53 protein-coding genes, 4 tRNA genes and 1 riboswitch (2 of these 58 only partly in view) are annotated in these 56236 nt (G+C 61.9%); of the genes, 37 read left to right on the top strand and 20 right to left on the bottom strand.

The genetic code is table 11. The features are described from left to right. Both BM70_RS0113550 and BM70_RS0113545 read left to right on the top strand, forming a co-directional pair. A protein-coding gene (locus tag BM70_RS0113550; RefSeq protein WP_025856497.1) for an OPT family oligopeptide transporter crosses the window boundary here: on the top strand, window positions 1–150 show its 3' portion. The gene continues 1590 nt to the left of window position 1, outside the view; only the last 150 of its 1740 coding nucleotides appear in the window; its start codon lies beyond the left edge, outside the window; the stop codon is at window positions 148–150. 68 nt (window positions 151–218) lie between these two features. Beyond that, window positions 219–845: a glutathione S-transferase family protein gene (locus BM70_RS0113545; protein WP_025856496.1), complete on the top strand. Its 627-nt coding sequence runs from the start codon at window positions 219–221 to the stop codon at window positions 843–845. Window positions 846–866: 21 nt separating this feature from the next. On the opposite strand, the gene BM70_RS0113540 is transcribed toward BM70_RS0113545, so the two are convergent. Genes BM70_RS0113540 through BM70_RS0113530 form a run of 3 tightly spaced genes read right to left on the bottom strand, consistent with a single transcriptional unit; the run spans window position 867 to window position 3639 of the window. Beyond that, entirely contained in the window at window positions 867–1139 is a 273-nt protein-coding gene (locus BM70_RS0113540; RefSeq protein WP_025856495.1) for a LysE family translocator, read from the bottom strand. A gap of 26 nt (window positions 1140–1165) precedes the next feature. Beyond that, entirely contained in the window at window positions 1166–2341 is a 1176-nt protein-coding gene (solA, locus tag BM70_RS0113535; protein WP_025856494.1) for an N-methyl-L-tryptophan oxidase, read from the bottom strand. Between the two features lie 41 nt (window positions 2342–2382). After that, window positions 2383–3639: a hypothetical protein gene (locus tag BM70_RS0113530; RefSeq protein WP_025856493.1), complete on the bottom strand. Its 1257-nt coding sequence runs from the start codon at window positions 3637–3639 to the stop codon at window positions 2383–2385. 289 nt (window positions 3640–3928) lie between these two features. On the opposite strand from BM70_RS0113530, the gene BM70_RS0113525 reads away from it, so the two are divergent. Both BM70_RS0113525 and BM70_RS0113520 read left to right on the top strand, forming a co-directional pair. Further along, window positions 3929–5512 (top strand): aldehyde dehydrogenase (NADP(+)), encoded by a 1584-nt coding sequence (locus BM70_RS0113525; protein ID WP_025856492.1) that lies wholly within the window; start codon window positions 3929–3931, stop codon window positions 5510–5512. Window positions 5513–5582: 70 nt separating this feature from the next. After that, window positions 5583–6512 (top strand): LysR family transcriptional regulator, encoded by a 930-nt coding sequence (locus tag BM70_RS0113520; RefSeq protein WP_025856491.1) that lies wholly within the window; start codon window positions 5583–5585, stop codon window positions 6510–6512. A 56-nt stretch (window positions 6513–6568) separates the two neighbouring features. On the opposite strand, the gene BM70_RS0113515 is transcribed toward BM70_RS0113520, so the two are convergent. From BM70_RS0113515 to BM70_RS0113505, 3 genes are read right to left on the bottom strand one after another with little or no spacing between them, the layout of a single operon-like run. Then, window positions 6569–7543, bottom strand: a complete 975-nt coding sequence (locus BM70_RS0113515) for a cyclase family protein (RefSeq protein ID WP_025856490.1) — start codon at window positions 7541–7543, stop codon at window positions 6569–6571. Between the two features lie 11 nt (window positions 7544–7554). Continuing rightward, entirely contained in the window at window positions 7555–7869 is a 315-nt protein-coding gene (locus BM70_RS0113510) for an NIPSNAP family protein (protein WP_025856489.1), read from the bottom strand. 30 nt (window positions 7870–7899) lie between these two features. Further along, window positions 7900–9063 (bottom strand): iron-containing alcohol dehydrogenase, encoded by a 1164-nt coding sequence (locus tag BM70_RS0113505; protein ID WP_025856488.1) that lies wholly within the window; start codon window positions 9061–9063, stop codon window positions 7900–7902. A 206-nt stretch (window positions 9064–9269) separates the two neighbouring features. On the opposite strand from BM70_RS0113505, the gene BM70_RS0113500 reads away from it, so the two are divergent. From BM70_RS0113500 to BM70_RS0113490, 3 genes are all read left to right on the top strand, one after another. Then, window positions 9270–10058, top strand: coding sequence for an SDR family oxidoreductase (locus BM70_RS0113500; RefSeq protein WP_025856487.1), 789 nt, complete (start codon window positions 9270–9272; stop codon window positions 10056–10058). 114 nt (window positions 10059–10172) lie between these two features. Beyond that, on the top strand, window positions 10173–11498 hold the full coding sequence (locus tag BM70_RS0113495) for an MFS transporter (RefSeq protein ID WP_025856486.1): 1326 nt from the start codon (window positions 10173–10175) through the stop codon (window positions 11496–11498). Between the two features lie 37 nt (window positions 11499–11535). After that, window positions 11536–12633, top strand: coding sequence for an NAD(P)/FAD-dependent oxidoreductase (locus BM70_RS0113490; RefSeq protein ID WP_025856485.1), 1098 nt, complete (start codon window positions 11536–11538; stop codon window positions 12631–12633). Here BM70_RS0113490 and BM70_RS33075 read toward each other — a convergent pair. The 5 genes from BM70_RS33075 to BM70_RS0113465 form a co-directional block, all read right to left on the bottom strand. Further along, window positions 12624–12791 (bottom strand): hypothetical protein, encoded by a 168-nt coding sequence (locus BM70_RS33075; RefSeq protein WP_155952156.1) that lies wholly within the window; start codon window positions 12789–12791, stop codon window positions 12624–12626. The genes BM70_RS0113490 and BM70_RS33075 overlap by 10 nt on opposite strands. A gap of 113 nt (window positions 12792–12904) precedes the next feature. Then, window positions 12905–13894 (bottom strand): zinc-dependent alcohol dehydrogenase family protein, encoded by a 990-nt coding sequence (locus BM70_RS0113480; RefSeq protein WP_025856484.1) that lies wholly within the window; start codon window positions 13892–13894, stop codon window positions 12905–12907. A gap of 171 nt (window positions 13895–14065) precedes the next feature. After that, window positions 14066–14584, bottom strand: coding sequence for a flavin reductase family protein (locus tag BM70_RS0113475; protein WP_025856483.1), 519 nt, complete (start codon window positions 14582–14584; stop codon window positions 14066–14068). Further along, window positions 14584–15612 (bottom strand): methionine synthase, encoded by a 1029-nt coding sequence (locus BM70_RS0113470; protein WP_025856482.1) that lies wholly within the window; start codon window positions 15610–15612, stop codon window positions 14584–14586. The genes BM70_RS0113475 and BM70_RS0113470 overlap by 1 nt, the downstream gene beginning before the upstream one ends. A 27-nt stretch (window positions 15613–15639) precedes the next feature. Next, window positions 15640–16623, bottom strand: a complete 984-nt coding sequence (locus BM70_RS0113465; RefSeq protein WP_025856481.1) for a DUF1852 domain-containing protein — start codon at window positions 16621–16623, stop codon at window positions 15640–15642. Between the two features lie 299 nt (window positions 16624–16922). Here BM70_RS0113465 and BM70_RS0113460 point away from each other — a divergent pair, with 299 nt between their 5' ends. The 5 genes from BM70_RS0113460 to BM70_RS0113440 all read left to right on the top strand — a co-directional run bounded on the left by BM70_RS0113460 (window position 16923) and on the right by BM70_RS0113440 (window position 19990). After that, entirely contained in the window at window positions 16923–17156 is a 234-nt protein-coding gene (locus BM70_RS0113460; protein ID WP_025856480.1) for a hypothetical protein, read from the top strand. Between the two features lie 77 nt (window positions 17157–17233). Then, window positions 17234–17797, top strand: a complete 564-nt coding sequence (locus BM70_RS0113455; protein WP_025856479.1) for a nucleotidyltransferase family protein — start codon at window positions 17234–17236, stop codon at window positions 17795–17797. 308 nt (window positions 17798–18105) lie between these two features. Then, window positions 18106–18546, top strand: coding sequence for a TspO/MBR family protein (locus tag BM70_RS0113450; protein ID WP_025856478.1), 441 nt, complete (start codon window positions 18106–18108; stop codon window positions 18544–18546). Continuing rightward, on the top strand, window positions 18546–19490 hold the full coding sequence (locus tag BM70_RS0113445; RefSeq protein ID WP_025856477.1) for an alpha/beta hydrolase fold domain-containing protein: 945 nt from the start codon (window positions 18546–18548) through the stop codon (window positions 19488–19490). Before BM70_RS0113450 ends, BM70_RS0113445 begins: the two co-directional genes overlap by 1 nt. A 35-nt stretch (window positions 19491–19525) precedes the next feature. Beyond that, window positions 19526–19990 (top strand): GNAT family N-acetyltransferase, encoded by a 465-nt coding sequence (locus tag BM70_RS0113440; RefSeq protein WP_025856476.1) that lies wholly within the window; start codon window positions 19526–19528, stop codon window positions 19988–19990. A gap of 23 nt (window positions 19991–20013) precedes the next feature. On the opposite strand, the gene BM70_RS0113435 is transcribed toward BM70_RS0113440, so the two are convergent. From BM70_RS0113435 to BM70_RS0113420, 4 genes are all read right to left on the bottom strand, one after another. Beyond that, a complete protein-coding gene (locus BM70_RS0113435; protein WP_025856475.1) occupies window positions 20014–20778 on the bottom strand; it encodes an ABC transporter ATP-binding protein in 765 nt (254 codons plus the stop codon). Then, on the bottom strand, window positions 20775–21779 hold the full coding sequence (locus tag BM70_RS0113430; RefSeq protein WP_025856474.1) for an iron ABC transporter permease: 1005 nt from the start codon (window positions 21777–21779) through the stop codon (window positions 20775–20777). Before BM70_RS0113430 ends, BM70_RS0113435 begins: the two co-directional genes overlap by 4 nt. Next, window positions 21776–22786 carry an ABC transporter substrate-binding protein gene (locus BM70_RS0113425; protein WP_025856473.1) on the bottom strand — a complete coding sequence of 337 codons (1011 nt, stop codon included), beginning with the start codon at window positions 22784–22786 and terminating at the stop codon, window positions 21776–21778. The genes BM70_RS0113430 and BM70_RS0113425 overlap by 4 nt, the downstream gene beginning before the upstream one ends. A 115-nt stretch (window positions 22787–22901) precedes the next feature. Continuing rightward, a riboswitch (cobalamin riboswitch) is annotated at window positions 22902–23097 on the bottom strand. A 36-nt stretch (window positions 23098–23133) separates the two neighbouring features. Beyond that, window positions 23134–24060, bottom strand: a complete 927-nt coding sequence (locus BM70_RS0113420; RefSeq protein ID WP_025856472.1) for a DNA/RNA non-specific endonuclease — start codon at window positions 24058–24060, stop codon at window positions 23134–23136. 128 nt (window positions 24061–24188) lie between these two features. Here BM70_RS0113420 and BM70_RS0113415 point away from each other — a divergent pair, with 128 nt between their 5' ends. Next, window positions 24189–25253, top strand: coding sequence for a M4 family metallopeptidase (locus tag BM70_RS0113415; protein ID WP_025856471.1), 1065 nt, complete (start codon window positions 24189–24191; stop codon window positions 25251–25253). 14 nt (window positions 25254–25267) lie between these two features. Further along, complete coding sequence (locus BM70_RS0113410; RefSeq protein ID WP_025856470.1) at window positions 25268–25573, top strand: protealysin inhibitor emfourin; 306 nt, start codon at window positions 25268–25270, stop codon at window positions 25571–25573. A gap of 29 nt (window positions 25574–25602) precedes the next feature. Here BM70_RS0113410 and BM70_RS0113405 read toward each other — a convergent pair whose 3' ends face one another. Further along, complete coding sequence (locus tag BM70_RS0113405) at window positions 25603–26985, bottom strand: aldehyde dehydrogenase family protein (RefSeq protein ID WP_025856469.1); 1383 nt, start codon at window positions 26983–26985, stop codon at window positions 25603–25605. A 103-nt stretch (window positions 26986–27088) separates the two neighbouring features. On the opposite strand from BM70_RS0113405, the gene BM70_RS0113400 reads away from it, so the two are divergent. Then, a complete protein-coding gene (locus BM70_RS0113400) occupies window positions 27089–27961 on the top strand; it encodes a LysR family transcriptional regulator (RefSeq protein WP_025856468.1) in 873 nt (290 codons plus the stop codon). A 105-nt stretch (window positions 27962–28066) separates the two neighbouring features. On the opposite strand, the gene BM70_RS0113395 is transcribed toward BM70_RS0113400, so the two are convergent. Beyond that, window positions 28067–28276, bottom strand: a complete 210-nt coding sequence (locus tag BM70_RS0113395; protein ID WP_025856467.1) for a hypothetical protein — start codon at window positions 28274–28276, stop codon at window positions 28067–28069. 334 nt (window positions 28277–28610) lie between these two features. After that, window positions 28611–29807, bottom strand: coding sequence for an amino acid aminotransferase (locus BM70_RS0113385; RefSeq protein WP_025856466.1), 1197 nt, complete (start codon window positions 29805–29807; stop codon window positions 28611–28613). Between the two features lie 347 nt (window positions 29808–30154). Between BM70_RS0113385 and uvrB the strand changes: the two genes are divergently transcribed. The 12 genes from uvrB (at window position 30155) to BM70_RS0113325 (ending at window position 40662) form a co-directional block, all read left to right on the top strand. Next, entirely contained in the window at window positions 30155–32170 is a 2016-nt protein-coding gene (gene uvrB, locus BM70_RS0113380; RefSeq protein WP_010209048.1) for an excinuclease ABC subunit UvrB, read from the top strand. Window positions 32171–32366: 196 nt separating this feature from the next. Next, window positions 32367–33848, top strand: coding sequence for a glutamate--tRNA ligase (gltX, locus tag BM70_RS0113375; RefSeq protein WP_025856465.1), 1482 nt, complete (start codon window positions 32367–32369; stop codon window positions 33846–33848). A gap of 147 nt (window positions 33849–33995) precedes the next feature. Beyond that, window positions 33996–34071 (top strand) — tRNA-Ala (locus tag BM70_RS0113370). 78 nt (window positions 34072–34149) lie between these two features. Beyond that, window positions 34150–34225: transfer RNA gene (locus BM70_RS0113365), tRNA-Glu, on the top strand. Window positions 34226–34275: 50 nt separating this feature from the next. Further along, window positions 34276–34351 (top strand) — tRNA-Ala (locus BM70_RS0113360). 79 nt (window positions 34352–34430) lie between these two features. After that, window positions 34431–34506: transfer RNA gene (locus BM70_RS0113355), tRNA-Glu, on the top strand. A 182-nt stretch (window positions 34507–34688) separates the two neighbouring features. Then, window positions 34689–35228, top strand: a complete 540-nt coding sequence (locus BM70_RS0113350) for a TetR/AcrR family transcriptional regulator (protein ID WP_025856464.1) — start codon at window positions 34689–34691, stop codon at window positions 35226–35228. Window positions 35229–35243: 15 nt separating this feature from the next. Then, a complete protein-coding gene (locus tag BM70_RS0113345; RefSeq protein WP_025856463.1) occupies window positions 35244–36077 on the top strand; it encodes an alpha/beta hydrolase in 834 nt (277 codons plus the stop codon). Window positions 36078–36117: 40 nt separating this feature from the next. After that, a complete protein-coding gene (locus BM70_RS0113340; protein ID WP_025856462.1) occupies window positions 36118–36552 on the top strand; it encodes a thioesterase family protein in 435 nt (144 codons plus the stop codon). Window positions 36553–36607: 55 nt separating this feature from the next. Beyond that, a complete protein-coding gene (locus BM70_RS0113335) occupies window positions 36608–37585 on the top strand; it encodes a tRNA-dihydrouridine synthase (protein WP_025856461.1) in 978 nt (325 codons plus the stop codon). Between the two features lie 564 nt (window positions 37586–38149). After that, the gene (locus BM70_RS33340; protein ID WP_025856460.1) at window positions 38150–39196 is read left to right on the top strand and encodes a hypothetical protein; all 1047 of its coding nucleotides are present in this window, start codon (window positions 38150–38152) and stop codon (window positions 39194–39196) included. Between the two features lie 65 nt (window positions 39197–39261). Further along, a complete protein-coding gene (locus BM70_RS0113325) occupies window positions 39262–40662 on the top strand; it encodes a hypothetical protein (protein WP_256220903.1) in 1401 nt (466 codons plus the stop codon). Here the strand turns inward: BM70_RS0113325 and BM70_RS0113320 are convergent. Both BM70_RS0113320 and BM70_RS0113315 read right to left on the bottom strand, forming a co-directional pair. Continuing rightward, window positions 40659–43955, bottom strand: coding sequence for an EAL domain-containing protein (locus BM70_RS0113320; protein ID WP_025856458.1), 3297 nt, complete (start codon window positions 43953–43955; stop codon window positions 40659–40661). The genes BM70_RS0113325 and BM70_RS0113320 overlap by 4 nt on opposite strands. A gap of 66 nt (window positions 43956–44021) precedes the next feature. Then, entirely contained in the window at window positions 44022–44912 is an 891-nt protein-coding gene (locus tag BM70_RS0113315; RefSeq protein ID WP_025856457.1) for a LysR family transcriptional regulator, read from the bottom strand. 147 nt (window positions 44913–45059) lie between these two features. Here BM70_RS0113315 and leuC point away from each other — a divergent pair, with 147 nt between their 5' ends. The 10 genes from leuC to accD all read left to right on the top strand — a co-directional run. Continuing rightward, complete coding sequence (gene leuC / locus BM70_RS0113310; protein WP_025856456.1) at window positions 45060–46478, top strand: 3-isopropylmalate dehydratase large subunit; 1419 nt, start codon at window positions 45060–45062, stop codon at window positions 46476–46478. A 10-nt stretch (window positions 46479–46488) separates the two neighbouring features. Next, window positions 46489–47133 carry a 3-isopropylmalate dehydratase small subunit gene (gene leuD, locus BM70_RS0113305; protein ID WP_025856455.1) on the top strand — a complete coding sequence of 215 codons (645 nt, stop codon included), beginning with the start codon at window positions 46489–46491 and terminating at the stop codon, window positions 47131–47133. 147 nt (window positions 47134–47280) lie between these two features. Further along, complete coding sequence (locus BM70_RS0113300; protein WP_025856454.1) at window positions 47281–48045, top strand: class I SAM-dependent methyltransferase; 765 nt, start codon at window positions 47281–47283, stop codon at window positions 48043–48045. A gap of 53 nt (window positions 48046–48098) precedes the next feature. Next, window positions 48099–49181 (top strand): 3-isopropylmalate dehydrogenase, encoded by a 1083-nt coding sequence (leuB, locus tag BM70_RS0113295; protein WP_025856453.1) that lies wholly within the window; start codon window positions 48099–48101, stop codon window positions 49179–49181. A 64-nt stretch (window positions 49182–49245) separates the two neighbouring features. Beyond that, window positions 49246–50358 carry an aspartate-semialdehyde dehydrogenase gene (gene asd, locus BM70_RS0113290; protein ID WP_025856452.1) on the top strand — a complete coding sequence of 371 codons (1113 nt, stop codon included), beginning with the start codon at window positions 49246–49248 and terminating at the stop codon, window positions 50356–50358. Window positions 50359–50508: 150 nt separating this feature from the next. Next, entirely contained in the window at window positions 50509–51519 is a 1011-nt protein-coding gene (locus BM70_RS0113285) for an aspartate-semialdehyde dehydrogenase (RefSeq protein WP_025856451.1), read from the top strand. A gap of 162 nt (window positions 51520–51681) precedes the next feature. Beyond that, window positions 51682–54222: a FimV/HubP family polar landmark protein gene (locus BM70_RS0113280; RefSeq protein ID WP_025856450.1), complete on the top strand. Its 2541-nt coding sequence runs from the start codon at window positions 51682–51684 to the stop codon at window positions 54220–54222. Window positions 54223–54437: 215 nt separating this feature from the next. Beyond that, window positions 54438–55262: a tRNA pseudouridine(38-40) synthase TruA gene (gene truA / locus BM70_RS0113275; RefSeq protein WP_025856449.1), complete on the top strand. Its 825-nt coding sequence runs from the start codon at window positions 54438–54440 to the stop codon at window positions 55260–55262. Window positions 55263–55326: 64 nt separating this feature from the next. Further along, window positions 55327–55959, top strand: coding sequence for a phosphoribosylanthranilate isomerase (locus BM70_RS0113270; protein WP_025856448.1), 633 nt, complete (start codon window positions 55327–55329; stop codon window positions 55957–55959). 244 nt (window positions 55960–56203) lie between these two features. Then, window positions 56204–56236: the 5' portion of an acetyl-CoA carboxylase, carboxyltransferase subunit beta gene (accD, locus tag BM70_RS0113265; protein ID WP_025856447.1), read on the top strand. The gene runs 888 nt beyond the window's last position; 33 of the gene's 921 nt are visible here — the first part of the coding sequence; it begins with the start codon at window positions 56204–56206; its stop codon lies off the right edge, out of view.

The following is a 56236-nucleotide window of genomic DNA, read 5'->3' as shown; positions in this document are numbered from 1 at the left end:
ATGGCCCTGGGCGCGATCCTCACTTGGCTGGTGAGCTGCCGCTGGCCGCGCCTCACCGAACGCTTTGCGATTACCGCAGCCGCGGGGTTGATCGCGGGGGAGAGCATCACGGGCGTGGGGGCATCGTTGTGGGCGATGGTTGTGAATTAACACACGGCACTCCATCGCGACGGCGTAGTCTCTTTCATACATCCCACGTTTACCTGGCGGAGCACACCATGATCATCGTTCACCACCTCAACAACTCACGCTCGCAACGCATCCTGTGGTTGCTTGAAGAACTCGGCCTGCCCTACGAGATCAAGCGCTACCAGCGCGACCCGAAGACCAACCTCGCACCGCCGGAACTCAAGGCGATCAACCCGCTGGGCAAATCCCCGGTGATCGAAGACGGCGGCCTGGTCCTGATCGAGTCCGCCGCCATCATCGATTACCTGATCCGCCGCCACGGCCAGGGCCGCCTGCAACCGGACCCTGCCAGCGCCACCTACGACAAGTACGTGCAATGGCTGCACTTCGCCGAAGGCTCGGCCATGTTGCCGTTGATGCTCAACCTCTACGTCGGTCGCCTCGGTGATGCCGGTGCGCCGTTGCACCCGCGCATCGAATCGGAAGTCGCCAACTACCTGGGTTACCTCAACGACGTGCTGGGGCAGACGCCGTACCTGGTGGGCGATGAACTGAGCGGTGCGGATATCCAGATGAGTTTCATCGGCGAAATCGCCAAGGCCCAGGGTAAGCTGCAGGCCTACCCGAACCTGGCAGCCTGGGTGGCAAAATTCCAGGCGCGGCCTGCGTATCGCAAGGCGGTGGAGCAGGGTGGGGAGTATGCGTTTGCCAAGTGAAAGGCTTGGCAACGTCATGCTTTAGCGTTGTTGCAGGGCGACTTTCAGGCCCAGGCCCATAAACAGCGTGCCAATGATTTTGCCTTCCCAGCGGCGCAGCCTGGAAAACCCTTTGATCCCACGACTCAAGGGGCGGATAGCGAGCGCCAGCACGCTGGTGTACACCGCACTGAGCCCGGAAAAGATCAGGCCCAGCACCGCGAATTGCACCAGCGATGATCCGGATTCCGGGTGCACGAATTGCGGCAGGAAGGCCAGGAAGAAAATCGCGGTTTTCGGGTTGAACCGGGGCAAGCCCGCTCACCACAAAAAATGCGCTTTCAACCGCTAACCCCGTCGAAACGCTGCAACGAAAACGACGACAGGTCCAGCTCGCTCGTGCCCCGTATGCACCACTGCGCAAACGCCTCACCCAGTGCCGCCGAATGCTTGAAGCCATGCCCCGAACACGGCGACACCACCAGGGTGTGCTGCAACGTAGGGTGCGTGTCGATAATGAAATGGTGGTCTGGCGTCACGGTGTAGGCGCACACCGCCGACTTGACCACCTTGGCCGTCAGCCCGGCGATACGCCCCTGCACCTGTTGCGCGTACATTTCTCGCTCCTGTGCCGGCGAGACCGTGCGGTCCAGTGTCTCCGGCGTGGAGGCGGTGTGGTACTGCGCCGTGGCCACCTTCAGGCAGCCCTCGCCGGGCAGCGCGGGGAAACCGTAATGGGTATGACCTTCGCCCGGGCCATGGGTGAAGATGAACGTGGGCGATACGCCTTCCAGCTCTGCCCCCGGTTCCAGTTCGAACCAGAACAGCTGTTGGCGATACACCTTGAGCAGTTGATCAAACGGCGCCCCCAGCAGCCCGCCCGCCCAATTGCCGGCACTCACCACCAGCTTGTCCGCCTGCAAGGTGCGCTGGTCGGTGGTCACCGTCACACCGTGCTCATCCGAGCTGATGTGGGTTACGGTCTCACCCTTGTACAGCGTCGCGCCTTGTTGTTCGGCCAGGCGCAGTTGCACCTCGATGCAACGCTCGGGCCGCACGAAACCGCCGCCGGGCTCGTAGTAACCGATGGCGCTGTCAGCCACCTGGGCAAATTGGGGAAAACGCTGGCGAATCTGCGTGGCGTCCAACACTTCGTGTTCGATGCCGTGGGTTTGCGCCAGGCCAATGGTGCGCAAGGTGAAGTCGGTTGCATCGCTGGGGTCGAAGTCCTCGCGGGAGGTCAGCACCAGCAACCCCGACTGCTCGAACAACGCCTCCCCCGACAGTGCCTCCAGCTCTCGCCAGATCCGGTGCGAATTGCGCACGATGGGCACGTACTGCGCGCCTTCACCCACCGACAGCCGCGTGATCCGTGTGTCGCCATGGCTGGAGCCAAACGTGTGGGGCGGGTGATGACGGTCGATGCCGGCGACCTTTACACCGGCTTTCGCCAGTTGGTACACGGTGGCGGCGCCCATGGCACCCAGGCCGATGACCAGCGATTCATATCGTTCCAAGGTTGATACTCGCGTGAGAGGCTTAGTTGGGAAGCGACACGTTAGCGCACCACGTCGACTGCCGTGAATTCATTCACATAGTGCGTCTGGCTCGACGTCGACTCCAACGTCAACGCGACGCCCAGGTCCTCGATAAAGGCGCGACTGGACGTATAGTCGTCCTGCTCGCAGGCCAGCCGAATAGCATCCCCCGTCAACGAAGCAAACACCTGGCTGGCCGGGAAGCGCTCGCCCACCGTGCAGGTCAGCGTCGTTTCGGTGGGTTTGTCGGTGGGCTTGAAGGGCACATAGGCCATTTTCAGGTGGGCACTCAGGGTCTGGCCTGGGGTCCAGTGGGTGGGGATCTTCAGTTCGGCGTCGCGGGTTTGCAGGACCTGGCCTTCGCCCACGCCGTTCATTTTCGACTTCAGCTGGATCAGGTCCGCCAACATCAGGCGATCCACATTGAAGGCGCGGCCGTAGGCTTCGTTCTTCACCAGCAAACCGCCCTCGGTCTTGAACGTGACCGTTATCGGCGCGTCCTTGCCATCGCCATTCTTGGACAGGTACGAGTAGCTCAACGTCTTGAACCGGGGCCGCAACAGCGGCGCGTCGAGGCGCTGGAGCACGTTGGGCGGTACGGCGACGTCGCCGAGACTGGTTTCGACCACCGTGCGCGGGTAGTCAACCGGCGCAATGTCAGGCCGCAACAGCGCCAGCAGCCCGGCGTTGACGCCACCCTGCACCGAGCAACTCACGCGCGATTGCGTGCCGAGCTTGCCTTCCGGCTCCACGATCAGCACCCGCTCCACGTTGCGCAGGCCAGGCGCCTTGCCCGGCATGGGCTTGATCCCCTGCCAAGCGTTGCCGACCTTCAGCTCGCTGCGCGTGTATTCGCCGTCGCCTTTTTGCAGCGCCCCAGGCTGGTCGAGCAGTGCCGCGAAGCGCTTGGCCACCTCATCGACACCGCCATCGACAATAAAGCCCCAGTAATAGTAAAGGCCCAGCGGGCCGAGGTCGGCGACTTCATCGTTGTAAGACAGCAGCTTCAACCCGGCGATGGCCGGCGCGCTCACGGGCACTGCGTTGGCCTTGCGGTCGGTGCGTTCCCGCACCGCGATCCAGGAGAAGTCCTTTTCCTGCTTGAGCGGCGCATAGGCCTGCCAGGCGTCACGGTGGGTGTTCAGGCTGCTGAAGAAGCTGGCGTCACAGCGAGTGAAGGCCTTGAGCGTGTCGACCAGTGCGGCGTCGTCGGCGTGGACGAGGGAAGGCAGCAGTAAGGCTGAGGCGAGGACGACGGCGGACGCGGGCAACTTCATTGAGCGGGATTTCCGTATCGAGGCGGGAGGGTGGGCATTATCACGGAATTGAGCGACGGCCTCTAGCGGCGCGTCATTGATGATTTTTCAGAACGAGTGATTTGCCCGCAACCGCCTGTTTCTTGCCCCACGCACTGACTACCTTGCACGGGGATGACAAACGCTCATCCCCTGGCCCATTGCTGTCATTTGTTTGCCCAAGACCTGGCCGTCTAGAGTGGCCCGTGCGCTTCGCGCGTATCCCTTTTTCTTGGTAATCGCCTGCGAGCCGCAGGCGAGGGAGTTATTGATGTCCGACATCCTGGGCCAGCAATTCATCGACGGCCAGCGCAGCGCCCTTGGCCAGCAGCCCCTTCAGAGTATCGATGCCCGCAGCGGCCAGCCGCTGCCTTACGTGTTCCTTCAAGCCGATGAGCGTGAAGTGCAGCTCGCCGTGGAGGCAGCGACCCGCGCGTTTGCGCCGTTTCGCCAGCTGTCGCCGCTGCGTCGCAGTGAGTTCCTCGACGCGATTGCCGAGGAGATCGATGACCTGGGCGATGACTTCATTGCCTTGATCGGCCAGGAAACCGCGTTGCCGGAGGCGCGGATTCGTGGCGAGCGCAGCCGCACCACCGGGCAATTGCGCCTGTTCGCCCACGTGCTGCGTCGCGGCGACTTTCTCGGTGCGCGCATCGACCAGGCCTTGCCGCAGCGCCAGCCGCTGCCCCGCGTCGATCTGCGTCAGTACCGTATCGGCGTTGGCCCGGTGGCGGTGTTTGGCGCGAGCAATTTCCCCTTGGCGTTTTCCACCGCCGGCGGCGACACCGCCTCGGCGCTGGCCGCCGGTTGCCCTGTGGTGTTCAAGGCCCACAGCGGTCACATGGCCACCGCCGATCGTGTGGCCAGCGCCATTCTGCGGGCGGCTCAGCGCACGGGGATGCCATCCGGGGTGTTCAACATGATTTTCGGCGCCGGTGTTGGCCAGGCGCTGGTCAAGGCCGAGGGTATCAAGGCTGTGGGGTTCACCGGTTCGCTCAAGGGCGGCCGGGCGTTGTTCGATCTGGCGGCGGCACGTGCGCAGCCGATTCCGGTGTTCGCCGAGATGTCGAGCATCAACCCGGTGATCCTGCTGCCCGAAGCCTTGCAGCAGCGCGGCACCACCCTCGCTGCCGAGCTGAGCGCCTCGGTCAATCAGGGCGTGGGCCAGTTCTGCACCAGCCCCGGCCTGGTGATCGGTTTGCGCTCGCCCGAGTTCAGCGCCTTCATCGCCGAATTCGCCGCGACCATGGGCCAGGCAACGCCGCAGACCATGCTAAACGCTGGCACCTTGCGCAGCTACAGCCGTGGCCTGGCACATATTGCCGGCCATTCAGGCATCCGCCATCTGGCCGGCCAGGCGCAGGAAGGCAACCAGGCCCGACCGCAACTGTTCCAGGCCGATGTGAACCTGTTGCTGGACGGCGACCCGTTGCTGCAGGAAGAGATCTTCGGTCCGGCCACGGTGGTGGTGGAAGTCGCGGACGCGGCGCAACTGCTGGCGGTGCTGCACAGCCTGCACGGGCAACTCACCGCGACCCTGATCGCCGAGCCGACTGACCTGCAGCGCTTCGCCCCGGTATTGCCGGTGCTGGAAGACAAGGTCGGTCGGCTGCTGCTCAACGGTTACCCCACCGGTGTCGAAGTCAGCGACGCCATGGTCCATGGCGGCCCGTACCCGGCCACTTCCGATGCCCGTGGCACCTCCGTGGGCACCCTGGCCATCGATCGTTTCCTGCGGCCGGTCTGCTACCAGAACTACCCGGACGCATGCCTGCCCGAAGCGCTGCAAAACCGTAACCCCCTGGGTATCCAGCGCCTGGTCGATGGCCAGTGGAGCCGCTTGCCCCTGGGCTGAGGTCCCGCCCACGCGGCCCCAGGGCGGCGTGGGCTCTATCGTCAGTACACCGAGAGTGACCATGAATGAGCTGATCCCCTCCCTGGGCAGCATTGCTGCCCGCTTGCGTCTCAAGCAACTGCGCTTGTTGATCGCCCTCGATGATCGAGGCTCCCTGCACAAGGCCGCCGAGCAAATTGCGATTTCCCAGTCCGGTGCCACCAAGGCCCTGCATGAAGTCGAGTCGCTGCTCGGCATGCCGCTGTTCGAGCGCCAGCCGAAGGGGTTGGTGGCCAATGAGATGGGGCGTTGCATGATCCGTTACGCGCGGTTGATCTACAGCGACGTGGAGCACTTGCGCGAGGAGATGCTGAGCATCATGCAGGGCCAGGGCGGACGCTTGTCGGTGGGGGTGATCATGGGCGCGGTGCCGCTGCTGACCCGTGCGCTGACCGAGCTGCGCCTCAAGCAGCCGCAGCTGTCGGTGGAAATCGTCGAGAACACCAGCGCCACCCTGTTGAGCCTGCTCGATCAGGGCCGGCTCGACCTGGCGATCTGTCGCACCAGCGTGGCCCAGCGCTCGTCGGCGTATGACTGCATCGAATTGAGCGAGGAACCGCTGGCGGTGGTTGCCAGCCAGGAGCATCCGCTGGCCCGCGCCGAGTCGGTGGCGCTGACCCAGCTCAGTGATTACCGCTGGGTGGTCTACCCCAAGGACATGCCCATGCGCCAGGCGCTGGAGCGCGAGTTGCACGAGGCGGGGATGGAAGTGCCGCGCTACCCGCTGGAAACCTCGTCGACGTTCGCGACCATCCTGCTGGTGCAACAAGACCCGTCGCTGCTGGCGGTGATCCCGGCGGAAGTGGCGAATTTCTGCGAGCAGTTCGAACTGCTGGTGAAACTGCCGGTGTCGTTGCGGGCACTGATCGAGCCGTATGGTGTGATCAGCCGTGTGGGCGCCGACTTGTCGCCGGCGGCGAGTATGTTGATCGAAGCGTTGAACGGGCACCTGGTGGTCTAGCCCAACTCGTTATCCCTGTGGGGCGGGCAAGCCTGCTCCCACAGGAGATGAGTCGGTTACTTGATCACGATAGGATTCACCGGCGCACCACTGCCACCGACAATCTTCAACGGCGCCGCGGTGTAGAGGAATTGCCACTGCCCGTCTTCCGCGCAGTCCCTGGCCAGTTCATCGAGGATCACCACCTCGGTGAAGGCCACGCCGAGGTTGCGCATCAGCGCGTTGTGCAGTGGGATCAACACCCCGGACTGCGGGTCCACCGCGACCTCGTTGGCCATGGTGTCGGTGACCAGGTTGGGGATTTCCATCTGGTGGAACCATTCCACCAGCTCGCGGCTGAAGGTCAGGCCCGGCTCGGCGAAGTCCTGGTAGAACTCCTCCGGCTCGCGCTCGTAGAACGAGCCGATCCAGCCGGTGCGGATGATCAGGATGTCGCGTTTTTCAATCTCCACGCCCTGTGCCTTGGCGGCGGCCATCAGGTCCAGATGGTTGAAGGTCTCGCCCTTGTCCAGCACGCTTTTGCCACGGTGGCGGGCCATGTCGATCAGCACTGCACGCCCGACTACGCCACGTTCGGCGATCGGCAGGATGCTGGCCTTGTCCATGCCACCGATGGTGCTCATGGCGTCATAGCCGTTCCACAGCTTGTTGTCGTGCCAAACGTGGCCGAGGGCGTCGTATTGGGTCGAGCCCTGCAAGTGCATGAAGATCACATCGTCGGCGTATTCCACATGCCCGTCGAAGTGGGCCTTGCCGGCCAGGAAGTGGCCTTTGTCCAGCACGTTGACGCGCATCGACGGGCGCCGTCCGGGCCACAGGGGTTCACCCTTGGGATGGCCGATCTGCACCTGCAGGGTGAAGGTCTTGCCTTGGCGCACGCTGGCGATGCCGCGCAATATCTGCGCGCTTTGCAGGTAGTTGAGGGCGCCGACTTCATCGTCGGGCCCCCACTTGCCCCAGTTGCTGGGGAGGCCTTCGAGCAGGGCTTTGACGTCGGGTGCGTGATTGTTGTTGGAATTGTGATCGCACATGGAAATGTCCTTTATTTGATCGGTGAAAAATTCGCCGGAATCAGCAGTTTCGATTCCATTTTCTCCAGCATCGGGAAGGCGACGGGCACGAAGCCGTTCAGCCAGTCGGGGTCCTGGTAAAGCGCAGCGCGTTTCTCGATGCGCTCATCCAGGCTTGGGTAGGCCCAGATGTGGATCACCTGGTTCAGCTCGCCGATTTCGGTGTACCACCAGCCCACCAGCGTGGCGTAGCGCGAGATCACCGGCAGGCCGTTTTCCTCGAAGTGCTTGAGGTAGGTTTGCATCTTGCCGATCTGGACGGTGTAGGTACGCATTTCATAAAACATGGGCAGTCTCTCTTGCAGGGAAAGGGGAGGTCAGTGCACGCCGTGCCAGGCGTTGCTGATGATTCGCTCGATGTCGGCGGCGGTGGTCAGGCGTGGGTTGACCAGCACGTTGCCGCTGCGCATCGAGTCGCGGACCATCTGCGGCATGTAGTCGAGGTCCACGCCCAGTTCCTTGATGGTCGCGGGGATGCCGATGGCCTTGTTCAGTGCCATCACGTGCTCGGCGACTTTGTGCCCGGCCTGGTGCAGGTTCAGGCCGTCGACGTTCTCACCCATGGCCAGGGCGATATCGCGAAACAGCTCGGGGCAGGCGGCCAGGTTGAAGTCGATGACATAGGGCAGCAGGGTTGCGTTGGCGATGCCGTGGGGGATGTTGAACACGCCGCCGAAGGTGTGCGAGATGGCGTGGACGTTGCCCAGTTTCGATTGCGCGAACGCCACCCCGGCGAGGAACGAGGCCAGCAGCATCTGTTCCCGCGCATGCAGGTCGGAGCCGGTGAAGAACGCCTTGGGCAAGTGCGTGCAGATCATCTTGATCGCTTGCAGCGCCAGGGCCTGGCTGATCGGGTTGGCTTGCTTGGACACGTAGGATTCGATGGCGTGGGTCAGGGCGTCCATGCCGGTGGCGGCGGTGATCGACGCCGGCAGCTTGAGGGTCAGTTCCGCGTCGAGGATCGCCAGCTTGGGGAACAGCGCCGGGCTGATGATCACCGTCTTGAACAGGGTTTCGGTGTTGGTGAACACAGTCGACGCCGTGCATTCGCTGCCGGTGCCCGAGGTGGTGGGGATCGCGAAGATCGGCAGCGGCGGGTGCAGCAGTTTGTCGTAGCCTTCGTAGTCGAGAATATTGCCCGGGTTGGTCGCCATCGCCGCCACGCCCTTGGCGGTGTCGATGCTGCTGCCGCCGCCGACGCCGATCACCGCGTCACACTCATGTTCCTTGAGAAACGCCACCGCACGGTCGAGCACCAGGGTGGTGGGGTTGGGCTCAACGCCGGCGAACACTTCGTAGCCGATGGCGCTGTCGGCCAAGGATGCAAAAAAGCTCTCCAGCACGCCGGAATCGATCAGGCCCTGGTCGGTGACCACCAGCAGCTTGTTGCGCACATGGGGCTTGAGCAGCGTGCCGGACTGGCGCACCAGGCCGTTGCCGCTCTTGAGGGTGGTGGGGAAGTAAAACTGGAACGCGTGCATGGGCAACTCCGATTCTTATTTGTCTGGACTCGACCTGCGCTGGGTGGGGCAGAGCGGCAGGGAGGTGGAGTCACAGTAATAAGCGGCGCGGGGTGTCGATAATGAAAAGAGCTGATCCACCGATGAGCCATTGTCATCCCCCGGGTGGGGCGCGTGCGGTGGTAACGTAGCGGTTTCTCTGCCACGCATTGAGCAGGAGCAACGTCATGGATCTGGGTATTTCGGGACGCTGGGCCATCGTCTGTGCCGCCAGCAAGGGCTTGGGCCTGGGCTGTGCGCGGGCACTGGCGCAGGAAGGGGTGAACCTGGTGATCAACGCTCGTGGCGACGAGGCCTTGCAGGCCGCCGCCGGGCAATTGCGCGAGTTGGCGCCCGGCATAGACGTGCGTACCGTGGCCGGCGATATCAGCGACCCGGCCGTGCGCCGACAGGTACTCGCCGCCTGCCCGCAGGTGGACATCCTGGTGAACAACGCGGGCGGCCCGCCACCGGGGGATTTCCGCGATTGGCAGCGTGACGACTGGATCCGTGCCCTGGACGCCAACATGCTCACGCCCATCGAACTGATCAAGGCGTGCGTGGATGGCATGGCCGAACGCGGTTTTGGACGCGTGGTGAACATCACCTCCGGCGCGGTCAAGGCGCCGATCGATACCCTCGGCCTGTCCAACGGTGCGCGCAGCGGTCTCACCGGCTTCATCGCCGGGCTGGCGCGGCAGCCTCGGCTGGCCGGCAATAACGTGACCATCAACAACCTGTTGCCAGGGCCATTCGAGACCGAACGCCTGCACAAAACCTTGAGCGCGGCCGCCGACGCCAGCGGCACCCCGGTGGACACCCTCGCGGCGCAACGCCGCAAAAACGTACCGGCCCAGCGCTTCGGCCAGGCGGACGAATTCGGGGCCTACTGCGCGTTCCTGTGCAGCATCCACGCCGGGTTTGTCACCGGGCAAAACCTGCTGCTGGACGGCGGCAGCTACCCCGGCACGTTCTGATCGACGCGGGGGATGACGTGCGGTGATCCCCCTATCAGATCCCTTCATTATTCACTGCCCAGGCGCTTGATTAGAGTGAGGCCGCGTGACCCCACAACAATAAGAGCGGCCCCCATGAATAACCCGAGTGCAGAACAACTGCCCCTGGCAGCGCCCAACCGCGCCACCTCCCTGAGCCAACGCCCGACTACCGTGCGCTGGCGGATCTTCCTGATCATGCTGTTACTCACCGCGATCAACTACATCGACCGTGCGTCGTTGTCGGTGGCATTGCCGCTGATTTCCAGCGAGTTCCAGATCCCGCCGGCCCTTGAAGGCCTGATGCTCAGTGCGTTTTTCTGGTCCTACGCGTTGATGCAGATTCCCGGCGGCATGCTGCTGGATCGCTTCCAGACCCGCCGCGTGATCGTGATCGCCACCGTCGCCTGGGGCGCATTCCAAGCCCTGGCTGCCGGTGCGCATAACTGGATCACCCTGTTGATCACCCGCATGGGCCTGGGCGTCGCCGAGTCGCCGATCATGCCCGCCGGGGCCAAGCTCAACGGCGCCTGGCTGACGCCGAACGAGCGCGGGCGCGGCGCAGTGCTGGTGGATGGTGGCGCGCCGTTGGGCAGCGCATTTGGCGCGATCATCATCGCCGGGCTGATCGGCTGGTTCGACTCCTGGCGCATCGCCTTTGTGATCGCTGGCGTCGGCACCATGCTCGCCGGCGTGCTGGCGTGGAAATACATCCGCAACCACCCCAGCGAACACCCAGGGGTCAACGCCGCCGAACTGGCGCACATCACCGAAGCCAACGCTGCCGCCGTGCAACCGGGCGCGGTCACCAGCGTCAAGCTGCGCGAACTGCTCAAGGATCGCTCGGTACTGGCCATGTTCGCCGGCTATTGCTGCATCCTCAGCGTGTTCTACGGCCTGCTGACCTGGATGCCCAGCTACCTGCACCAGACTCATGGCCTGAACATCGCCAGCATGGGCGGCGCGACCTTCCTGATTTTCATGTGTGGTTTTGTCGGTGAACTGATCGGCGGCTACATCGGCGACAAATGGAAATCCAGCGGTGCTTCGCCGAACCTGGTGATGCGCAGCATGTTCTGCGGTTCGGCGCTGGTGGCGGCGTTGTGCATGCTCGCCACGGCGTATGCGGCGCAGGCCAACATGGCGATCGGCTTGCTCTGCGTGGCGATGTTCTTCATTCGCTGGTGCGGCATGTACTGGTGCATTCCGTCGATTCTCGGCGGCACCTCGAAAACCGGCGTACTGGCCGGTACCATGAATTTCTGCGGGAATATGGCCGGCGTCATCGTACCGATCCTGATCGGCTTGATCGTGCAGTTCACCGGTTCGTACTTCCTGGTGCTGATCTTCTTCGTGGTCATGGCGGTGTTGCTGGCGCTGTTCTCCAGCCTCATCGATTATCGCGAGCGGGGCCTGGCGTGATCCGGGCCGGTCAACCCTTTCGACAAGCGAGGTGCGGGTGAGCGTCGATATCGAGTGTGTGGTGGTCGGGGCCGGCGTGGTCGGCCTGGCAGTGGCGCGTGCCCTGGCCCAGGCCGGTCATGAGGTGCTGGTGGTGGAGGCGGGCGCGGGGATTGGCGTCGGGGTCAGCTCGCGCAACTCCGAGGTGATTCACGCCGGCCTCTACTACCCGGATGGGAGCCTCAAGGCGCAGCTGTGCGTCGAGGGCAAGCAACGGCTGTATGCCTATTGCGACAGTCACGGCGTGGAATACCAGCGCCTCGGCAAACTGATCGTCGCCACCGATGCGACCCAGGTCGAAGGCTTGCAGCGTTTGCTGGAGCAGGGCCGGCGCAACGGCGTGGATGACCTGCAATGGCTCGATGCCGCCCAGGCGCGAGCGCTGGAGCCGGCGTTGTCGTGCGTCGCCGCGCTGTGGTCGCCGTCCACCGGCATCATTGACTCCCACGGCTTGATGCTGGCCCTGCTGGGTGACGCCGAGGCAGCGGGGGCGACGCTGGTACTGCGCACGCCGCTGCTCGCGGCGCGGGTGATCGAGGCCGGCTTCAGTCTGGACATGGGCGGCGCCGAGCCGATGAGCCTGACCTGCCGGCGCCTGATCAACTGCGCCGGGTTGTCGGCGGTCGACGTTGCCCAGCGCATCGTCGGCCTCGACCCAGCCCATGTGCCCAACGCCTATCTATGCAAAGGCAGCTATTTCAGCCTGAGCGCCCGCGCACCCTTTCGGCACCTGGTGTACCCCGCGCCAGAGCGCGCCGGCCTGGGCGTGCACATGACCCTCGACCTCGGCGGCCAGGCGCGCTTCGGCCCGGACGTGGAATGGGTAGACCGCATCGACTACCCAGTCGACCCGCGGCGCGGCGACAGTTTCTACGCCGCCGTGCGGCGCTACTGGCCCGACCTGCCCGACGCCAGCCTGCAACCGGCCTACAGCGGCATCCGTCCGAAAATCAGCGGCCCACAGGACCCGGCGGCGGACTTTGTCATCAGTACACCCGCCGAGCACGGTGTACCGGGGCTGGTGAACCTGTTCGGTATCGAATCACCGGGGCTGACCAGTTGCCTGGCCCTGGCGGAGCGGGTTGTTCAGGGCTGACGAGCCAGGCGCACACGCCAATCGCCGCCGTGCTGCGAGTAGCACGCCTCTTCCGAGTCGAAGCGCACGCAGCGGTCCACCTGCACGGCGGGGACGTCAGCGTCGTGCAGGGCAGCGGCCATCAAGCATGGACGCGATGTCTCACTGATGACGCTCATGCACATTTAGATAACCGCCCCGGGCTACTAAACCCGATCACCGAGAAATTCAGCGACCGGGCAACCCCGGGTTCGGCCACCCCAGCGCACGAGCCGGCGGATTCTGAATACCGTCACACTGTCACCACAATCTTCCCCACCTGCTGGTTAGCCTCTAGAAAACGATGCGCTTCCTGCACCTGCTCCAACGTAAACGTCTTGGCAATAACCGGCGACAACGCACCCGAAGCCAGCCCCTCCAGAATGAACGACTTGGCCCGCGCCAACGCCGCCGGGTCGGCAACGATTTCGGCGTAGAGGTAGCCCTTGAGCGTCAGGCATTTGCCCAGCACGGTGAACAACGGAAACGGCGTTGGCGCCGGGCTCAATGCACCGTACTCGAGCAGAATCCCGCCCTTGGCCATGCTCTGGGTGAGGGTTTCAAAGCCTGGCCCGCCAATCGGGTCGAAGACCACGCGGGCGCCGTTGCCTTCAGTTAACTGCATCACGCGTTCGACCAGGTCTTCTTCATCGCTGACGATGACATGGGCGGCGCCGGCGTCGAGCAGGGCCTGTTTTTTCGCGTGGGTGCGGGTGACTGCAATGGCGATGGCGCCGACGCTGCGGGCGATCTGGAAGGCGGCGAGGCCGACGCTGCTGGAGGCGGCGGTGACCAGTACCACGTCGCCCTGAGTCAGTTTGGCCTGGTCCACCAGCGCGCCCCAGGCGGTGACGTATTGCATCCAGGACGCGGCGGCTTGGACGAAGCTGAGGTTCTGCGGGTGCTTGACGGTGAGGTAGGCGGGCACGTTGGCGACTTCGCCGTAGGTGCCCCATCGGGCGATGTCGAGCGGCGGGATCACACTGACGGCATCGCCCACCTGAAGGTCGCTGACGTCTGTGCCGACAGCCACCACTACGCCGGCGGCTTCGTAGCCCAGGCGGCTGGGGAACTCGGCTTCTTGCAGGTAGGCATGGTTGCGGAACATCACTTCGGCGCGGTTGAGGCCGAAGGCTTTGACGTCTATTTGCACTTCATCGGCGGCGGGGGCGGGTACGTCGATGTCTTCGAGTTTCAAGACGCTGGCGTCGCCGTAGGCGTGGATTCGGACAATGCGTGGCATGGCGGATGACCTCGGGTTGATCGCAGAGGCGTTCCATACTAAGCGCTATGCAGTACTTTTAGGGCAATGTTGTAGGCATTGATCGATGGGGCGTGTGGCCTGTTCCAGGGGTAAATAGGCCTGTCCCCTTTACGGGCGGCCGCCCCTGGCGAGGGCGGCGCGGGTACAGGCTCATACCGCGTCAGGCGCGGCGAGGTTGCAATACTGCCCTTTGAAATACAGCAAGGGTTGGGTCGCCGTCGCTTCTTGCAGGTTCAGCGCTTTCACTTCCCCAATCACGATCAGGTGATCCCCCGCAGCGTGTTCCGCGTGAATCTCGCAATCCAGCCAATGCAGGCTGCCGGCGATGATCGGGTTGCCCAGCGGCGATGCCTGCCAGTCGACGTCGTGCCACTTGTCGGTGCCACGCCGCGCGAACTGGTTGGAGATCTTGACCTGCTCGCCCGAGAGGATGTTGACGGCGAATCGACCGGCCTGGCGGATCTTGGGGTAGCTGGCGGAATCGGCCATGACGCTGAACGACACCAACGGTGGGCTCATCGACACGCTGTAGAACGACTGGCAGGTGAAGCCAATCGGCTCGCCATCAATGTGCGATGTAATTACCGTGATGCCAGAGGCGTAGTGCCCGAGCGCTTCGCGAAAGCTCAAGGGCTCGATGGCCGTACCAGGACGTGACGGGGTGGGCATCAGTTCGACAGTTCTCGGCGGATGATTTCAGCGCCTGCACTCAACGCGTTCAGCTTGCCTCTCGCAACATGGCGGGGCAGGGGAGCCATGCCACAGTTCGTGCAGGGATAGAGCTTGTCGGCATCCACGAACCGCAGGGCTTTACGCAGGGTATTGGCGACTTCCTCGGGGGTCTCGATAGCATGGTTGGCCACGTCGATGGCACCCACCATCACTTTTTTACCGCGAATGAGTTCGATGAGCTCCATGGGCACATGGGAGTTGTGGCATTCCAGCGAGACGATGTCGATGCTGGATTTTTGCAGCTTGGGGAACGCCTCTTCGTATTGGCGCCACTCTGATCCCAGCGTCTTTTTCCAATCGGTATTGGCCTTGATGCCGTAGCCGTAGCAGATGTGCACGGCCGTTTCACACTTGAGGCCTTCGATTGCCCGTTCCAGGGTGGCAACGCCCCAGTCATTCACCTCATCAAAGAACACGTTAAAGGCCGGCTCGTCGAATTGGATAATATCGACGCCCGCCGCTTCCAGCTCCCTGGCTTCTTCATTGAGGATCTTGGCGAATTCCCAGGCCAGTTTTTCGCGACTTTTGTAGTGGTTGTCATACAGCGTATCGATCATGGTCATCGGACCTGGCAGCGCCCACTTTATGGGGTGCGTGGTTTGCTGACGCAGGAACTTGGCATCTTCGACAAATACCGGCTTTTGGCGAGCGACTGCACCCACCACCGTCGGCACGCTCGCATCATAGCGATCACGGATCCTGACGGTTTCGCGCTTCTCGAAATCAACGCCGCTGAGGTGCTCGATAAAGGTGGTGACGAAGTGTTGGCGCGTTTGTTCACCATCACTGACGATATCGATGCCAGCGTGTTGTTGTTCTTGCAGTGACAAACGCAGGGCATCCTGTTTGCCCTCAATCAACTCGTTTTCTTGCAGTTTCCAAGGTGACCAGAGTGTCTCGGGTTGTGCCAGCCAGGACGGTTTAGGCAAGCTGCCGGCGGTTGAAGTAGGCAATAGCTTTTTCATTAAGGGTGACCTTGTCTTTTAAATGAATCAACGCGCGTGGTTGGCAGACCATTGCTCCAGCACCGACTGGTAGGGTTTGATGAAGTTTTCTTCAACAAACTTGCCCTGTTCAATGGCCAGTCGGCTGCGCTCTTCGCGGTCATAAACAATCCGCGTCAGTGAATAGTCCTGGTGTTGCAGGCTGGGTTGATAGGATTTTCCCGCTGCAGAATTCGCGTTGTAGATCTCCGGGCGGTAAATCTTTTGGAAGGTGTCCATGGTGCTGATGGTGCTGATCAGCTCAAGCGTGGTGTAGTCGCTGAGCAAATCGCCGGAAAAATAAAAAGCCAGGGGCGCAACGCTATTGGCAGGCATGAAATAGCGGACCTTCAGCCCCATCTTGTTGAAGTATTCATCCGTCAGGGAATATTCATCTTGCTGGTATTCAACGCCCAGTACAGGGTGCAGTTTTTCAGTGCGATGGTAGGTCTTGGCACTCGACACACTCAGGCAGATGACAGGCGGCTTATTGAAGTGCTCTTTGTAAGTGCTCGAATTGACGAAGCTCTTGAATAATTTACCGTGCAACTCGCCAAAGTCAGCGGGCGTGCTGAAGTGGGGTTGGTCCTTGTTGTGCTCCAGCAAGCGCACGCTGAAGTCGTAGTCGCGTACGTAAGAGGAAAAGTTATTGCCGACAATGCCTTCCACGCGTTCATTGGTTTTTCGATCGACAATGTTGGTTTTCAATATTTCAATCAAAGGAATGGCGTGGCCACTGCGATGAGCAGAAATGTCCATTTCGACGGAAATGATTTCAAGTTCGACCGTATAACGATCACCCTTGGGGTTGTCCCAATGGGCCAAGGCATTGAAGCGGTTGTCAATCATCCTTAATGTGTTGCGCAAGTTTTCTTGACGGCTCGCTCCCCTTGCCAAGTTAGCAAAGTTGGTCGTGATGCGCGTATTTTCGGCGGGGTGGTAGTGCTCGTCGAAACGAATGCTCTTGACCGTAAATGCAAACTCTTTGTTCATTGTGATCCCACACCCTGATTGCCGCGATAGAGCCTGAACGTATTGAGTATTCAGGTGCTTGTTCAGCGGTCGATAACCTGTCTTAAGTGGGGTGCATTTTAGGCAGGGCTTTAACATGAGCGGAACTGAATTGAATTCACTGAAACGTTAGCCCTTCTCATGATGGGGCGTACGCCCGTTGCAGGCGTCGCTGCCGGTGCCAACGCCAAAACCAGCCCGTTTCTTTGCAAACCGGTCTACCATGCCTGCCCGGCAGTGGTTTCACGCGCTACCGATTTCTCTCTTGCAAGGTATCGCCCATGTCCATTGACCAGATCAGCCTTCCTAAAGGCGTAGGCCCTCACGCCACCAAACTCCTCGACGCCATCACCGGCGCGTCCACTCACGAAGAACTCAATCGCGCCGGCGGCAAGGCCGAAGGTTTTGTGCTGGGCCTTGAGGCCACCAAGGCGATCAAAAGCCAGATCGCCGAGTCGCTCTATGTGGTTTACGATGATGCGGCAACTCATCGTGCGGGTGAGTTGAAGGGCTGATTTCACCGTTCAATAGGTGCTATCTATCCTGGGGTCAACTGAAGGCAGCCGCCTGGTTTTGTCGCAAAGGAGTGCACATGACATTAACTGCAGAAACCCTGCTCGACCTGGCCATGGCCAACCCCATCAACGCCGAGATCACTGCGCGTCTGCCTGACCTCGGGGTGGAGCAGTGCTTCCTTACGGCGGGCTGCCTGTTCCAGGCGGTGTGGAATCATCAGTCGAACCTGCCTGCTGAACAGGGCATAAAGGACTACGACGTTTTCTACTTCGATACAGACCTGTCCTACGAGGCTGAGGACGCGGTGATTCGCTCCGCCGAGGTGCTGTTCCGGGACCTGGGCGTAAACGTTGAAGTGAAGAACCAGGCGCGGGTTCACCTTTGGTACGGTCAGCGGTTTGGGCGGCCTTATTCGCAGTTGCACACGGCCAAGCAAGGAATTGACCGTTACCTGGTGGCGGGCACGTGCATTGGTTTGGAGATCGCGACGGGCGAGGTGTATGCGCCCTATGGTCTGGAGGATGTGGAGCAGGGGGTGTTGCGCATCAACCCACTGCATCCGGAGCGGGAGCTGTTTGCGCGCAAGGCCAGCAGTTATCAGGCGCGGTGGCCCTGGTTGAGGATTGTGGCGCCTGACTAGCGTGAGTGTGGCGGTGATGCCTGCACGGTGTGGGTCGGTAGGGCGTGGCGATCCCTTCGCAGCCTCGCTGGGGCTCGACAGCTCCCACAGTTGATCGTGGTCACGGCTGAAACCCATGTTTAGACACGCTGGATTGCAGCAGCCCAGCAGCCCCCCTGTGGGAGCTGTCGAGCTTTAGCGAGGCTGCGAAAGCGCTAGGTCAGGCGATAAAGATGCCCCGCACTGCCAGTGCCCACCGGTAGATCGGCAGTGAACTTTTACCCGCGTACAACACGTCCAAGCTTGAAATGCACAGCCAAGGACCGCTCATGACCTTCTTTATCTTCCTGCTCGCCTGCGTCGCCGCCGCCAGTACCGGCATGCTCTTCAAGCCCGGTGCCTGGTACGAATCCCTCGTCAAGCCCAGCTTCACCCCGCCCAACTGGCTGTTCCCGGTGGCGTGGACCGTCATCTACCTGTTGCTGGCCTGGGCCGGTTATCGCCTCAGCCTTATCCCCGGCAGCCAAATGGTGCTGGCGCTGTGGGCGGCGCAGATTGCGTTGAACACGCTGTGGACACCGGTGTTTTTCGGCGCCCATCGCGTCCTTGCCGGGATGGTGATAATTGCGGCGCTGTGGGTGACCGTGGCGGCGATGGTCATACTGGCGGTGCGCCTGGACCTGATCACCGGTTTGATCCTGTTCCCGTACTTGGCGTGGCTGTGCGTGGCGGCGGCGCTGAACTTCTCGATCCTGCGGAATAACCGTTAATGGCGCATAAACCCTGGCCCGCCAGTGAGCCAGAACTGGCCGAGATGCGTCGCTTCAACCAAAAGCTCGCCTGGATGCCGCGCTTTAAAATCCGCAATCGCGTTACGCCGCGTTTGATCCAGGCGTTGTTGCGGGTCAGTCAAAAGATCAAGAAAGCGCCACTGGCGGAATGCAAAATAGTCGACTCAGTCCCCGTACGCATCTTGCGGCCGAGCGGCAAGCCCAAGGGCGTGGTGCTGGATATCCACGGCGGCGGTTGGGTGATCGGCAATGCGCAGATGGATGACGACCTCAACCTGGGCATGGTCAACGCCTGCGACGTGGCGGTGGTGTCGGTGGATTATCGGCTGGTGGTCGACACGCCGGTCGAAGGGTTGATGGACGACTGCCTGGCGGCGGCGCGTTGGTTGCTCACTGCCGATGAGTTTGCCGGCCTGCCGGTGTTCGTCGTCGGCGAATCGGCCGGCGGGCACCTGGCGGCAGCGATGTTGCTGGCGTTGAAGCAATGGCCGCAATTGCTCAAGCGCGTGAGCGGGGCGGTGTTGTATTACGGCGTCTACGACTTGACCGGTACCCCGAGCGTACGCGCTGCGGGGGCGGAAACGTTGCTGCTGGACGGGCCGGGCATGGTCGAGGCGCTGCGCATGCTGACGCCGGGGCTGAGCGATGATGAGCGCCGGCGGCCTGCGCTGTCACCGTTGTATGGCGACTTCGAGGGCCTGCCGCCGGCGTTGATGTTTGTGGGTGAACGGGACCCGTTGAAGGATGACACGCTGTTGATTGCCGAGCGGTGGCCCGGCGCTGAGGCGTATCTGTTGCCGGAGGCGGCGCACGGGTTTATTCATTTTCCGGTGGTGATGGGGAAGGAAGTGCTTGCCTGTAGCCGCGAGTGGATAAGCCAGCGAGTGAACGGGGAAGTACTCAATCTTCCAGCGTCCGAGTAATCTCTCGCCTTTCAATCGAAAGCCAAGGAAAAAACGTGCCCCTGAACGCACTGACGTTACGCCCGGCGATTGTGACCGACCTTCCGTTAATCTACCGAGGGGAACTGGCTTACATCCAGCAATGGGAACCCGCTCATGAGGCTGGGTGGCGCTCGCATCTGGAGCCCAACCTCGCTCTGTGGGTCGACAACTTCGAGCGAATGACGGTCGCGATGCTGGACGGTGAGTTCGTCGGTTATTCGTTATGGAAACCCGAGGAAGGTTTCGCCGAGCTTTACACGATTAGCGTCAGCGAAGCGTACCGGCGCCGGGGGATAGGTCGGGTATTGCTGGACGCGTATGGGGTAGCGGCGCAGGGCAGTGGCTGCACTCACCTGGGCCTGAGCGTGCGCCCCGACAACCCGGCCCGGCTGATGTATGAGCGCGCAGGGTTTGTGAGTGTGGGGGCAGATTCCAATGGCTATCTTCGTTATGAACGCGCGAATGGATTGGGAACTTGAAAACTCAACAGTAGGAGCCCTGATCAGTTCGGGCGTAGCCGCAGTATCTGCGCCCCATCAAACGGGTCCGTCAGGTAATGCGCCTGCACCCCAAAGGTCTCCTGCAACCGCGGCGGCGTCAGCACTTCCAGCGGTTTACCCAGCGCCACCAGCCGCCCGTGATCCAGCACCGCCAGGCGGTCACAGGTCAGTGCCTGGTTGAGGTCGTGCAGGGCAATCAAGGTGGTGACAGGCAAGCCCTGCACACCCTTCAAGATCCCCAGTTGATGCTGGATATCCAGGTGATTGGTCGGCTCATCCAGCAACAGGATCTGCGGCCGTTGCGCCAACGCACGGGCGATGTGCACCCGTTGGCGCTCACCGCCCGAGAGGCTGCGCCAGGCGCGCTGGCTCAGGTGGGTGGCGTCGACGTCATGCAAGGCCTGCTTCACGATGGCGTCGTCTTCGCTGGACCAGGGGCTCAGTGCCGACAGCCACGGCGTACGGCCCAGCGCCACGGCGTCGAACACGCGGATGGCGTCGTCGGTGTCGGCCTGCTGTTCCACCACCGCCAGTTGCTGGGCGATGGCACGGCGCGACAGCGTGCCCAGGCGTTGGCCGCCCAGTAACACGTCGCCGGCTGCCGGGGTGCGCAGGCCGGCGAGCAGCTTGAGCAAAGTGGACTTGCCGGAGCCGTTCGGCCCGACAATCCCCAGGGTTTCACCCCGCTGAACGTCCAGATGAATATCGCGCAGCAACTCGACCTCACGCACCTTGAAGCCCAGGCCGTGACAGCTCAGTACGCTCATCGCGCATTCCTCCGGCCGATCAGGATCAGTGCAAACACCGGCGCGCCGACCAGCGCAGTGACCACACCGACCGGAATCACCTGGCCCTTGATCAAGGTGCGTGACAGCACGTCCGCTGCAATCAAAAACAGCGCACCACCCAAGGCGCTCGCCGGCAGCAGGCGTGAATGCCCGGTTCCGAGCAGCAGACGCACGGCGTGGGGAATCACCAGCCCGACAAAGCCAATGGAGCCGACAATCGACACCATCACTGCCGTCACCAGGGCCGCGCAACCCACCAGCACGAACTGCACGCGGCGCACCGGGATACCGAGGGACGCCGCCGAGTCGCTGCCAAAGGTAAATGCATCCAGCGCCCGACGGTGCCACAGGCACACGGCCAAGCCGGCGACCGCCACCGGCACCGCCAACCCTACCGAGGGCCAGCGCACGCCGCTGAGGTTGCCCAGCAGCCAGAACATGATGCCGCGGGCCTGTTCGGAACTGGCCGACTTGGTGATCAGGAACGCGGTGAGCGCATTGAACAACTGTGAGCCGGCAATGCCCGCGAGGATGATCTGGCCGGTGCCGCTGGCCGAACCGCTGGCACGCGCCAACAGGATCACCAGCGCAAAGGCCGCCATCGCGCCGACGAATGCGCCAGCCGACAACGAAATCAACCCGCCGCCCACGCCCATCAGCGCCACCAATACCGCGCCGGTCGAAGCGCCGGCGCTGATGCCCAGCAGGTACGGATCGGCCAATGGGTTGCGCAACAGCGACTGCAGGATCACCCCGCACGTCGCCAGCCCCGCACCGCACGCGGCGGCGACCAGGGCGCGGGTGAGGCGGTAGTTCCACACCACGCCCTCATCGATGGGGTCCAGTACATAACCGGCCGCCCACAGTTTGTTGGCCAGTACCTGGAGCACGACGGACGGCGAGATCGCAGTTTCGCCGATGGCGACGCCGGCGAGTACGGCGGCCAGGAGCAGAGCCAGGGCGAGCAAGGTGCGGATCATTTCGGCAGGTCGTAGCCGTCGATGGCCGTGGCCAGTTGTTCAAGGCCGTCGAACATGCGGATGCTGGCCTGCAACGCCAGGGCGTCGAGGATGATGATGCGGTTGTTCTTCACCGCGTCCATGTTGCGGGTCACCGGGTCGCTGCGCAGAAAGGCCAGTTTCTTTTCATGGTCGTCGGCGGGGTACCGGCGGCGGTCCATGCGCGCGATCACCAGGAAGGTCGGGTTGGCCTTGGCAATGGTTTCCCAGCCGACGGCGGGCCACTCTTCATCGGACTGCACCACGTTGGACAGGCCGAGGGTTTGCAGGATGAATTCGGGAATACCCTTGTGGCCGGCCACATAAGGGTCGCTGGCCATCTCCGAACTGGAAAACCACACCAGCGCGCTGGCGTGCTTGAGGCCTTTGCCCTGCACGGTGGCGACGGACTTGGCCAGGCGTGCCTTGAGTTCGTCGTTCAACTGCTGGCCGCGATCCTGGACGTCGAAAATCTGCGCCAGCTGGCTGATGCTCTTATAGATTGTCTCGGTGCGGAACGGCTCCAGCCGCGTGCCGTCGGCGCCGACCAGGTTGTCCTTGCCTTCGCAGTCGGAGGGCAGCAGGTAGGTGGGGATCTTCAGTTCATGGAATTGCTCACGCGTGCCGACCACGCCTTGCGGCCCGACCACCCATTCCAGCTCGGCGGCCACCAGTTGCGGACGCTTGGCGATCACGGCTTCGAAGCTCGGCTCATTGTTGGCCAGGCGCTCGATGCGGTCGTTCTGTTCCTTGTACGCTGGCAACACGCTGTTGAACCACAGCGAGGTGCCCACCACTTTGTCGCCCACGCCCAGGGCATACAGCATCTCGGTGGCGGCCTGGCCGATGGTCACGCTGCGGGCAGGGGCTTGCTGGAAGGTGAGGGTGCTGCCGCAGTTTTCCACTGTCAGCGGGTAGTGGGTAGGCGCGGCGTGGGCCAGGGCACAGAAGCCAATGCCGGTGAGCAGGGCGGTAACGCGTGGCAGCATGGGGCGATCTCCGAGTGAACCGTACGTGGAACTGGGGAGGTACGGTTCGCAAATACACCCTCGAGCGCTGTGCGAGAGACAGGCAAGAATGTCCTTCCCGGACACCCCGCCGGTCAGTGATTGAGTTTGAGCCGGCAGGTCTCCTGACTGATGCGTCGTCGCCACGCTCCAGCCTTCCCGGACATGATCCAGTGGCATCGAGGAGCAGGCTCAGCACCTACAGTTGCGGGGGCAGTTCCGATTGACGCGGGGGGACCGCGCTTCGGATTCCCTATTAGTCCCGTTTGGGAACCGGCGCGGTATGGTAGTTGATTCGTGCGAGGCGAAATAGCCCAGGGCCTGATCGCTCAGAGACGAATGTCCTCGGGACCCTGGATCACGGCTTCAATCCGCGTGCCGGTAGCGCGTTCTTCGTTGCTGAAACCGTCGTAGTCGGCCAGGTTGGCGAAACGGATGCCGGTCAGGCGTTCTATCTGGATCACGCTGCGCTGGTAGGTCCTGAGTTGGCCGAACACCAGGTCGAGTTGGCCCAGCTCGCGGTTCTGATCGATCATGTAGGCGCTGGCCGAAGGCTTGCCGTCATCGCTGAGGTAGGCAACCACTTTCCAGAACGCCTTGGGGATCTGCACGCCTCGGTACACGCGGTCGTCGTCGGCGAATACCGGGCCGCTGAACACGGTGGCCCGGGCTTTCCAGCGCTGGGTGTTGTCGAGGATATAGTCTTCGAGCTCCAGCCAGGTCTTCTGGTTGAACCCGCTCATCTGCGGCGAACAGTTGGTGAAATGGAAAGTGTCGAGGTTGGCGGTTTGCGCCGCGTCGCCCCAGTTGGGGTCTTGGCGGCGGACCAGGTGGCCGCGGTCCAGGCCGTTGCTGGCATAGAGCGCTTCGCCCACCTGGGCGTCCGTGGGCAGGCGGCCGTCGTAGGCCCAGGTGTCGTTGCTGCGGATGATGTCCACGTGCTGGCCGCCGTCGACGTTGACGCCCACGTACAGCGCGAGGCGCTTCGAGCGGGACATCGTGATTGAGAAGTGCGTGTAGTCCAGACGCGTCTGTGCATCATCTGCCAAGGCCTCTTCGACCGTGGGCCAGGGCACCGCGAAGCTGCCGAGAAAGTCTTCAGCGTAGCCGCGCCGGTCCTTCAGGTCTTTGGCGGGTGTGACGCGCGGCGTTGCAGCCCGTGCCTCCAGCAGCGTGGGGCTCGGGGCGATCAAAGGGCGCAGGTCGGCGAGCCTGGGGCGGTACGAAAGGTCGATCTTCGCTTTGCGTGCGGGCATCGGTAAGTCCTCCTTGGATAAACACGACTGCAACATAGGTTAATGACAATTGATGATGCGCGTTAACCCCCTGGGTCTATCCTGAATCGATTACTCGGACGTTGTCACATGCCAAATGGAGCCAGCCAATGTGTGTTCGTCAGCAACATCGCCATCCGATTTTCTGCCTGATACCGCCCTATATGCTCGACCAGATCGCGCGCAACGGCGACAAAGCGCAACGGGAGGTCGCGCTGCGCACCCGCGCCAAGGACACAACGTTCCGCTCGCTACGGATGGTCGCCGTGCCGGCCAAAGGGCCGGCGCATATGGCCCTGGCCATGGGGGCCGACAAGCGGCGATCGATCTACAGTGCCGAGGGCACCGACAGCTTGCCGGGCACGCTGGTGCGTGGCGAAGGGCAGCCCGCCAGCGGTGATCCGGCAGTGGACGAGGCCTACGATGGCTTGGGCGCCACCTTCGATTTTTTCGATGAGGTCTTCGACCGCAACTCTATCGACGATGCCGGCATGGCATTGGACGCCACCGTGCATTTTGGCCAGAACTACAACAACGCGTTCTGGAACTCGACCCAGATGGTGTTCGGGGATGGAGACGCGCAGTTGTTCAACCGCTTCACGGTCGCCCTCGACGTGATCGGTCATGAGTTGGCCCATGGCGTCACCGAGGACGAGGCCAAGCTGATGTATTTCAACCAATCCGGGGCGTTGAACGAATCGCTGTCGGACGTGTTCGGCTCGTTGATCAAGCAATATGCCTTGAAGCAAAGCGCGGAAGACGCCGATTGGCTGATCGGCAAAGGGCTGTTCACCAAGAGGATCAAAGGCACCGCCCTGCGCTCGATGAAAGCCCCCGGCACCGCGTTTGACGACAAGCTGCTGGGCAAGGACCCTCAGCCGGGGCACATGGATGATTTTGTGCAGACCTACGAGGACAATGGCGGGGTGCATATCAATTCCGGTATTCCCAACCATGCGTTCTACCAAGTGGCAACCAAACTGGGCGGGTTTGCCTGGGAGCGCGCCGGGCGCATCTGGTACGACGCGCTGCGCGATGCGCGGCTGCGGCCCAACTCCGGCTTTTTGCGCTTTGCGCGCATTACCTATGATGTTGCCGGTCGCCTGTATGGTGCGAACAAGGATGAGCAGAAGGCGGTCAAGGAGGGGTGGAAAGCGGTCGGCATTTCTGTCTGACGTGAGGAACAACCATGCGAATTTCGCTGAAGGAAAACGGCGGGCCTGGGTTCTTTCCAGGCCTGGCCAAGTCGCAGACGGTGGAACTGGACACCTTGCCTGAGCAGGACCAGCAGGAGCTGCGGCGGCTGGTCGACAAGTGCGACTTCTTCCAGTTGCCGCAAAGCACTGCACCCGCGCCCGGTAATCCGGGCCAGGTGCATTACACCCTGACAGTGAAGGAGGACCAGCGCGAGCACACGGTCTGTGTGCTGGCGCCGGTGAAGTCGAAGGCGCTGGACGGGCTGGTGCAGTGTGTGCGCCGGCATATCCGCTGCTGAGACATTCCGGTCAAGCCGTCATTGCCAGCTTACTTGCGATCCAGCCACACCGTCTGTGCGTTGCAGAACTCCCGCACGCCGAAGTGCGACAACTCACGCCCGAAACCGCTCTTCTTGATCCCGCCAAACGCCACCCGGGGGTCGGAGACGCTGAAGGCATTGACGAAGATGCCGCCGGTTTCCAGCTGGTTGGCGATGTCGCGTGCCTTCGCCGCGTCGGTGGTGAAGATGCTGGCGGTGAGGCCGAACTCGCTGTCATTCGCCAGGGCCACGGCGTGGTCGGCGTCGCGGGCGGTGATGATCGAGGCCACGGGACCGAACAGTTCCTGTTTGAACGAGGTCATCTGGTCGGTGACGTTGGCCAGGATGGTCGGCGCGTAGTAGTTGCCGGCGCCGGGTACTTTGTTGCCGCCGAGCAGCAGGGTGGCACCTTCTTCCAGGGTGGCCTGGACCTGGCCGTGCAGCTCGTCGCGCAGGTCGAAGCGCGCCATCGGGCCGATGTAGGTGGCGGCTGAAGTCGGGTCGCCCATCACCAGGGCACGGCTGGCCTCCAGGAATTTAGCGGTGAAGGCTTCGACCACACCGGCTTCGATGATCAGGCGCTTGGCGGCGGCGCAGACCTGGCCGCTGTTCTGGAAGCGGCCGATCAGTGCGGCTTGCACGGCGGCGTCGAGGTCGGCGTCGTTGAGCACGATGAATGGGTCGGAGCCGCCCAGTTCCAGCACGCATTTTTTCAGCGCGGCGCCGGCCTGGGAGCCGATGGCGATACCGGCACGCACACTGCCGGTGAGGGTGACGGCGGCGATGCGCGGATCGGCGATGGCTTTGGACACGCCGTCGTTGGTCACGTTGACCACTTCAAACAGGCCTTCGGCGAAGCCGGCTTTCTGGAACGCCTGCCGGATCAGGTAAGCGCTGCCCATCACGTTCGGTGCATGTTTGAGCACGTACGTGTTGCCGGCCAGCATGGTCGGCACGGCGCCGCGCAGTACTTGCCACACCGGGAAGTTCCACGGCATCACGGCGAAGACCGGGCCCAGCGGGCGGTATTCGATCTGGGCGCTGCCGTTCTCCACCAGCGTCGGTTCCGGGGCGAGCATGGCCGGGCCGTGGGCGGCGTACCATTCGCTCAGTTGCGCGCATTTTTCGATTTCGGCACGCGCCTGGGCGATGGGTTTACCCATTTCCAGAGTGATCGTCTGCGCCATGTCCTCGGCTTGTTCGCGCAGGACGGAGGCCAGGGCCAGCAGCAATTCGGCGCGCTGGCTTACCGGCTGGCGGCGCCAGATGCGGAAGGCGCGGGTGGCGCGGTCGAGGGCGGCGTCCAGTTGCTGCTCGGTTTCGTAGGCGTAGCTGCCGACCGTCCCGCCGTTGGCCGGGTTGATCGAAAGGGCGTGGGTGGTTGTGTTCATGGCACCGTCCTGCTGAATGGTTAAGTTGGGTTCAGCGTACGGGGCTGTATCTTTTCTGGAAACTGAATAATATTAAGCAATGCATTCACGATTGGAGAATGAATTGGACCTGGTGCAGCTGGAAATCTTCAAGGCCGTTGCCGAGCAAGGCAGCATCAGCGCCGCCGCGCAGTTGATTCATCGGGTGCCGTCGAACCTGACCACGCGTATCAAGCAACTGGAGCAGGACCTGGGCGTGGAATTGTTCATCCGCGAGAAAAGCCGCTTGCGCCTGTCACCGGCGGGGTGGAATTTCCTCGGCTATGCGCGGCGCATCCTCGACCTGGTGCAGGAAGCCCGCGCGACAGTGGCGGGGGAGGAGCCCCAGGGCGCGTTTGCCCTCGGTTCGCTGGAAAGTACCGCGGCCGTGCGCATCCCGGCGTTGCTGGCGGCGTACAACCAGAAGCACACCAAGGTCGAGCTGGACCTGAGCACTGGCCCCTCGGGCACCATGATCGAAGGCGTGTTGTCGGGTCGGCTGACGGCGGCGTTTGTCGACGGACCGGTGCTGCATTCCACCCTGGAAGGCGTGGCGGTGTTTGAAGAGGAAATGGTGGTGATTGCGCCGCTGCATCACGCGCCGATCACCCGGGGGCAGGATGTGAATGGCGAGAACATCTACACCTTTCGCTCCAACTGTTCGTACCGGCACCACTTTGAGCGCTGGTTTTCACAGGATGGTGCGGTGCCTGGCAAGATCTTCGAGATCGAGTCCTATCACGGCATGCTCGCCTGCGTCAGCGCCGGGGCGGGGTTGGCGCTGATGCCGCGCAGCATGCTGGAGAACATGCCTGGGTTCGCGGCAGTGAGCGTGTGGCCGCTGGCGGATAACTTCCGGATCTTGAATACCTGGCTGATCTGGCGGCGGGGGACGGTGTCACAGAGCTTGAACAGTTTTGTGAAGTTGTTGGAGGAACGCGATCTGGTAGCGCAGTAATTCAAATGTGGGAGCTGGCTTGCCTGCGATGCTGGCACCTCGGTGTATCAGGCAAAATTGGTTGATGCTATCGCAGGCAAGCCAGCCCCCACATTTTGATCGTTTTCAGCCGCCGAATTGCAGGGTGCCCATGGCCAGTTTGGCCATGATTGCGGTCGCGCCCAACTGCACCAGCCACAGCGCAAGTCCACCGAGGAACACGCCGAGCGCCACTTGCAGCACCAGGCTCTTCTGGCGCTTGGGTTGTGGTGCGCGTGGGGCATAGTCATGCAGTTCGTCGCGGTCGGCGCGCAGGTCCAGGTCGTCGTTTCTCATAGGGCTCTCACAGCAAAGGGGCAGTCAGGGTTCAGTCTAGGGGCTGCGCGTTGCGCCCAGTGAATTTTTTGCAGGCGATGCGATTGTTGTGGTGAGCGAGCTTGCTCGCGCTGGGGCGCGCAGCGGCCCCTTGTTCAGGCACCGCGTTTCGTCAGGAAGTTCAAGGTGGCAGGGTTGGGGCTGCTGCGCAGCCCAGCGCGAGCACGCTCGCTCACCACAGGTTCAGTGTTCACTGTCTAGTCCTGAAACAGGGGTAAACCTGATTCAGGACGGGATACACTAATAAAAAAGGGGAAGCCCATTAATGGCTTCCCCCTCGTTATCTGCTCAAGGCTTACAGCACCTGAACAATCGCCTTTGTGACCGCACCGATGTTCGACTGGTTCAGCGCCGCCACACAGATACGCCCGGTATCCAGCGCATAGATGCCAAACTCGCTGCGCAAGCGGGTGACTTGTTCAACGGTCAGGCCGGAGTAGGAGAACATCCCGCGCTGGCGGCCGACGAAGCTGAAGTCGTGGCCCGGCGCAGCCTTGGCCAGTTCAGCCACCATCTGCTCGCGCATGCCACGGATGCGCAGGCGCATTTCAGCCAGTTCGGCTTCCCACTGGGCGCGCAGCTCAGGGTTGTTCAGCACGGCGGCGACGATGGCTGCGCCGTGGGTCGGCGGGTTGGAGTAGTTGGTGCGGATCACGCGCTTGACCTGGGACAGGATGCGCGCGCTTTCTTCCTTGGACTCGCTGACGATCGACAGTGCGCCCACGCGCTCGCCGTACAGGGAGAACGACTTGGAGAACGAACTGGACACAAAGAAGGTCAGGCCCGATTCAGCGAACAGGCGCACCGCGGCGGCATCTTCGTGGATGCCGTCGCCAAAGCCCTGGTAGGCCATGTCGAGGAACGGCACCAGGTTCTTGGCCTTGACCACGTCCAGCACGTTCTGCCAGTCGGCCGGGCTCAGGTCGACGCCGGTCGGGTTGTGGCAGCAGGCGTGCAGCACCACGATGGACTGCGGCGGCAGGGCATTGAGGTCTTCGAGCAGGCCGGCACGATTCACGTCGTGGGTGGCGGCGTCGTAGTAGCGGTAGTTCTGCACCGGGAAACCGGCGGTTTCGAACAGGGCACGGTGGTTTTCCCAGCTGGGGTCGCTGATGGCAACCACGGCGTCAGGCAGCAACTGCTTGAGGAAGTCGGCGCCGATCTTCAGCGCGCCAGTGCCACCCACCGCCTGCACGGTAACCACGCGGCTGGCTGCGAGCAGCGGCGACTCGGTACCGAACAGTAGGGTCTGCACGGCCTTGTCGTAGGCCGCGATGCCGTCGATCGGCAAGTACCCACGGGCGGCGTGTTGCGCCACGCGAATGGCTTCCGCTTCGGCAACGGCACGCAAGAGTGGAATCTTCCCCTCCTCGTTGCAGTAAACGCCCACGCCAAGGTTGACCTTGGTGGTTCGTGTGTCGGCGTTGAATGCTTCGTTGAGGCCCAGGATAGGATCGCGTGGTGCCATTTCGACAGCGGAGAACAGGCTCATTTTTGCGGCAGCTCTATGGGGGAATGGAGGGACGTGTCGCGCTCCAGCCGAATGCACTAGAGCGGTGCACAAACGGGGAGCTAGTATAGAGGCCATCACCGCCAAGGGCGACAGCCGAAATGGCTTTTCGGCCAAGTTTTTCGGTTTATTTGCCGACCGTTAGTCTTATTGCAACATTGATCCTGGACGGCAGGTAGGACGATTGCCTTGAAACCCGTCACATTCGCCACCACTTCTATGGCTATCATGGTTTTTTCCTACGGCCCGCTTTGTTGAATCTTCGCGGGTGGTGGTCTATTTCGTCCTCGACGGGTCTACAGTCTGGGGGTGACTACACGAGGTACGTTATGTCGGATTTCCAACTCGTCACCCGCTTTGAACCCGCTGGCGATCAGCCAGAAGCCATTCGCCAGATGGTCGAAGGCATTGAAGCCGGCCTGGCCCACCAGACGCTGCTCGGGGTGACCGGTTCGGGCAAGACCTTCAGCATCGCCAACGTGATCGCGCAGATCAATCGGCCCACCCTGGTGCTGGCGCCGAACAAGACCCTGGCCGCGCAGCTCTATGGCGAGTTCAAGGCGTTCTTCCCGAACAACGCGGTGGAGTACTTCGTTTCTTACTACGATTACTACCAGCCCGAAGCCTACGTGCCGTCCTCCGATACCTTTATCGAGAAGGATGCGTCGATCAACGACCATATCGAGCAGATGCGGCTGTCGGCGACCAAGGCGTTGCTGGAGCGCAAGGACGCGATCATCGTCACCACGGTGTCGTGCATCTACGGCCTGGGCAGCCCGGAAACCTACCTGAAGATGGTGCTGCACGTCGATCGCGGCGACAAACTCGACCAGCGCGAACTGCTGCGCCGGTTGACGAGCCTGCAGTACACCCGCAACGACATGGACTTCGCCCGTGCCACCTTCCGCGTGCGCGGCGATGTCATCGACATCTACCCGGCGGAATCGGACCTGGAAGCGATCCGCATCGAACTGTTCGACGATGAAGTCGAGAGTCTGTCAGCCTTCGACCCGCTGACCGGCGAGGTGATCCGCAAGTTGCCGCGCTTCACTTTCTACCCGAAGAGCCACTACGTAACGCCACGCGAAACCCTGATGGGCGCCATCGAGGGCATCAAGGTCGAGTTGGCCGAGCGCCTGGAGTACCTGCGTTCGAACAACAAGCTGGTGGAAGCCCAGCGTCTGGAACAGCGCACCCGCTTTGACCTGGAGATGATCCTGGAACTGGGCTACTGCAACGGTATCGAAAACTACTCGCGCTACCTGTCGGGCCGCGAGTCCGGCGCTCCGCCGCCGACCCTTTACGATTACCTGCCGCCCGACGCGTTGCTGGTGATCGACGAATCCCACGTCAGCGTGCCGCAGGTCGGCGCGATGTATAAGGGCGACCGCTCGCGTAAAGAGACGCTGGTGGAATATGGTTTTCGCCTGCCGTCGGCGCTGGATAACCGGCCGATGCGCTTTGACGAGTGGGAAGCCATCAGCCCGCAGACCATTTTTGTCTCTGCCACGCCGGGCAACTACGAGGCCGAGCATGCCGGTCGCGTGATCGAGCAACTGGTGCGCCCGACCGGCCTGGTGGACCCGGAAATCGAAATCCGCCCGGCGCTGACCCAGGTCGACGACTTGCTCTCGGAGATCACCAAGCGCGTCGCCCTGGAAGAGCGAGTGCTGGTCACCACGCTGACCAAGCGCATGTCCGAAGACTTGACCGACTACCTGGCTGATCACGGCGTGCGCGTGCGCTACCTGCACTCGGACATCGACACCGTGGAGCGTGTGGAAATCATCCGCGACCTGCGCCTGGGTACCTTTGATGTGCTGGTGGGGATCAACCTGCTGCGCGAAGGCCTGGACATGCCCGAAGTGTCGCTGGTGGCGATCCTCGATGCCGACAAAGAAGGCTTCCTGCGCTCCGAGCGTTCGCTGATCCAGACCATCGGTCGGGCTGCACGTAACCTCAATGGCCGGGCGATTCTCTACGCGGACCGCATCACCGGCTCCATGGAGCGCGCGATTGGCGAGACCCAGCGCCGGCGCGACAAGCAGATCGCGTTCAACCTGGAAAATGGCATCACGCCCAAGGGCGTGTTCAAGGATGTCGCCGACATCATGGAAGGCGCCACCGTGCCGGGCTCGCGCAGCAAGAAGCGCAAGGGCATGGCCAAGGCCGCCGAGGAAAGCGCCAAGTACGAGAACGAATTGCGCTCGCCGAGCGAGATCACCAAGCGGATTCGGCAACTGGAAGAGAAGATGTACCAGTTGGCGCGGGACCTGGAGTTCGAGGCGGCGGCGCAGACACGGGATGAGATTGGCAAGTTGCGTGAGCGGTTGCTGGCTGTTTGAATCCCTGCCCACACCTGGAGCCGGCTTGCCGGCGATGGCGTCCCTCAAAAGCACCGCATGGCTCAAGGGCCTCATCGCCGGCAAGCCGGCTCAGGTTGGGGCTGTCATAGCCTTGCGCTGGAGCCCAACCACCTGGGGCTGTTACCATTCGCCCCTTGTTTCAATTTTCAGTTATATCGCCCATTCGAGACCTGCCATGACCACCGTCCGCACGCGCATCGCGCCATCGCCAACTGGGGATCCCCACGTCGGCACTGCTTACATCGCCTTGTTCAACTACTGCTTTGCCAAGCAGCACGGCGGTGAATTCATCCTGCGGATCGAAGACACCGACCAACTGCGCTCCACCCGTGAGTCGGAACAGCAGATTTTCGATGCCCTGCGCTGGCTGGGCATTACCTGGGCGGAAGGCCCGGACGTCGGCGGCCCGCACGGCCCGTATCGCCAGAGCGAGCGCAGCGACATCTACAAGCAGTACACCCAGCAACTGGTCGACATGGGCCATGCGTTTCCCTGCTTCTGCACCGCAGAAGAGCTGGACCAGATGCGCGCCGAGCAACAAGCCCGCGGTGAAACCCCGCGCTACGATGGCCGCGCGCTGCTGCTGTCGAAAGAAGAGGTGGCCCGTCGTCTGGCTGCTGGCGAACCGCATGTGATCCGCATGAAAGTGCCAAGCGAAGGCGTGTGCGTGGTGCCGGACATGCTGCGCGGTGACGTCGAGATCCCGTGGGACCGCATGGACATGCAGGTGCTGATGAAGACCGACGGCCTGCCGACGTACTTCCTGGCCAACGTGGTCGACGACCACTTGATGGGCATCACCCACGTATTGCGCGGCGAAGAATGGCTGCCGTCGGCGCCGAAGTTGATCCTGCTCTACGAATACTTTGGCTGGGAACAACCGCAGCTGTGCTACATGCCGCTGCTGCGTAACCCGGACAAGAGCAAGCTGTCCAAGCGCAAGAACCCGACCTCGGTGACGTTCTACGAGCGCATGGGCTTCATGCCTGAAGCGATGCTCAACTACCTGGGCCGCATGGGCTGGTCGATGCCGGACGAGCGCGAGAAGTTCTCGCTGCAGGAAATGGTCGACAACTTCGACCTGTCCCGCGTGTCCCTGGGCGGGCCGATCTTCGACATCGAGAAGCTGTCGTGGCTCAACGGCCAGTGGCTGCGTGACCTGCCGGTCGAAGAGTTCGCCAGCCGCGTGCAGCAGTGGGCGTTGAACCCTGAGTACATGATGAAGATCGCGCCGCTGGTGCAGGGCAGGGTGGAGACGTTCAGCCAGGTCGCGCCGCTGGCCAGTTTCTTCTTTGCCGGGGGCGTTAACCCGGATCCCAAGCTGTTCGAATCCAAGAAGCTCTCGGGCGACCAGGTTCGCCAGCTGATGCAGTTGATCCTGTGGAAGCTGGAAAGCCTGCGCCAGTGGGAGAAGGATGCGATCACCGCGACGATCCAGGCGGTGGTGGAGTCTCTGGAATTGAAACTGCGCGATGCCATGCCACTGATGTTTGCCGCGATCACCGGGCAGGCCAGTTCGGTGTCGGTACTCGATGCGATGGAAATCCTCGGCCCGGACCTGACGCGTTTCCGTCTGCGCCAAGCCCTTGATTTGCTTGGTGGTGTGTCGAAGAAAGAAAACAAAGAGTGGGAAAAGCTGCTGGGCGCCATCGCCTGAGCACACGGTTGAAACGACAAAACCCCGGTTTTCCGGGGTTTCGCCGGTAAGTGATTGTTATCCCGGCAAAAAATTTTGAAAATTGTTGAAAATAAATTTGACACGTTTCCAAACCGCCATTAAGATTCGCCCCGTCCTCACCGATGAGGGGCTATAGCTCAGCTGGGAGAGCGCTTGCATGGCATGCAAGAGGTCAACGGTTCGATCCCGTTTAGCTCCACCAATTTACAGGTTCAAGGTCTGGCCACACCGTCCTTGAATTGATCAGTTCTCAGCGCTGATCAGATGTACAGAAGGTTTTGTCCCCTTCGTCTAGTGGCCTAGGACACCGCCCTTTCACGGCGGTAACAGGGGTTCGAGTCCCCTAGGGGACGCCAGCTTCAACAAGCAGCTCGAAAGGTCTGCTGCGTCGCGAGACGAAAAATCCGGGGCTATAGCTCAGCTGGGAGAGCGCTTGCATGGCATGCAAGAGGTCAACGGTTCGATCCCGTTTAGCTCCACCAATTTACAGGTTCGAGGTCTGGCCACACCGTCCTTGAATCGATCAGTTCTCAGCGCTGATCAGTTGTATAGAAGGTTTGTGTCCCCTTCGTCTAGTGGCCTAGGACACCGCCCTTTCACGGCGGTAACAGGGGTTCGAGTCCCCTAGGGGACGCCACGATTACCCGCTCTGCGGGATTTTTAAGGGTCATTCAATTATTGAATGGCCCTTTTGTTTGTCTGGCGTTTGGCCAACTCCTTGTTTGATTCCACTTTTCTCTCCTGACCAACGGTCATGCCTGTCGCTTGCGAAATATTATTATGGTAATAATATTCAACCCATGAACATCGGAGGCAATGATGAGCGATAAAAAAGCGCAAACCCGCGAACGTATTCTGCAAGCCGCCAGTGCTGCGTTGATCCAGCGTGGCCCGGCCGAGCCGAGTGTGGGGGAAGTCATGGGGGCAGCGGGGCTGACCGTTGGGGGGTTCTACGCCCACTTTGACAGCAAGGACGCGTTAATGCTGGAGGCCTTCACTCAGTTGCTGGCCAAGCGTCGCGCGTCGATCGATGACATGGACTCGCAGTTGACCGGAGAAGAACGCAGGGCCTTGGTGGCGGCGTTCTACCTGTCGCGCAAACACCGTGATTCAACCACCCAGGCCTGCCCGATTCCGGCGACCGTGGGCGAGATGAGCCGTTTGCCGGAAGCATTCCGTCAGGCGTTGAATGAGCATTGCGAGTTGATGGCGGCCCAATTGGCCGCCAGTCCCGAGGACACTGACAAGGCCCTGGCTGACATGGCGCTGATGATCGGTGGCCTGTCCCTGGCACGCGCCTTGGGGCCGGGTGAGTTGTCTGACCGAGTGCTGCGCGCCGCCAAATCGGCTGTGCGCTAGAAGAGGGCTTGCATGATGGGTACGCTGACCTGGATTCGTCGCTTCAATGGCACGCTCGGCCACCTGGCACCGCAAACGGTGGCCAACAGGATGCGTCGAGCCTTCATGACGCCACGCGACTTGCCGCCCCGCGACTGGGAGCTGCCGTTGCTGGCGCAATCGGAGCGCATCACCTTGCGCTTCGGTTTGTCTGCGCTGCGTTGGGGCCAGGGGCCTGCGGTGCTGCTGATGCACGGTTGGGAAGGCCGGCCCACACAGTTTGCCAGTCTGATCACCGCGTTGGTCGATAACGGTTACTCGGTGATTGCCCTGGATGGTCCTGCCCACGGGCGTTCACCGGGACGTGAAGCCCATGTGTTGCTGTTTGCCCGCGCCATGCTCGAGGCTGCCGCCGAGTTGCCGCCGCTGCATGCGGTGATCGGCCATTCCATGGGCGGCGCCAGTGCGATGCTGGCGGTGCAGTTGGGGTTGCGCACCGAGGCGTTGGTGAGTATCGCTGCGCCGTCGCGGTTTCTAGATGTGCTGCGTGGCTTTACCCGGATGGTCGGTTTGCCGGCGCGGGCACGTTCGGCGTTTATCCAGGAGGTCGAGTTGACCTTCGGCATGCCGCTCAAGCATTTGGACGTGGCTCACTACCAGATGAATATACCCGGCCTGATCGTGCACGCCGAAGACGATACCTTCGTTCCGGTCAAAGCGTCTCAGGCTATCCACGAAGCCTGGTTCGACAGCCGTCTGCTGCGCCTGGAGCAAGGTGGTCACCAGAAAGTGCTGGCCGATCCGCGTGTGATCGACGGTGTGCTGGCGCTGCTGGCCGGTCGTCGTCTACAGGAGCGGCAAACCGCCTGATACACTCTCCCCGCCGACATTAATCGACTGGGAGCAAGGCATGGGCTGGGATTTGGCAACGCCGTTTATCATCGATCTGCAGGTCGCCCCTGAAGACATCGACGGACTGGGGCACGCCAACAATGCGGTGTACGTGTCCTGGCTGGAGCGCTGTGCCTGGCGTCATTCCCAGCGCCTGGGCCTGGACCTTACCGAGTATCGCCGCCTGGACCGCGCCATGGCCGTGGTGCGGCACGAGATCGACTACCTGGCCGCCGGCTATGAAGGCGACGAGTTGCAACTGGCCACCTGGATCGTCGACTGGGACCAGCGCCTGAAGATGACCCGGCGCTTCCAGCTGCTGCGCCCCCGCGACGGTGTCACCTTGCTGCGTGCCCAAACCACGTTTGTCTGCATCGAACTGTCCACCGGCAAGCCCAAGCGCATGCCTGCCGAATTCCTCGACGGTTATGGCCCCGCCCTGACAGGGGGTTAACGGTTGCTGTGGGAAACCCAGTAAACTGCGCCACGATTTTTGTTGAGTGTTTTCCATGCAAATTGCTTTGGCGCCCATGGAGGGGTTGGTCGACAACATCCTGCGGGACGTGCTGACCCGTGTCGGCGGGATTGACTGGTGCGTGACCGAGTTCATCCGCGTCAACGACCGCCTGCTCACCCCGGCGTATTTCCACAAGCTCGCCCCGGAACTCCTGCACGGTGCCCACACCGCTGCCGGCGTGCCGCTGCGTGTGCAACTGCTTGGCTCCGACCCGGTGTGCCTGGCGGAAAACGCCGCCCTGGCCTGTGAGCTGGGTTCGCAAGTCATTGACCTCAACTTCGGCTGCCCGGCCAAGACCGTCAACAAGTCCCGTGGCGGTGCGGTGCTGCTCAAGGAGCCGGAGTTGCTCAACCAGATCGTCGAGCACGTACGTCGCGCCGTACCGGCCCACATCCCGGTCACTGCCAAGATGCGCCTGGGCTTCGACAGCCCGGACGGCGCCCTGGTCTGCGCCACGGCCCTGGCCGAAGGTGGCGCGGCGCATATCGTGGTGCATGCGCGCACCAAGGTTGACGGCTACAAGCCGCCGGCTCACTGGGAATGGATCCCGCGGGTGCAGGACGTGGTCAAGGTGCCGGTATATGCCAACGGGGACATCTGGAGCGTCGAAGACTGGCGACGCTGCCGGGAAATCAGTGGCGTCGAAGACATCATGCTCGGGCGGGGGCTGGTGGCGCGTCCTGACCTGGCGCGGCAAATCGCAGCGGCGCGGGCGGGTGAAGAAGTGGTCGAGATGACTTGGGCAGAGATGCAACCCATGCTCCAGGACTTCTGGTCCCAGTCGGTGGCGCAACTGACGGAGCGTCAGGCGCCGGGGCGTTTGAAGCAGTGGCTGGCAATGCTTACCCGTAACTACCCTGAAGCGGTGGAGTTATTTACCCTGATGCGTAGGGAGACCGATCTTGAGCAGGTCGGACGTTTGCTGGGGATGCCTGGCCAGTGTGAACAGTGGGCCGCTGTGCAACGTTAGGTCTACATATATAAGTGTTTCATCGATTGCAGTAACGGGCGCCGAAAGGCGCCTTTTTTTTGTCTGAAATATCAGGCCGGACCCTAACGACACGATATTCAGTGTCGTTCCAGTATGGGTAGGGTTGGGGGAGGCGTTTTGTTATGACGGGGTATATGCAAGTAAGCATGAGCGTCGGGAGCGACTGCTACGAAGTGTTAATGCGTTGATGGCAGAGAGCTGTTGTTCAAGTAGTCGCGTGCGCGTCAATTAACGCGGTTTGTGTGAGTTGAAAAAGTTTATTGTTTTCATAATGTCTGTTTTTCCTCGGTTGTTACTGGGGATGTGGATCCTTGGCGGCGAATAACTCACGTTTGGCCTCGGCTGTTCGTAAAAAGTCCATAAGCAAGAATCTCTCGAGGACATATGATTTCCTTATGTGAGTTGCGACTTTTCGGAACTCATTCGCGTTAAGTTCCACGAACCTAGCGAGCTTGAAGTGCTCGCCGTTGCTTTATCACTCAACGATTAAAAGTCGTGTCCTCCTCCGATGCGAGAGTTGGGCACGCTTTACGGGGTAAAAATATGACTAATGTATCGACCCATCAGTTCGTGTCGATGGATCCCGATTACCTACAGCTTAATCAATCGTCAGTGTCGACGAATAACACGCTCCAACTATTCCCGTCCATGGACGGTGTTAATAGGTTTCTGAAAGACAGTCACCTGCCAGCCATTGAGCCAAGGCGAACCTCAGAGTATTCGGTGCGTGCGTTGCCGGATGCTGCCTGCCACGACAACGCCTGCGCTGATACACGGCCTGTGAACTTCGGGAATGACGTAAGTCCCGCGGCGTTGATGAGTATGCTGGCGGGCCTGTTCACGCAGTTCTTCAACCCGTTGCACACCCCTCTGCGCGCAGACAGGCTTTCCCCTGACTCGATAAACAGTAGCGCGTCCGCACCACAGCCCCGTGTAACTCCGGTTCCCGATACTAAAACTGTCGATAGGCAAGGCGAGCCCATTTCCGAGCTTCTCACCCAGCGCAATGGTGTAAAGCCCAACAACATCTGGAACGGCTTTCGCCAGGGAAGGGAGCGTAACTGCGTCACTGTCTCGGCGATCAAGGCCGCCATGGCGAAGTTTGGTCAACGACCAGCGGACATCTATAAATCTGTTGAGAGGGTTTCCGACGGTCATAAGGTTGTTATGCGTGATGGTTTCGAATTGACATTGACACGCGCCGAACTGACCAGGGCTATCCGCGGCTCCAACTTTATCGGGATGACTGATCCGGACATGCTCAAGGATGCGCACTTCCTGTATGCGTGTTCTGCCAAGCGTGCGCAAATGGAGAATAACGATGGATGGGCGAGTAGAAGTTTCAATGCCGCCATAAGAAGTCTGAACGACGGGGAGGATGAGGACGGGAGAAACCCGGGAGAAGGCCTCAAGCGTCTGGGATTAAAGGACTATATGAAGCGCGTTTCGGTACGTGACTTCGCTGATAAATCGTTGATCGGCATTGTCAACAGACGCGACCACTCAGTTGCTGTTGTGGATGGGGCCGAGGAGATCTACGGCCGTAAGGGACGCCGGCCTACAGACGGAACGGCCATTGCATTGGTCTGATAGTTCTGTCTGGCCCGAATGTCTTGTCACGAATTCCTCCAACTATTACATAAAGAGTTAATGATATGAGCCCGTTTGCAGCTGTAGCTTCCGTTCGTGTGAACCCTGTGACTGCGCAGTTATCGAACTGCTCGGACAAGCCCATCTCCCGTCTCCAGGCTTTTGATGTCCCCCATTTCAATGAGCGTCCGTACAGCGCTGTCATCGGGCTAATGCCTGCTCCTCGGGTTGTCACGCCGCGGGTCAACCCGCCCACGACCCGTATCCACCCCACGGCCGCAGAGGTTTTGCAAGGTTTCGATGCGCGGTCACGAAGCTTTGGCGAAACTCGCGACCTGAGCAGCCATGTCGCCGTTATCAAGATGATGATGCTCAGGTTTGGCCGGTCGCCCTCCGACATGTTTGAAAAAGTCGAAGCCACGGAGGAGGGTTACAACGTCACCATGAAAGATGGTTTTGAAGTGAAGTTTTCAAAGCAAGAGCTGGCGTGCACCACCGAAGCCTCGCAGTTCAACGGTGCTGCCGCGCAAATGAGCGCTGATGCCAATTTTATGCTGGCAGCCTTTACCAAGCGTAAGCAACTTGAAGGCAATACTCAGTTTGATACAGCGTTATCGAGCACCTTGCGCGGAGAACATCTTTACAGGGTCTTGAAGGGGATGGGGCTGATCGGCTTTTTGCGGTTTGTGCCACCCGAAAAGCTGCGAGAACCAAACAGCATCGGCATCATCAGCCCCTTTAACGCTGCGGGCGCGTTGGTCGTGGGCGGAATCCAGCATCGCAATGGTGCGCAAGCACCGGTCGGCAGGGACTATGGCTACCAACTGGCTGCGGATGTCCCCGTCGATCCGAATGGCAGGCCGGCGCAGTTCCCGGCGGCGCCCATCGGCGTTCCACCTGCCAATATCTTCACTGGTTTCTACCAGGGCGTGGAGGGTAACTGTGTGACTGTATCGGCGCTCAAGGCGGCGATGATGAAGTACGGGCAGAACCCTCTGGGAATCTACAAGCGTGTCACTGAAACCCCGGAAGGTTTCACGATCACCATGCGCGACGGCTGCACGGTGCGGCTTACCCACACTGAGCTGGAAGTGGCACGAGCAGCAGCCAGCTTCCGTGGCACGGATAAAGGCCTGATTGACGATGCCGTGTTCCTCTATGCGGCAAGCGCCAAGCGCGCACAGTTGGAAAATCACGAGTTCCGCGCCGGCGCCGATTATGGCACTGCCCTGCAAACGCTGAGCGACGGTGAGATTCCAGGTGACGCATTACGCCGGCTTGGTCTATACGCCTCTATTCGCTCCAGCACTGTGGAGGAGCTGGCGTCAGGCGTGCCAGGCACGCTGGCGAATTTTGGGCATTCGGTGGTCGTTGTAGGGGGCGTTCGTGATGACTATGGCGCCAAGCGCAACCTGAAGGGCTCGCACTGGATGCGAAAGGACGGCCACGCACTGAAGCTGGTTTAAGCCCGGCCTTCTCCCGCGATCAAGCGCTCCCTGAACCCGATCATGGGCAGCGGGCGGCTGTGCAAATACCCTTGGTACAGATGGCAGCCCAGGCCCTGCAGGAAGGCCAGTTGGTCCTGGGTTTCCACACCTTCGGCAATCACCTCCAGGTTCAAGCTGCGGGCCATGGCCACGATGGCGCGGATGATTTCGGCGTCGTTGGGGTCATGGGTGGCGTCACGCACGAAGGATTGGTCGATCTTCAGCGCATCCACCGGCAGACGCTTGAGGTAGGTGAGCGACGAGTAACCGGTGCCGAAGTCATCCATGGCAAAGCTCACGCCGAGTTTTTTCAGGCGGCGCATTTTGCTGATGGTGTCGTCCAGGTTCTGGATCACGATGCCCTCGGTGATTTCCAGCTTCAGCAGGCTGAACGGCAGTTGATGCTGCTTGAGGCTGTGCTCCACCCGCTCCACGAAGTCGTTCTGGCGAAACTGCCGAGGGCTGATATTCACACAGAGGCTGAAGTTCAACGGGTCCACCAAGCCTTCGGCGATCAGCTGTTGAAAGGCCGCGCAGGCTTCATCCAGGATCCAGGTGCCGACTTCGAGGATCAGGCCGCTGTCCTCCAGCACCTTGATGAACTCTGAAGGCGATTGCGCACCCAGTTGCGGATGATGCCAGCGCACCAGGGCCTCGGCACCGACAATCCGGTTGCCGCGTGCATCCACTTGCGGCTGGTAATGCACGCTGAATTCACCGCGTGACAGGGCCAGGCGCAGGTCGGTCTCCATGCGCAGGCGCTCGCTGGCGGTCTTTTGCATGCTGTTGTGGAACATCTGCGTGGTGTTGCGCCCCGAATCCTTGGCGCGGTACAGGGCAATATCGGCGCGCTTGAGCAAGTCCGCGGGGGTAGAGCCGTGATCGGGAATCAACGCTACGCCGATGCTTGGCGTCACCTGCAGGCGATGGCCGTCGAGGAACATCGGCTCCGAGAGCAGTTCGCGCAGGGTATCGGCCAGTTCCTGCACCTGGCCGCTGACTTCCATGCGCGAGCCGTCCAGGCCGCTGAGCAGCACCACGAACTCATCACCGCCCAGGCGCGCCACCGTGTCCTCCATGCGTACGCTGGCTTCCAGGCGTGCGGTGACGATTTTCAGCACCGTATCGCCCACCGGATGGCCGAGGGAGTCGTTGATGTGCTTGAAGTGGTCGAGGTCGAGGAACAGCAGTGCACCGCGCAGGTTGTGACGCTTGAGCAGGGCGATCTGCTGGCTCAGGCGGTCCATCAGCAGGGCGCGGTTGGGCAGGTTGGTCAGCGGGTCGTGGTAGGCCAGGTGGCGGATCTGTGCCTGGGCGTTTTTCAGCAGGCTCACGTCCCGGGCGGTCAGCAGCAGGCACGGGGTTTCATTCAGGGTGATGGGCTCTACCGACACTTCCACCGCCAGCAACTCGCCGCGCTTGTTGTGCCAGAGCATTTCCAGGTGGTGGATGCGGCCTTTGATCTGCAATTCGGCCAGCAGCGCGGCGCGCTGGTTTTCATCGGCCCAGATGCCGATCTGGTAAAGGGTCAGGCCGATGGCTTCCTCGGCACGGTAGCCGGTCAGGCGGCAGAAGCCGTCGTTGACCTCCACATAACGGCCGGTATCGCGCTCGGTGATGGAAATTGCGTCGGGGCTGGAATGGAACGCCTTGGCGAATTTCTCTTCGCTGGCCTTCAGCGCGGCTTCCGAGCGTTGCTGCTGGGTGATGTCACGCAAGGTGGTGACGATGCACGGCTGGTCGCCCACTTTGATCAGTCGGCTGGAAATCACGCACGTCAACGCCTGGCCGTTCTTGTGATGCGCCACGATCGCCACATTGCTCAGCGCCTGTTCGCGGATCACTCGCTCGATACGCTGCAGGCGCTTGCTTGACTCGTCCCACAGGCCGATCTGCTCGGCGCTTTTGTCGATCACCTCGGCGGCCGTCCAGCCAAAGGTCTGGGTAAAGGCGGGGTTGATCTCGATAAAGGCGCTGCTGTCCAGGTTGGTGACACAGATCGGATCCGGGCTGGCCTGGAACAGGCTGGCGAATTTTTCTTCGGAGGCGGTCAGGCGTTGTTCGCGTTCCACCTGGTCGGTGATGTCCAGCAAGGTGCCCGCCATGCGCAGCGGTGCGCCCTGCTCATCGCGGTACAGGCGGGCGCGGCTTTCAAGGTAGCGCGAGCTGCCGTCCTCCATGGGCACCCGGTACGTCAGTTGATAGTTGCCGGCCGGACCCTCGCGCAGGGTGCGGTAAGCGTTGCGCATGCTTTCGCGCTCGTCATCGGGCATGCCCTCGAAGAACGCGTCGAAGGATTCATGGAACGGTTCCGGCGGCAGGCCGTGCAGTTGCGCGGCGCGTGCCGAGCCGTAAAGCATGCCGGTGGGGATGTGCCAGTCCCAGGTGCCCAGTTGTGCCGAGTCCAGGGCCAGGTCGAGACGCTCCTGGCTGTCCTTGAGGGCCTGCTCGGCGTTTTTGCGTTCGGTGGTGTCGAGAAAGGTACTGATCAGGTAGGCCTCACCTTCCAGTTCGACTTTTTGGGCACTGAGGGTGCCATCGTGGATCTGGCCGTTGCTGGCGCAAAACTGCACCTCCATGGTGATGGGCTCGCCCTTGCGCTGGGTGGCCTTGACCAGGTGCGCGCGTTGTTCGGGATGGCGCCACAGGCCCAGGTCCAGCGTGGTGCGCCCGATGGCGTCGGCGACCGGCCAGCCGAAGAGCATCTCGAAATACTGGTTGGCTTCACTGATCAGGCCGTCGGACTGGCGGGTCAGCAGGACCATGTTGGGGCATAGGTGAAACAGGGTCGCGAAGCGTTTTTCGGAGTGGCTGAGGGCGTGCTCCCGTTCGCGCTGGCGGGTGGTCTCGCGGATCACCCCGATCATGCGGCGCCGTCCGGCTTTGTCGGGCGCCAGGCTGCCGTTGATCTCCAGCCAGTGATGACTGCCGTCCGGCCACTGGATGTGATGGTGCATGGCCTGCTCGAACGGCTCGCCGGCCAGTACGGCGTGAAAGGCCCGCACCACGCGGGCGCGGTCTTGTGGGGCGAGCAGGTCGAGGTAGTCCAGATCCTTGGGCAGCGGCTGGCGCGGATCAAAGCCGAACAGCGCCTGGGTGCCTCGCGACCAACTGATCTTGCCGGTGTCGATTTCCCAGCTCCACGCGCCCAGCCGGGCAGCGTTGAGCGCTGCCAGCAATTGCGGCGCGCTGTCCCAGCTTTGTTCCGCCTCTTGAGGATCCAGGGCGTAAATGCGGGGCAGGGGTGGCACGGAGTCGACGGGGTTGCGCATTATCAAAGGGCCTTGGCTCGATGGGCGTAAGGCGCGGTTCAGTTCAGACCTTGAGGGCGCACGGTTTCATGCCGGTATCCCTGGCAGATCGACCTGTGCATCCAGTAGGCTCATGAAAGCCCGCGCAGCATTCGACAGCGTCCTTTCGGTGTGCACGATATAGCCTAGCTGGCGACTGAGCTGTATGCCCGGCAAAGCGATACTTGCCACCTGATCATCGAGCATGGTGCGCGGCAACACGCTCCAGGCCAGGCCGATGGACACCATCATCTTGATAGTTTCCAGGTAGTTAGTGCTCATCGCGATGTTCGGCGTGAGGCCCTGGGCCTCGAACAGCCGGCTGACAATATGGTGGGTAAAGGTGTTGCCGCCGGGGAAAACCGCCGGGTGGCCGGCAATGTCGGCCAGGCTGACGCTGCCGTTGCTGATCAGGCTGTGCTCCGGCGCCACCACGAAATCCAGCGGGTCGTCCCACACCGGGGTGGCGCGCACCAGGTGGTGGGGGTCGGGCGCCAGGGTGATCACTGCCACTTCGGCGCGGCCATGGAGGATTTCTTCGTAGGCCACTTCCGAATCGAGGAACTGGATATCCAGCGCCACATTCGGGTATTCCCGTGTAAAGGTGCGCAGCACCGGCGGCAAGCGGTGCAGACCAATGTGGTGACTGGTGGCCAGCGTCAGTCGCCCGCTGACTTCGCCGGTAAGGTTGGTGAGGGCGCGGCGCGTGTCGTCCAGCACGTTGAGGATCTGATAAGCACGCGGCAGCAAGGCCCGCCCGGCCTCGGTCAAGCCGACTTCGCGGCCCAGGCGGTCGAACAGACGCACCTTCAATTGTTGCTCCAGGCCGGCGATGCGTTTGCTGATGGCCGGTTGGGTCAGGTGCAGGCGCTCGCCGGCGCCGGAGAAGCTGCCGGTCTCGGCGATGGCAATAAAGGCATTGAGGTTGGCCAGGTCCATAGTGCTATTCCAGTTGGTAATCCAAAGTATAAAAAATATGAATTTGAGTTATTTAATGTAGCGCCATACCATCAGCCTCACAAGCCAAAGGGTTATTGAATGTCTCAAGACCCGGGGCATAGAAAGACCGATGATGAGGACCGACTGATGGCCGGCAAAACGCTTTACGACAAGCTTTGGGATTCCCATGAAGTGAAACGGCGCGACGATGGCTCGTCGCTGATCTATATCGACCGTCACATCATCCATGAAGTGACCTCGCCCCAAGCGTTCGAAGGCCTGCGGCTGGCCGGGCGCAAGCCTTGGCGCGTCGACTCCATCATCGCCACCCCGGACCACAACGTACCGACCACCCCTGAGCGCAAGGGCGGCATTGAAGCCATTGCCGACCAGGTGTCGCGCCTGCAGGTACAGACCCTCGACGACTACTGCGACGAATATGGCATCACTGAATTCAAGATGAATGACGTGCGTCAAGGCATCGTGCACGTGATCGGCCCTGAGCAGGGTGCCACCTTGCCGGGCATGACCGTGGTCTGCGGTGATTCGCACACCTCCACCCACGGTGCCTTTGGCGCCCTGGCCCACGGCATCGGCACCTCCGAGGTGGAACATGTGTTCGCCACCCAGTGCCTGGTCGCCAAGAAGATGAAGAACATGCTGGTTCGCGTTGAGGGCAAATTGCCGTTCGGTGTGACCGCTAAAGACATCGTCCTCGCCGTGATCGGCAAGATCGGCACCGCCGGCGGTAACGGCCATGCCATCGAGTTCGCCGGCAGCGCGATTCGCGACCTGTCCATCGAAGGCCGCATGACCATCTGCAACATGTCCATCGAAGCCGGTGCCCGCGTGGGCATGGTGGCGGCGGACGAAAAGACTGTCGACTACGTAAAAGGCCGTCCATTCGCCCCGCAAGGCGCGGATTGGGACGCCGCCGTCGAAGCCTGGAAAGACCTGGTCTCCGACGCCGACGCGGTGTTCGACACCGTGGTCGAGCTGGATGCCGCGCAGATCAAGCCGCAAGTCAGCTGGGGCACCTCGCCGGAAATGGTTCTGGCCGTTGACCAGAACGTGCCGGACCCGGCTCAGGAAGCCGACCTGGTCAAGCGCGGCTCCATTGAGCGCGCCTTGAAGTACATGGGTTTGAAAGCCAACCAGGCGATCACCGACATTCAGTTGGATCGCGTGTTCATCGGTTCCTGCACCAACTCGCGGATCGAAGACCTGCGCGCCGCGGCGGTGATCGCCAAGGGCCGCAAAGTGGCGTCGACCATCAAGCAGGCGATCGTGGTGCCGGGTTCGGGCCTGGTCAAAGCCCAGGCGGAAGCCGAAGGCCTCGACAAGATCTTCCTCGAGGCCGGTTTTGAATGGCGTGAGCCGGGCTGCTCGATGTGCCTGGCGATGAACCCGGACCGCTTGGAGTCGGGCGAGCATTGCGCGTCCACCTCCAACCGTAACTTCGAAGGGCGTCAGGGCGCCGGCGGGCGTACCCACCTGGTCAGCCCGGCCATGGCCGCTGCCGCTGCCGTCAACGGTCGTTTCATCGACGTTCGCGAATTGATCTGAGGAATACCTGATGCGTGCTTTTACTCAACACACTGGCCTTGTCGCCCCTTTGGATCGCGCCAACGTCGACACCGACCAGATCATCCCCAAGCAGTTCTTGAAGTCGATCAAGCGCACCGGTTTCGGCCCGAACCTGTTCGATGAGTGGCGTTACCTGGACGTGGGCTACGCCTACCAGGACAACTCCAAGCGCCCGTTGAACAAGGACTTCGTGCTCAACGCCGAGCGTTACCAGGGCGCTAGCGTGCTGCTGGCCCGGGAAAACTTCGGTTGCGGTTCCAGCCGTGAACACGCGCCGTGGGCCCTGGAAGAATATGGCTTTCGCAGCATCATCGCGCCGAGCTACGCCGACATCTTCTTCAACAACAGCTTCAAGAACGGCCTGTTGCCGATCATCTTGACCGACGAGGAAGTCGACGAGCTGTTCAAGCAGGTGGAAGCCGAAGAGGGCTACCAGTTGACCGTCGACCTGGCCGCGCAAACCGTGACCCGTCCGGACGGCAAGGTGTATCACTTTGAAGTGGATGCGTTCCGTAAACACTGCCTGATCAACGGCCTGGACGATATCGGCCTGACCTTGCAGGACGGCGATGCGATCGCGGCGTTCGAAGCCAGGCACCGGGAGAGCCAGCCCTGGTTGTTTCGCGATGCGTAATTCTGGGTAGGCCGGACTGGCTCCATCGCGGGCAAGCCCGGCTCCCACATTGATCGGTGTTCTCCTGAACGACTCGGTCAACTGTGGGAGCTGGCTTGCCTGCGATAGCGCCAGTACCAACACCCCAAAACCCAAGGAAAAACCACCATGACCAGCACCGCCCACACCCAAGTCGTGCAAAAACAATTCGGCGAGCAAGCCTCGGCCTACCTGAGCAGTGCCGTGCACGCCCAGGGCACCGAATTCGCGCTCCTGCAGGCCGAACTGGCCGGGCAGGGCAGTGCGCGCTTGCTGGACCTGGGGTGCGGTGCCGGCCATGTCAGCTTCCACGTCGCGCCATTGGTTAAAGAAGTGGTGGCCTACGACCTGTCCCAGCAGATGCTTGACGTGGTTGCCGCCGCTGCGGTGGACCGTGGCCTGGGCAATATCCGCACGGTGCACGGCGCCGCCGAATGCCTGCCGTTCGCCGATGGCGAGTTCGACTTCGTGTTCAGCCGCTATTCGGCCCACCACTGGAGCGACCTCGGCCTGGCGCTGCGTGAGGTGCGCCGCGTGCTCAAGCCGGGCGGCGTAGCGGCGTTTGTCGACGTCTTGTCACCGGGCAGCCCGCTGTTGGACACTTACCTGCAAACCGTCGAAGTCCTGCGCGACACCAGCCACGTGCGCGATTATTCCGCCGCCGAATGGATGCAGCAGCTCAGCGAGTCCGGTTTGCACGTGCGCAATAGCAGCCGCCAGCGCTTGCGCCTGGAATACACCTCCTGGGTCGAACGCATGCGCACGCCAGAGGTATTGCGCGCAGCGATCCTTGAGCTGCAAAAGGCGATGGGCCAGGAAGTACGCGATTACTACGAAATTCAAGCCGACGGCACCTTCAGCACCGACGTGCTGGTGGTCTTTGCCGAGCGCTGATCGATTTTTCCCGACCTGCCCACGGGCGGGTCGCTTGATGAAATGAGGAACGCATGAGCAAGCAGATTCTGATTCTCCCTGGCGACGGTATTGGTCCGGAAATCATGGCCGAAGCGGTCAAGGTCCTGGAACTCGCCAATAGCAAGTACAGCCTGGGCTTCGAGCTGAGCCACGACGTGATCGGCGGCGCTGCCATCGACAAGCATGGCGTGCCGCTGGCCGACGAAACCCTCGACCGCGCTCGCGCGGCCGACGCCGTATTGCTCGGTGCCGTGGGTGGCCCGAAATGGGACAAGATCGAACGTGACATCCGTCCTGAGCGCGGCCTGCTGAAAATCCGTGCCCAACTGGGCCTGTTCGGCAACCTGCGCCCAGCGATCCTCTACCCGCAACTGGCCGACGCCTCGAGCCTCAAGCCGGAAGTGGTGGCGGGCCTGGATATCCTGATCGTGCGTGAGCTGACCGGCGGTATCTACTTCGGCTCGCCACGTGGCGTGCGTGAGCTGGAAAATGGCGAGCGCCAGGCCTACGACACCCTGCCGTACAGCGAGAGTGAAATCCGCCGTATCGCCCGTGTCGGTTTCGACATGGCCCGCGTGCGTGGCAAGAAGGTCTGCTCGGTAGACAAAGCCAACGTACTGGCCTCCAGCCAACTGTGGCGTGAAATCGTCGAAGAAGTGGCCAGGGACTACCCAGACGTCGAACTGAGCCACATGTACGTCGACAACGCCGCCATGCAACTGGTGCGCGCACCGAAGCAGTTCGACGTGATCGTCACCGACAACCTGTTCGGCGACATCCTGTCCGACCAGGCGTCGATGCTCACCGGTTCCATCGGCATGCTGCCTTCGGCGTCCCTGGACACCAACAACAAGGGCATGTACGAGCCTTGCCACGGTTCGGCGCCGGACATCGCGGGCCAGGGCATTGCCAACCCGCTGGCGACCATCCTGTCGGTGTCGATGATGCTGCGTTACAGCTTCAACTTGAGCGAAGCGGCGGATGCCATCGAGAAGGCCGTGAGCCTGGTGCTGGACCAGGGTTTGCGCACTGGCGACATCTGGTCGCAGGGTTGCACCAAGGTCGGTACGCAAGAAATGGGCGACGCAGTAGTCGCCGCGCTGCGGAATCTGTAATCTCTCGGGCCCGCTTGCAGTTGTTGCTGCAAGGCGGCCCACTTTTTAACAAGGTGTAGTTGCGATGAAACGTGTAGGTCTGATCGGTTGGCGCGGTATGGTCGGTTCCGTGCTCATGCAGCGGATGCTGGAAGAGCAGGATTTCGATCTTATTGAGCCGGTGTTTTTCACCACTTCGAATGTGGGTGGCCAAGGGCCATCTGTGGGCAAGGATATTGCTCCGCTCAAGGACGCCTACAGCATTGAAGAGCTGAAAACCCTCGACGTGATTCTGACCTGTCAGGGTGGCGACTACACCAGCGAAGTCTTCCCCAAGCTGCGCGAAGCCGGCTGGCAGGGTTACTGGATCGACGCCGCCTCGAGCCTGCGCATGCAGGACGATGCCGTGATCATCCTTGATCCGGTGAACCGCAAGGTCATCGACCAGCAGCTGGATGCCGGCACCAAGAACTACGTCGGCGGCAACTGCACCGTCAGCCTGATGCTGATGGGCCTGGGTGGCTTGTTCGAAGCCGGCCTGGTCGAGTGGATGAGCGCCATGACCTATCAGGCGGCCTCGGGGGCCGGCGCGCAGAACATGCGCGAACTGATCAAGCAGATGGGCGCGACCCACGCCGCGGTCGCCGATCAACTGGCCGACCCTGCCAGCGCGATCCTCGACATTGACCGCCGTGTGGCCGAAGCCATGCGCAGCGATGCGTACCCGACCGAGAATTTCGGCGTGCCATTGGCCGGTAGCCTGATCCCGTGGATCGACAAAGAACTGCCGAACGGCCAGAGCCGCGAAGAGTGGAAGGCCCAGGCCGAGACCAACAAGATCCTCGGTCGCTTCAAGAGCCCCATCCCGGTGGATGGCATCTGCGTTCGTATCGGCGCCATGCGCTGCCACAGCCAGGCGCTGACCATCAAACTGAACAAAGACGTGCCGATCGCCGATATCGAAGCGTTGATCAGCCAGCACAACCCTTGGGTCAAGCTGGTGCCGAACAACCGTGATATCAGCATGCAGGAGCTGAGCCCTACCAAGGTTACCGGCACCCTGAACGTGCCGGTGGGCCGTCTGCGCAAGCTGAACATGGGCAGCCAGTTCCTGGGCGCGTTCACGGTGGGCGACCAGCTGCTGTGGGGCGCGGCCGAACCGCTGCGCCGCATGCTGCGGATTCTGCTGGAGCGTTGATCGCTTGAGGCAATATTAGAAACCCGCGCTCTGGTGACAGGCGCGGGTTTTTTATTGGCCATCAGCCACACCACAAAAGCCGGGTTAATTGCCTCACCCCCAGTCACCCGGTAAAGTGCCGCTCCCCCCGCAATGCCCGAGGCAGCCCCTATGACCCAGACCTTTGATATCGCCGTGATCGGCGCCACCGGCACGGTGGGTGAAACCCTGGTGCAGATCCTCGAAGAACTGGACTTCCCGGTGGGCACCCTGCATTTGCTGGCAGGCAGTAACTCCGCCGGCGCATCGGTGCCGTTTCGTGGCAAGAACGTGCGGGTGAGGGAAGTCGATGAGTTTGACTTCAGCAAAGTACAGCTGGCGTTCTTTGCGGCGGGGCCGGCGGTCACCTTGAGTTTTGCCCCGCGTGCCACGGCGGCGGGCTGCTCCCTGATTGATCTGTCGGGTGCATTGCCCGCCGAGCAGGCGCCGCAAGTGGTGCCGGAAGCCAATGCCCATGTCTTGGAGGGTATGCAGAAACCCTTCCGGATTGGCAGCCCAAGCCCATCGGCGACCCATCTGGCGGTGGTCCTTGCGCCATTGCGGGGGTTGCTGGATATCCAGCGTGTGAGCGTCACCGCCAATCTGGCCGTGTCAGCCCTGGGGCGCGAGGCCGTGAGCGAGCTGGCCCGGCAGACCGCCGAGCTGTTGAATGTGCGCCCGCTGGAGCCGAAGTTCTTTGATCGGCAGATGGCCTTCAACCTGCTGGCGCAAGTCGGAAAGCCAGATGTGCAAGGTCATACGGATCTGGAGAAAAGGCTGATACACGAACTGCGCGCAGTGCTGGAAACTCCTTTGCTAAAGATTTCCGCAACTTGCGTTCAAGCCCCGGTGTTTTTTGGCGATAGCCTGACTGTGTCCCTGCAACTCGGTGCGCCGGTCGACCTTGCCGCCGTGAACCGTGCACTCGACGCCGCCCCCGGTATCGAGCGGGTGGACGAGGGTGACTACCCCACGGCGGTGGGCGACGCAGTCGGCCAGGACGTGGTCTACGTAGGGCGGGTTCGCGCGGGCGTGGATGACCCGGCGGAACTAAATCTGTGGCTGACGTCAGATAACGTACGCAAAGGCGCCGCGTTAAATGCCGTGCAGCTGGCGCAGTTGTTGATAAAAGGCCTTGCGTAAAAGATACTTGGCGGCAATTTGTAGATTGATTCTAGCCAAGCGCTATGCTTGGCCCCAGGCAGGAAAAGTTGCGCGTCGGTGACCTATCGGCTCGCCATGCCTTATGGCAGCGGTTACCAACCTTCTCGCAGGCCGGGGAGTGTTCAAACAAAGGATGAGGCTATGGTTCAAGTTCGCAAACTGGTGTTAGCAATAGCGGCCGCCTCGGCGCTGTCCTCCGGTATGGCGCAGGCGCTGCAGCTGGGGGAGATGACCCTCAAGTCGAAGTTGAACCAGCCGCTGGCGGTGGAAATCGAATTGCTCGATGTCGGTGGCCTCACGGCTTCCGAGATCACGCCGAGCCTGGCCTCGTCCCAGGCGTTTGTGGATGCGGGCGTTGATCGCCAGGCGTTTCTCGATGACCTGACCTTCACCCCGGTGGTCAACCCCAACGGCCGCAGCGTGGTGCGCGTCACCTCCAGCAAGCCACTGCCTGATTCCTACGTACGCTTCCTGTTGCAGGTGCAATGGCCCAATGGCCGTTTGATGCGTGACTACAGCGTCTTGCTCGACCCGGCCAAGTTTGACCAGCCGGCTCCGACGGTGGCCGCACCGGCACCGCGCTTGGCTGCGCCGGCCAGCACCGCGCCTGCCGCGAGCAAATCCGCACAGCACACCACCACATCCCGTGACACCTTGTGGGAAATTGCCGCGAAGAACCGCAACGGCGCTTCGGTTCAGCAGACCATGCTGGCGATCCAGGCGCTGAACCCGGACGCGTTCATCGACGGCAATATCAACCGTCTGAAAACCGGTCAGGTCCTGCGCCTGCCAGACACCGTACAAAGCACCGCGTTGCCGCAGCCCCAGGCGATTGCCGAAGTGAGCGCGCAGAATGCCGCCTGGCGCCAGGGCCGGCGTGCCGCCACCAATCCGGTGGCGGGCAAGCAGCAACTGGATGCTACCAAGCGCACCCAGGCGGGCAATGCGCCCGCGAGCACCCAAACCAAGGACAACTTGAGCCTGGTCTCGGCCGAGGCGGCCAGGAAGGGCGCCAAAGGCAAGGTCGGCGACAGCTCGGCCCTGAGCGACAAGCTGGCGATGACCCAGGAACAGTTGGACACGACCCGTCGTGACAACGAAGAACTGAAAAGCCGTGCGGCAGACCTGCAAAGCCAGTTGGACAAGCTGCAAAAGCTGATTCAACTGAAAAACGATCAACTCGCCCGTTTGCAGGCTGAAAAGGGCGTTCCGGCTGCGTCGGCCACGGCGGCGATGCCCGCGCAGTTGGCCGGCGAGCCGGCTACTGCCCCGGCAGCCGCGGCCCCAGCTACCCCTGCGCCCGCGCCTGAGCCGGCCAAGGCCGATGCGGCGCCTGACAGCACCGAGGGTAAATTCAATGACCTGCTGACCAACCCGATCGTGCTCGGTGTGATCGGCGGTGCGGCTGGCCTGCTGGTGCTGTTGCTCCTGTTGTTGTGGGCGCGCCATCGTAACGCGCGCCTCGAAGAGGAAAAGCATCTGCGTATGGCGCGGGCCCTGGCTGAAGAGCCGGTGTTCAGCTCGAACATCGATCACGACTTGCCACCGGACAGCTTCGAAGGCCTGGAAGTGCCGCCGCCGAACGTCAAGCTGGCCGCCGCGCCAGCACCGGCTCCGGTAGCCGCACCGGCCGTTGCGGTGCCGACCGTTGCTTCCGTGCTCGCGCCGCTGGCTGTTGCCGTGGCTCCGGTAAACGCCAGCGATGCGCTGGCCCAGGCCCAATCCCATATCGACCGTGGCCACCTGAACCAGGCCGCCGATGTGCTGCAGCAAGCGATCAAGCACGAGCCCAAGCGCAGCGACCTGCGTTTGAAGCTGATGGAAGTCTATGGCCTGCAAAACGACAAGGACGGTTTCGTTACCCAGGAACGTCAACTGGTGGCCAATGGTGAAAACCATGCCCAGGTCGAGCAGCTCAAGAGTCGCTTCCCGGCCATGGCTGTGCTGGCGGCGGGCGTCAGTGCTGCGGTGGCTGCCGCGGCCCTGGATGCTCAGTACGTCAAGGATTTGCTCGAAGACAAACCGGTTGCGCCTGCGCCGGAGGCTTTCGACACCGATTTCGATCTGAGCCTGGACGATCTGGAAGAGGCTTCGCCGGCTGACGTCAAGGGCGACCAGCCGACATTCGAGTCGGTCCTGCAGCAGCAGACCGAAGCCAAGGCCAGCCCGGATGACCTGTCGGACTTCGACCTGGACCTGCAACTGGATGCGCCGTCTTCGGCGCAATCCGATGACGACTTCCTCTCGGGCCTGGAAGACCAGATGAAGGACGTGCCGGCCGTCGAGCCGCCGACCCTGACGCCTGCGGCCCTGGATGACTTCGACCTGCCGGAAGATTTCGACCTGTCCCTGGCCGACGAGCCTGAAGCTGCCGCCCAGCCTGATGCGTTCGCGTCGGAGCTGGATGATGTCAACGCCGAGCTGGATCGTCTGTCCCAGAGCCTGGAGCATCCGTCCATCGAGCCGTCGTTCACCGCGGAAGACGCGGCACAGGGCGATGACGAGCCGGAATTCGACTTCCTCTCCGGCACCGACGAGGTTGCCACCAAGCTCGACCTGGCCCAGGCCTATATCGACATGGGCGACGCTGACGGCGCACGGGACATCCTCACCGAAGTGCTGACTGAAGGTGACGAGACTCAGCGTGGCGAGGCCAAGGAAATGCTCGGCCGGCTGGCGTAACAGCCGATGGGGGATGCAAGCGGCGACCTTCGGGTCGCCGTTTGCTTTTTGTAGGCGCTGGCTTGCCGGCGATGCAAGCGATCCGGTCTTTCAGTAAAACCGAGTTGATGGTATCGCCAGCAAGCCAGCTCCCGCACAATTCGGCATAATGGCCACCTTTGCGCAACTCATCAGGCTCTCAGTTCTTGGCAAATATAGATAATCCGGCCGCCGAAATGGCGGCCGCCGGCTTTTACCGCATCGCGCTGGGCGTGGAATACAAAGGCTCGCGCTATCGCGGCTGGCAGCGTCAGGCTTCAGGCGTGCTGACGGTGCAGGAAACCCTGGAGAACGCGCTGTCGAAAGTCGCCGATTCGCCGGTGTCGCTGATGTGCGCCGGGCGCACCGATGCGGGCGTGCATGCCTGCGGCCAGGTGGTGCACTTCGATACCCAGGCTGAACGCTCGATGAAGGCGTGGGTGATGGGCGCTAATATCAATTTGCCCCATGACGTCAGTGTCAGTTGGGCCAAGGTCATGCCGGCGCATTTCCATGCGCGCTTCAAGGCGATCGCCCGGCGTTATCGCTATGTGATCTACAACGACCAGATCCGCCCGGCTCATCTCAACGAAGAAATCACCTGGAACCATCGCCCGCTCGACGCCGAGCGCATGGCCGAGGCCGCGCAGCACTTGGTGGGTGTGCATGATTTCAGCGCCTTCCGTGCCGGCCAGTGCCAGGCCAAGTCGCCGATCAAGGAAGTCCATCACCTGCGCGTGACCCGTCACGGCAAGATGATCGTGCTGGATATCCGCGCCGGGGCCTTCCTGCATCACATGGTGCGCAACATTGCCGGGGTGCTGATGACCATCGGTACCGGCGAGCGCCCGGTGGAGTGGGCCAAGGAAGTACTGGAAAGCCGCGTTCGTCGGACCGGTGGTGTCACGGCGCATCCGTTCGGCCTGTACCTGGTGGATGTGGAGTACCGCGATGAGTTCGAATTGCCGGAGCGTTTCATCGGGCCACACTTCCTCACAGGTTTCAGCGAACTTGGCGGCTGACGCCCGGAAAAGCTTTTGTTACCATCCGGGACTTTCTCGGTCCAACCCCTGAGGTTTCCACGACATGTCAGCCGTTCGCAGCAAGATTTGCGGGATTACCCGCATAGAAGACGCGCTGGCGGCCGTCGAGGCGGGAGCAGATGCCATCGGTTTCGTGTTTTACGCCAAGAGCCCGCGGGCGGTGAATGTGTTGCAGGCGCAGGCAATCATCGCCGCGTTGCCGCCGTTCGTGACCACCGTGGGGTTGTTCGTCAACGCCAGCCGCTGCGAACTCAACGAAACCCTGGATGCCGTACCCCTGGATATGCTGCAGTTCCATGGTGACGAGACGCCCGACGAATGTGAAAGCTACCAGCGCCCGTATATCAAGGCATTGCGCGTAAAGGCCGGGGATGACATCGCGGCCGCCTGTGCCGCCTATGGTGGTGCTCGGGGGATTCTGCTCGACACCTATGTCGAAGGCGTGCCCGGCGGTACCGGCGAAGCGTTTGACTGGTCGCTGATTCCCGCGGGGCTGAGCAAGCCGATCATCCTGGCCGGCGGGCTCAACCCCACGAATGTCGGGGCAGCGATCGAACAGGTTCGGCCGTATGCCGTGGATGTCAGCGGTGGGGTAGAACAGGGCAAGGGCATCAAGGATCACAGCAAGATTCGCGCATTCATGCAGGCCGTGCGCAACAGCAGCGGTGGGATGTGACGGCTGGCAGTCTGCCGCCGTCCATAACTACCACTGTGTAAAACAGCCCGGTGCCGCCTGTGGGTGGCCCGGAAACGAAGTGGCAACCCTGCGCTGGCAGGTTGTCTGGAAGGCTGAGGATACATGCGGGAAAAGGCCGGTCGAACGTCTGACCCCGTCCAGCATGTGTCATCGCCACATATGAATTTAGCTCAAGGGCATACGCGGGGCTGTGTTCAAGCCACCGGTACTGGAGAAAGAAAGCATGAGCAACTGGTTAGTAGACAAACTGATCCCT

Source organism: Pseudomonas sp. CHM02 (assembly GCF_000612585.1).
GTDB lineage: Bacteria > Pseudomonadota > Gammaproteobacteria > Pseudomonadales > Pseudomonadaceae > Aquipseudomonas.
The sequence above is the reverse complement of the archived record's forward strand: the minus strand, read 5'-3'. Positions and strand labels throughout refer to the sequence as shown.

Excerpts from the sequence above, each read along its gene's own strand:
- asd (WP_025856452.1), top strand. The coding sequence starts at position 49,246 with ATGAAACGTGTAGGTCTGATCGGTTGGCGCGGTATGGTCGGTTCCGTG.
- BM70_RS0113435 (WP_025856475.1), bottom strand. The coding sequence starts at position 20,778 with ATGAGCGTACTGAGCTGTCACGGCCTGGGCTTCAAGGTGCGTGAGGTC.
- BM70_RS0113515 (WP_025856490.1), bottom strand. The coding sequence starts at position 7,543 with ATGTGCGATCACAATTCCAACAACAATCACGCACCCGACGTCAAAGCC.
- BM70_RS0113545 (WP_025856496.1), top strand. The coding sequence starts at position 219 with ATGATCATCGTTCACCACCTCAACAACTCACGCTCGCAACGCATCCTG.
- uvrB (WP_010209048.1), top strand. The coding sequence starts at position 30,155 with ATGTCGGATTTCCAACTCGTCACCCGCTTTGAACCCGCTGGCGATCAG.
- BM70_RS0113340 (WP_025856462.1), top strand. The coding sequence starts at position 36,118 with ATGGGCTGGGATTTGGCAACGCCGTTTATCATCGATCTGCAGGTCGCC.
- BM70_RS0113495 (WP_025856486.1), top strand. The coding sequence starts at position 10,173 with ATGAATAACCCGAGTGCAGAACAACTGCCCCTGGCAGCGCCCAACCGC.
- BM70_RS0113525 (WP_025856492.1), top strand. The coding sequence starts at position 3,929 with ATGTCCGACATCCTGGGCCAGCAATTCATCGACGGCCAGCGCAGCGCC.
- BM70_RS0113280 (WP_025856450.1), top strand. The coding sequence starts at position 51,682 with ATGGTTCAAGTTCGCAAACTGGTGTTAGCAATAGCGGCCGCCTCGGCG.
- BM70_RS0113465 (WP_025856481.1), bottom strand. The coding sequence starts at position 16,623 with ATGAACAAAGAGTTTGCATTTACGGTCAAGAGCATTCGTTTCGACGAG.
- BM70_RS33340 (WP_025856460.1), top strand. The coding sequence starts at position 38,150 with ATGACTAATGTATCGACCCATCAGTTCGTGTCGATGGATCCCGATTAC.
- BM70_RS0113270 (WP_025856448.1), top strand. The coding sequence starts at position 55,327 with ATGTCAGCCGTTCGCAGCAAGATTTGCGGGATTACCCGCATAGAAGAC.
- BM70_RS0113415 (WP_025856471.1), top strand. The coding sequence starts at position 24,189 with ATGTGTGTTCGTCAGCAACATCGCCATCCGATTTTCTGCCTGATACCG.
- BM70_RS0113505 (WP_025856488.1), bottom strand. The coding sequence starts at position 9,063 with ATGCACGCGTTCCAGTTTTACTTCCCCACCACCCTCAAGAGCGGCAAC.
- truA (WP_025856449.1), top strand. The coding sequence starts at position 54,438 with ATGGCGGCCGCCGGCTTTTACCGCATCGCGCTGGGCGTGGAATACAAA.
- BM70_RS0113320 (WP_025856458.1), bottom strand. The coding sequence starts at position 43,955 with ATGCGCAACCCCGTCGACTCCGTGCCACCCCTGCCCCGCATTTACGCC.
- BM70_RS0113410 (WP_025856470.1), top strand. The coding sequence starts at position 25,268 with ATGCGAATTTCGCTGAAGGAAAACGGCGGGCCTGGGTTCTTTCCAGGC.
- BM70_RS0113450 (WP_025856478.1), top strand. The coding sequence starts at position 18,106 with ATGACCTTCTTTATCTTCCTGCTCGCCTGCGTCGCCGCCGCCAGTACC.
- BM70_RS0113405 (WP_025856469.1), bottom strand. The coding sequence starts at position 26,985 with ATGAACACAACCACCCACGCCCTTTCGATCAACCCGGCCAACGGCGGG.
- BM70_RS0113315 (WP_025856457.1), bottom strand. The coding sequence starts at position 44,912 with ATGGACCTGGCCAACCTCAATGCCTTTATTGCCATCGCCGAGACCGGC.
- BM70_RS33075 (WP_155952156.1), bottom strand. The coding sequence starts at position 12,791 with ATGAGCGTCATCAGTGAGACATCGCGTCCATGCTTGATGGCCGCTGCC.
- leuB (WP_025856453.1), top strand. The coding sequence starts at position 48,099 with ATGAGCAAGCAGATTCTGATTCTCCCTGGCGACGGTATTGGTCCGGAA.
- BM70_RS0113455 (WP_025856479.1), top strand. The coding sequence starts at position 17,234 with ATGACATTAACTGCAGAAACCCTGCTCGACCTGGCCATGGCCAACCCC.
- leuC (WP_025856456.1), top strand. The coding sequence starts at position 45,060 with ATGGCCGGCAAAACGCTTTACGACAAGCTTTGGGATTCCCATGAAGTG.
- BM70_RS0113300 (WP_025856454.1), top strand. The coding sequence starts at position 47,281 with ATGACCAGCACCGCCCACACCCAAGTCGTGCAAAAACAATTCGGCGAG.
- BM70_RS0113475 (WP_025856483.1), bottom strand. The coding sequence starts at position 14,584 with ATGCCCACCCCGTCACGTCCTGGTACGGCCATCGAGCCCTTGAGCTTT.
- BM70_RS0113385 (WP_025856466.1), bottom strand. The coding sequence starts at position 29,807 with ATGAGCCTGTTCTCCGCTGTCGAAATGGCACCACGCGATCCTATCCTG.
- gltX (WP_025856465.1), top strand. The coding sequence starts at position 32,367 with ATGACCACCGTCCGCACGCGCATCGCGCCATCGCCAACTGGGGATCCC.
- BM70_RS0113460 (WP_025856480.1), top strand. The coding sequence starts at position 16,923 with ATGTCCATTGACCAGATCAGCCTTCCTAAAGGCGTAGGCCCTCACGCC.
- BM70_RS0113425 (WP_025856473.1), bottom strand. The coding sequence starts at position 22,786 with ATGCTGCCACGCGTTACCGCCCTGCTCACCGGCATTGGCTTCTGTGCC.
- BM70_RS0113345 (WP_025856463.1), top strand. The coding sequence starts at position 35,244 with ATGGGTACGCTGACCTGGATTCGTCGCTTCAATGGCACGCTCGGCCAC.
- BM70_RS0113335 (WP_025856461.1), top strand. The coding sequence starts at position 36,608 with ATGCAAATTGCTTTGGCGCCCATGGAGGGGTTGGTCGACAACATCCTG.
- BM70_RS0113470 (WP_025856482.1), bottom strand. The coding sequence starts at position 15,612 with ATGAAAAAGCTATTGCCTACTTCAACCGCCGGCAGCTTGCCTAAACCG.
- BM70_RS0113350 (WP_025856464.1), top strand. The coding sequence starts at position 34,689 with ATGAGCGATAAAAAAGCGCAAACCCGCGAACGTATTCTGCAAGCCGCC.
- BM70_RS0113480 (WP_025856484.1), bottom strand. The coding sequence starts at position 13,894 with ATGCCACGCATTGTCCGAATCCACGCCTACGGCGACGCCAGCGTCTTG.
- BM70_RS0113510 (WP_025856489.1), bottom strand. The coding sequence starts at position 7,869 with ATGTTTTATGAAATGCGTACCTACACCGTCCAGATCGGCAAGATGCAA.
- BM70_RS0113420 (WP_025856472.1), bottom strand. The coding sequence starts at position 24,060 with ATGCCCGCACGCAAAGCGAAGATCGACCTTTCGTACCGCCCCAGGCTC.
- BM70_RS0113325 (WP_256220903.1), top strand. The coding sequence starts at position 39,262 with ATGAGCCCGTTTGCAGCTGTAGCTTCCGTTCGTGTGAACCCTGTGACT.
- BM70_RS0113395 (WP_025856467.1), bottom strand. The coding sequence starts at position 28,276 with ATGAGAAACGACGACCTGGACCTGCGCGCCGACCGCGACGAACTGCAT.
- BM70_RS0113445 (WP_025856477.1), top strand. The coding sequence starts at position 18,546 with ATGGCGCATAAACCCTGGCCCGCCAGTGAGCCAGAACTGGCCGAGATG.
- BM70_RS0113500 (WP_025856487.1), top strand. The coding sequence starts at position 9,270 with ATGGATCTGGGTATTTCGGGACGCTGGGCCATCGTCTGTGCCGCCAGC.
- BM70_RS0113530 (WP_025856493.1), bottom strand. The coding sequence starts at position 3,639 with ATGAAGTTGCCCGCGTCCGCCGTCGTCCTCGCCTCAGCCTTACTGCTG.
- BM70_RS0113430 (WP_025856474.1), bottom strand. The coding sequence starts at position 21,779 with ATGATCCGCACCTTGCTCGCCCTGGCTCTGCTCCTGGCCGCCGTACTC.
- leuD (WP_025856455.1), top strand. The coding sequence starts at position 46,489 with ATGCGTGCTTTTACTCAACACACTGGCCTTGTCGCCCCTTTGGATCGC.
- BM70_RS0113285 (WP_025856451.1), top strand. The coding sequence starts at position 50,509 with ATGACCCAGACCTTTGATATCGCCGTGATCGGCGCCACCGGCACGGTG.